The sequence below is a fragment of the Microbacterium sp. NPDC058269 genome (genome assembly GCF_042881445.1).
GTDB lineage: Bacteria > Actinomycetota > Actinomycetes > Actinomycetales > Microbacteriaceae > Microbacterium.
Genome location: NZ_JBHVXT010000001.1, coordinates 1,611,855 through 1,665,110 on the forward strand (window position 1 = coordinate 1,611,855; position 53,256 = coordinate 1,665,110).

At 68.4% G+C, this 53,256-nt stretch carries 63 protein-coding genes (2 of these 63 running past the window's edge); 36 read left to right on the forward strand and 27 right to left on the reverse strand.

Annotation, left to right across the window (positions count from 1 at the left end):
- The 8 genes from ACFVWL_RS07900 to ACFVWL_RS07935 form a co-directional block, all read left to right on the forward strand.
- Nucleotides 1-652 carry the 3' portion of a carbohydrate ABC transporter permease gene (locus ACFVWL_RS07900; protein ID WP_387180702.1) on the forward strand. 254 nt of this gene lie to the left of the window's left edge, so 652 of the gene's 906 nt are visible here — the last part of the coding sequence; its start codon lies off the left edge, out of view; the stop codon is at nt 650-652.
- Nucleotides 649-1,554 (forward strand): carbohydrate ABC transporter permease, encoded by a 906-nt coding sequence (locus tag ACFVWL_RS07905; RefSeq protein ID WP_387180705.1) that lies wholly within the window; start codon nt 649-651, stop codon nt 1,552-1,554. The genes ACFVWL_RS07900 and ACFVWL_RS07905 overlap by 4 nt, the downstream gene beginning before the upstream one ends.
- 20 nt (nt 1,555-1,574) lie before the next feature.
- Nucleotides 1,575-2,609, forward strand: coding sequence for an NAD-dependent epimerase/dehydratase family protein (locus ACFVWL_RS07910; protein ID WP_387180707.1), 1,035 nt, complete (start codon nt 1,575-1,577; stop codon nt 2,607-2,609).
- Entirely contained in the window at nt 2,609-3,670 is a 1,062-nt protein-coding gene (locus ACFVWL_RS07915; RefSeq protein ID WP_387180709.1) for a dihydrodipicolinate synthase family protein, read from the forward strand. Before ACFVWL_RS07910 ends, ACFVWL_RS07915 begins: the two co-directional genes overlap by 1 nt.
- A 32-nt stretch (nt 3,671-3,702) precedes the next feature.
- Nucleotides 3,703-4,704, forward strand: coding sequence for a hydroxyacid dehydrogenase (locus ACFVWL_RS07920; RefSeq protein ID WP_387180712.1), 1,002 nt, complete (start codon nt 3,703-3,705; stop codon nt 4,702-4,704).
- A complete protein-coding gene (locus ACFVWL_RS07925) occupies nt 4,701-5,657 on the forward strand; it encodes a hypothetical protein (RefSeq protein ID WP_387180714.1) in 957 nt (318 codons plus the stop codon). Before ACFVWL_RS07920 ends, ACFVWL_RS07925 begins: the two co-directional genes overlap by 4 nt.
- Nucleotides 5,654-6,583 (forward strand): GNAT family N-acetyltransferase, encoded by a 930-nt coding sequence (locus tag ACFVWL_RS07930; RefSeq protein ID WP_387180716.1) that lies wholly within the window; start codon nt 5,654-5,656, stop codon nt 6,581-6,583. The genes ACFVWL_RS07925 and ACFVWL_RS07930 overlap by 4 nt, the downstream gene beginning before the upstream one ends.
- Nucleotides 6,584-6,692: 109 nt before the next feature.
- Nucleotides 6,693-8,873: a peptidase C14 gene (locus tag ACFVWL_RS07935; protein ID WP_387180719.1), complete on the forward strand. Its 2,181-nt coding sequence runs from the start codon at nt 6,693-6,695 to the stop codon at nt 8,871-8,873.
- A 137-nt stretch (nt 8,874-9,010) separates the two neighbouring features.
- On the opposite strand, the gene ACFVWL_RS07940 is transcribed toward ACFVWL_RS07935, so the two are convergent.
- From ACFVWL_RS07940 to ACFVWL_RS07955, 4 genes are all read right to left on the reverse strand, one after another.
- Entirely contained in the window at nt 9,011-9,997 is a 987-nt protein-coding gene (locus ACFVWL_RS07940) for a zinc-binding alcohol dehydrogenase family protein (RefSeq protein WP_387180721.1), read from the reverse strand.
- Nucleotides 9,994-10,437 (reverse strand): MarR family winged helix-turn-helix transcriptional regulator, encoded by a 444-nt coding sequence (locus ACFVWL_RS07945; RefSeq protein ID WP_387180723.1) that lies wholly within the window; start codon nt 10,435-10,437, stop codon nt 9,994-9,996. The genes ACFVWL_RS07940 and ACFVWL_RS07945 overlap by 4 nt, the downstream gene beginning before the upstream one ends.
- A gap of 109 nt (nt 10,438-10,546) precedes the next feature.
- Nucleotides 10,547-11,389 carry an SDR family NAD(P)-dependent oxidoreductase gene (locus tag ACFVWL_RS07950; RefSeq protein ID WP_387180726.1) on the reverse strand — a complete coding sequence of 281 codons (843 nt, stop codon included), beginning with the start codon at nt 11,387-11,389 and terminating at the stop codon, nt 10,547-10,549.
- Between the two features lie 5 nt (nt 11,390-11,394).
- A complete protein-coding gene (locus ACFVWL_RS07955; RefSeq protein WP_387180729.1) occupies nt 11,395-12,045 on the reverse strand; it encodes a GntR family transcriptional regulator in 651 nt (216 codons plus the stop codon).
- 150 nt (nt 12,046-12,195) lie between these two features.
- On the opposite strand from ACFVWL_RS07955, the gene ACFVWL_RS07960 reads away from it, so the two are divergent.
- From ACFVWL_RS07960 to ACFVWL_RS08000, 9 genes are all read left to right on the forward strand, one after another.
- Nucleotides 12,196-13,560, forward strand: a complete 1,365-nt coding sequence (locus ACFVWL_RS07960) for an MFS transporter (protein WP_387180731.1) — start codon at nt 12,196-12,198, stop codon at nt 13,558-13,560.
- A complete protein-coding gene (locus ACFVWL_RS07965) occupies nt 13,560-15,743 on the forward strand; it encodes a peptidase C14 (protein WP_387180733.1) in 2,184 nt (727 codons plus the stop codon). The genes ACFVWL_RS07960 and ACFVWL_RS07965 overlap by 1 nt, the downstream gene beginning before the upstream one ends.
- A 34-nt stretch (nt 15,744-15,777) precedes the next feature.
- A complete protein-coding gene (locus ACFVWL_RS07970; RefSeq protein WP_387180735.1) occupies nt 15,778-17,169 on the forward strand; it encodes a hypothetical protein in 1,392 nt (463 codons plus the stop codon).
- A 53-nt stretch (nt 17,170-17,222) separates the two neighbouring features.
- A complete protein-coding gene (locus ACFVWL_RS07975) occupies nt 17,223-17,993 on the forward strand; it encodes an SDR family NAD(P)-dependent oxidoreductase (RefSeq protein WP_387180737.1) in 771 nt (256 codons plus the stop codon).
- A complete protein-coding gene (locus ACFVWL_RS07980) occupies nt 17,990-19,066 on the forward strand; it encodes an enolase C-terminal domain-like protein (RefSeq protein WP_387180741.1) in 1,077 nt (358 codons plus the stop codon). Before ACFVWL_RS07975 ends, ACFVWL_RS07980 begins: the two co-directional genes overlap by 4 nt.
- 1 nt (nt 19,067) lies before the next feature.
- On the forward strand, nt 19,068-19,889 hold the full coding sequence (locus tag ACFVWL_RS07985; protein ID WP_387180744.1) for an SDR family NAD(P)-dependent oxidoreductase: 822 nt from the start codon (nt 19,068-19,070) through the stop codon (nt 19,887-19,889).
- 100 nt (nt 19,890-19,989) lie between these two features.
- Nucleotides 19,990-20,442 carry a hypothetical protein gene (locus tag ACFVWL_RS07990; RefSeq protein ID WP_387180747.1) on the forward strand — a complete coding sequence of 151 codons (453 nt, stop codon included), beginning with the start codon at nt 19,990-19,992 and terminating at the stop codon, nt 20,440-20,442.
- An 89-nt stretch (nt 20,443-20,531) separates the two neighbouring features.
- Entirely contained in the window at nt 20,532-21,227 is a 696-nt protein-coding gene (locus tag ACFVWL_RS07995; protein ID WP_387180749.1) for a Crp/Fnr family transcriptional regulator, read from the forward strand.
- A gap of 5 nt (nt 21,228-21,232) precedes the next feature.
- Entirely contained in the window at nt 21,233-21,550 is a 318-nt protein-coding gene (locus ACFVWL_RS08000) for a DUF427 domain-containing protein (RefSeq protein ID WP_387180752.1), read from the forward strand.
- 16 nt (nt 21,551-21,566) lie between these two features.
- Here the strand turns inward: ACFVWL_RS08000 and ACFVWL_RS08005 are convergent, their stop codons facing one another.
- Nucleotides 21,567-22,397: a zinc-ribbon domain-containing protein gene (locus ACFVWL_RS08005; protein WP_387180755.1), complete on the reverse strand. Its 831-nt coding sequence runs from the start codon at nt 22,395-22,397 to the stop codon at nt 21,567-21,569.
- A gap of 103 nt (nt 22,398-22,500) precedes the next feature.
- Here ACFVWL_RS08005 and dinB point away from each other — a divergent pair, with 103 nt between their 5' ends.
- From dinB to ACFVWL_RS08025, 4 genes are all read left to right on the forward strand, one after another.
- Entirely contained in the window at nt 22,501-23,697 is a 1,197-nt protein-coding gene (dinB, locus tag ACFVWL_RS08010) for a DNA polymerase IV (protein ID WP_387180757.1), read from the forward strand.
- Between the two features lie 84 nt (nt 23,698-23,781).
- Nucleotides 23,782-24,024, forward strand: coding sequence for a hypothetical protein (locus ACFVWL_RS08015; protein WP_387180760.1), 243 nt, complete (start codon nt 23,782-23,784; stop codon nt 24,022-24,024).
- Nucleotides 24,025-24,030: 6 nt separating this feature from the next.
- A complete protein-coding gene (locus tag ACFVWL_RS08020) occupies nt 24,031-24,285 on the forward strand; it encodes a hypothetical protein (RefSeq protein WP_387180763.1) in 255 nt (84 codons plus the stop codon).
- A 12-nt stretch (nt 24,286-24,297) separates the two neighbouring features.
- Nucleotides 24,298-24,603, forward strand: a complete 306-nt coding sequence (locus ACFVWL_RS08025) for a hypothetical protein (RefSeq protein WP_387180766.1) — start codon at nt 24,298-24,300, stop codon at nt 24,601-24,603.
- A 24-nt stretch (nt 24,604-24,627) separates the two neighbouring features.
- Here the strand turns inward: ACFVWL_RS08025 and ACFVWL_RS08030 are convergent, their stop codons facing one another.
- On the reverse strand, nt 24,628-24,978 hold the full coding sequence (locus ACFVWL_RS08030) for a nuclear transport factor 2 family protein (RefSeq protein ID WP_387180768.1): 351 nt from the start codon (nt 24,976-24,978) through the stop codon (nt 24,628-24,630).
- A complete protein-coding gene (locus ACFVWL_RS08035; RefSeq protein ID WP_387180771.1) occupies nt 24,971-25,720 on the reverse strand; it encodes an SDR family NAD(P)-dependent oxidoreductase in 750 nt (249 codons plus the stop codon). The genes ACFVWL_RS08030 and ACFVWL_RS08035 overlap by 8 nt, the downstream gene beginning before the upstream one ends.
- Before the next feature lie 78 nt (nt 25,721-25,798).
- Between ACFVWL_RS08035 and ACFVWL_RS08040 the strand changes: the two genes are divergently transcribed.
- Nucleotides 25,799-26,773 (forward strand): C-terminal binding protein, encoded by a 975-nt coding sequence (locus ACFVWL_RS08040; RefSeq protein ID WP_387180774.1) that lies wholly within the window; start codon nt 25,799-25,801, stop codon nt 26,771-26,773.
- Between the two features lie 14 nt (nt 26,774-26,787).
- Entirely contained in the window at nt 26,788-27,642 is an 855-nt protein-coding gene (locus tag ACFVWL_RS08045) for a fumarylacetoacetate hydrolase family protein (RefSeq protein ID WP_387180777.1), read from the forward strand.
- Nucleotides 27,643-27,734: 92 nt separating this feature from the next.
- Here the strand turns inward: ACFVWL_RS08045 and ACFVWL_RS08050 are convergent, their stop codons facing one another.
- The 6 genes from ACFVWL_RS08050 to ACFVWL_RS08075 form a co-directional block, all read right to left on the reverse strand.
- Nucleotides 27,735-28,583: an SMP-30/gluconolactonase/LRE family protein gene (locus ACFVWL_RS08050; RefSeq protein ID WP_387180780.1), complete on the reverse strand. Its 849-nt coding sequence runs from the start codon at nt 28,581-28,583 to the stop codon at nt 27,735-27,737.
- Entirely contained in the window at nt 28,580-29,308 is a 729-nt protein-coding gene (locus ACFVWL_RS08055; RefSeq protein ID WP_387180783.1) for a spermidine synthase, read from the reverse strand. The genes ACFVWL_RS08050 and ACFVWL_RS08055 overlap by 4 nt, the downstream gene beginning before the upstream one ends.
- A gap of 70 nt (nt 29,309-29,378) precedes the next feature.
- Nucleotides 29,379-30,227 (reverse strand): hypothetical protein, encoded by an 849-nt coding sequence (locus tag ACFVWL_RS08060; RefSeq protein WP_387180786.1) that lies wholly within the window; start codon nt 30,225-30,227, stop codon nt 29,379-29,381.
- 88 nt (nt 30,228-30,315) lie between these two features.
- A complete protein-coding gene (locus ACFVWL_RS08065) occupies nt 30,316-30,753 on the reverse strand; it encodes a VOC family protein (protein ID WP_387180787.1) in 438 nt (145 codons plus the stop codon).
- 38 nt (nt 30,754-30,791) lie between these two features.
- Nucleotides 30,792-31,142: a TraR/DksA family transcriptional regulator gene (locus ACFVWL_RS08070; protein ID WP_387180790.1), complete on the reverse strand. Its 351-nt coding sequence runs from the start codon at nt 31,140-31,142 to the stop codon at nt 30,792-30,794.
- Nucleotides 31,143-31,260: 118 nt separating this feature from the next.
- Nucleotides 31,261-33,807 carry an MMPL family transporter gene (locus ACFVWL_RS08075; protein ID WP_387180793.1) on the reverse strand — a complete coding sequence of 849 codons (2,547 nt, stop codon included), beginning with the start codon at nt 33,805-33,807 and terminating at the stop codon, nt 31,261-31,263.
- A gap of 70 nt (nt 33,808-33,877) precedes the next feature.
- Here ACFVWL_RS08075 and ACFVWL_RS08080 point away from each other — a divergent pair, with 70 nt between their 5' ends.
- The gene (locus ACFVWL_RS08080; RefSeq protein WP_387180795.1) at nt 33,878-34,450 is read left to right on the forward strand and encodes a TetR/AcrR family transcriptional regulator; all 573 of its coding nucleotides are present in this window, start codon (nt 33,878-33,880) and stop codon (nt 34,448-34,450) included.
- A gap of 18 nt (nt 34,451-34,468) precedes the next feature.
- Here the strand turns inward: ACFVWL_RS08080 and ACFVWL_RS08085 are convergent, their stop codons facing one another.
- From ACFVWL_RS08085 to ACFVWL_RS08110, 6 genes are all read right to left on the reverse strand, one after another.
- On the reverse strand, nt 34,469-34,792 hold the full coding sequence (locus ACFVWL_RS08085) for a cupin domain-containing protein (protein ID WP_387180798.1): 324 nt from the start codon (nt 34,790-34,792) through the stop codon (nt 34,469-34,471).
- Between the two features lie 76 nt (nt 34,793-34,868).
- Entirely contained in the window at nt 34,869-35,024 is a 156-nt protein-coding gene (locus ACFVWL_RS08090; RefSeq protein WP_387180799.1) for a hypothetical protein, read from the reverse strand.
- Entirely contained in the window at nt 35,021-37,351 is a 2,331-nt protein-coding gene (purL, locus tag ACFVWL_RS08095) for a phosphoribosylformylglycinamidine synthase subunit PurL (protein WP_387180801.1), read from the reverse strand. The genes ACFVWL_RS08090 and purL overlap by 4 nt, the downstream gene beginning before the upstream one ends.
- Before the next feature lie 242 nt (nt 37,352-37,593).
- Nucleotides 37,594-37,755: a hypothetical protein gene (locus ACFVWL_RS08100; RefSeq protein ID WP_387180804.1), complete on the reverse strand. Its 162-nt coding sequence runs from the start codon at nt 37,753-37,755 to the stop codon at nt 37,594-37,596.
- Complete coding sequence (locus ACFVWL_RS08105) at nt 37,752-37,994, reverse strand: ribbon-helix-helix domain-containing protein (protein WP_028501436.1); 243 nt, start codon at nt 37,992-37,994, stop codon at nt 37,752-37,754. Before ACFVWL_RS08105 ends, ACFVWL_RS08100 begins: the two co-directional genes overlap by 4 nt.
- A 123-nt stretch (nt 37,995-38,117) precedes the next feature.
- Nucleotides 38,118-39,071: a helix-turn-helix transcriptional regulator gene (locus ACFVWL_RS08110; RefSeq protein WP_387180807.1), complete on the reverse strand. Its 954-nt coding sequence runs from the start codon at nt 39,069-39,071 to the stop codon at nt 38,118-38,120.
- Between the two features lie 117 nt (nt 39,072-39,188).
- Here ACFVWL_RS08110 and ACFVWL_RS08115 point away from each other — a divergent pair, with 117 nt between their 5' ends.
- From ACFVWL_RS08115 to ACFVWL_RS08140, 6 genes are all read left to right on the forward strand, one after another.
- On the forward strand, nt 39,189-39,644 hold the full coding sequence (locus tag ACFVWL_RS08115; protein ID WP_387180809.1) for a VOC family protein: 456 nt from the start codon (nt 39,189-39,191) through the stop codon (nt 39,642-39,644).
- Between the two features lie 316 nt (nt 39,645-39,960).
- A complete protein-coding gene (locus ACFVWL_RS08120; protein WP_387180811.1) occupies nt 39,961-41,157 on the forward strand; it encodes a MalY/PatB family protein in 1,197 nt (398 codons plus the stop codon).
- A gap of 94 nt (nt 41,158-41,251) precedes the next feature.
- A complete protein-coding gene (locus ACFVWL_RS08125; RefSeq protein ID WP_387180813.1) occupies nt 41,252-41,482 on the forward strand; it encodes a hypothetical protein in 231 nt (76 codons plus the stop codon).
- The gene (locus ACFVWL_RS08130) at nt 41,479-42,237 is read left to right on the forward strand and encodes a 3-keto-5-aminohexanoate cleavage protein (protein WP_387180815.1); all 759 of its coding nucleotides are present in this window, start codon (nt 41,479-41,481) and stop codon (nt 42,235-42,237) included. The genes ACFVWL_RS08125 and ACFVWL_RS08130 overlap by 4 nt, the downstream gene beginning before the upstream one ends.
- A 53-nt stretch (nt 42,238-42,290) precedes the next feature.
- A complete protein-coding gene (locus tag ACFVWL_RS08135; RefSeq protein ID WP_387180819.1) occupies nt 42,291-42,734 on the forward strand; it encodes an NUDIX domain-containing protein in 444 nt (147 codons plus the stop codon).
- A 96-nt stretch (nt 42,735-42,830) separates the two neighbouring features.
- Nucleotides 42,831-43,307 (forward strand): hypothetical protein, encoded by a 477-nt coding sequence (locus ACFVWL_RS08140; RefSeq protein WP_387180820.1) that lies wholly within the window; start codon nt 42,831-42,833, stop codon nt 43,305-43,307.
- 18 nt (nt 43,308-43,325) lie between these two features.
- Here ACFVWL_RS08140 and ACFVWL_RS08145 read toward each other — a convergent pair whose 3' ends face one another.
- Nucleotides 43,326-43,712: a VOC family protein gene (locus ACFVWL_RS08145; RefSeq protein ID WP_387180823.1), complete on the reverse strand. Its 387-nt coding sequence runs from the start codon at nt 43,710-43,712 to the stop codon at nt 43,326-43,328.
- A gap of 105 nt (nt 43,713-43,817) precedes the next feature.
- Nucleotides 43,818-44,819 carry an SDR family NAD(P)-dependent oxidoreductase gene (locus ACFVWL_RS08150; protein ID WP_387180824.1) on the reverse strand — a complete coding sequence of 334 codons (1,002 nt, stop codon included), beginning with the start codon at nt 44,817-44,819 and terminating at the stop codon, nt 43,818-43,820.
- 82 nt (nt 44,820-44,901) lie between these two features.
- On the opposite strand from ACFVWL_RS08150, the gene ACFVWL_RS08155 reads away from it, so the two are divergent.
- From ACFVWL_RS08155 to ACFVWL_RS08165, 3 genes are all read left to right on the forward strand, one after another.
- Nucleotides 44,902-45,474: a TetR/AcrR family transcriptional regulator gene (locus ACFVWL_RS08155; RefSeq protein ID WP_387180827.1), complete on the forward strand. Its 573-nt coding sequence runs from the start codon at nt 44,902-44,904 to the stop codon at nt 45,472-45,474.
- A 117-nt stretch (nt 45,475-45,591) separates the two neighbouring features.
- Nucleotides 45,592-46,458: a hypothetical protein gene (locus tag ACFVWL_RS08160; RefSeq protein WP_387180830.1), complete on the forward strand. Its 867-nt coding sequence runs from the start codon at nt 45,592-45,594 to the stop codon at nt 46,456-46,458.
- An 11-nt stretch (nt 46,459-46,469) separates the two neighbouring features.
- Nucleotides 46,470-46,736, forward strand: a complete 267-nt coding sequence (locus tag ACFVWL_RS08165; RefSeq protein ID WP_387180832.1) for a hypothetical protein — start codon at nt 46,470-46,472, stop codon at nt 46,734-46,736.
- Here ACFVWL_RS08165 and ACFVWL_RS08170 read toward each other — a convergent pair.
- The 3 genes from ACFVWL_RS08170 to ACFVWL_RS08180 are packed head-to-tail and all read right to left on the reverse strand — an operon-like array spanning nt 46,719 to nt 48,939.
- Nucleotides 46,719-47,531, reverse strand: coding sequence for a MerR family transcriptional regulator (locus ACFVWL_RS08170; RefSeq protein ID WP_387180835.1), 813 nt, complete (start codon nt 47,529-47,531; stop codon nt 46,719-46,721). The two genes, ACFVWL_RS08165 and ACFVWL_RS08170, sit on opposite strands and share 18 nt — an antisense overlap.
- 4 nt (nt 47,532-47,535) lie before the next feature.
- Nucleotides 47,536-48,453 carry a DUF2268 domain-containing protein gene (locus tag ACFVWL_RS08175; protein ID WP_387180836.1) on the reverse strand — a complete coding sequence of 306 codons (918 nt, stop codon included), beginning with the start codon at nt 48,451-48,453 and terminating at the stop codon, nt 47,536-47,538.
- Between the two features lie 57 nt (nt 48,454-48,510).
- Entirely contained in the window at nt 48,511-48,939 is a 429-nt protein-coding gene (locus ACFVWL_RS08180) for a polynucleotide kinase (protein WP_387180839.1), read from the reverse strand.
- Nucleotides 48,940-49,008: 69 nt separating this feature from the next.
- Here ACFVWL_RS08180 and ACFVWL_RS08185 point away from each other — a divergent pair, with 69 nt between their 5' ends.
- Nucleotides 49,009-49,800 (forward strand): hypothetical protein, encoded by a 792-nt coding sequence (locus ACFVWL_RS08185; protein ID WP_387180841.1) that lies wholly within the window; start codon nt 49,009-49,011, stop codon nt 49,798-49,800.
- Between the two features lie 52 nt (nt 49,801-49,852).
- Here ACFVWL_RS08185 and ACFVWL_RS08190 read toward each other — a convergent pair whose 3' ends face one another.
- Entirely contained in the window at nt 49,853-50,356 is a 504-nt protein-coding gene (locus ACFVWL_RS08190) for a DUF4188 domain-containing protein (protein ID WP_387180844.1), read from the reverse strand.
- Between the two features lie 70 nt (nt 50,357-50,426).
- Here ACFVWL_RS08190 and ACFVWL_RS08195 point away from each other — a divergent pair, with 70 nt between their 5' ends.
- Nucleotides 50,427-51,047 carry a MerR family transcriptional regulator gene (locus tag ACFVWL_RS08195; RefSeq protein WP_387180846.1) on the forward strand — a complete coding sequence of 207 codons (621 nt, stop codon included), beginning with the start codon at nt 50,427-50,429 and terminating at the stop codon, nt 51,045-51,047.
- On the opposite strand, the gene ACFVWL_RS08200 is transcribed toward ACFVWL_RS08195, so the two are convergent.
- Together ACFVWL_RS08200 and ACFVWL_RS08205 are read right to left on the reverse strand one after the other, a co-directional pair.
- Nucleotides 51,037-52,776, reverse strand: a complete 1,740-nt coding sequence (locus ACFVWL_RS08200; RefSeq protein WP_387180848.1) for a DNA/RNA helicase domain-containing protein — start codon at nt 52,774-52,776, stop codon at nt 51,037-51,039. The genes ACFVWL_RS08195 and ACFVWL_RS08200 overlap by 11 nt on opposite strands.
- Nucleotides 52,773-53,108, reverse strand: coding sequence for a nucleotide pyrophosphohydrolase (locus ACFVWL_RS08205; RefSeq protein ID WP_167633700.1), 336 nt, complete (start codon nt 53,106-53,108; stop codon nt 52,773-52,775). Before ACFVWL_RS08205 ends, ACFVWL_RS08200 begins: the two co-directional genes overlap by 4 nt.
- A 70-nt stretch (nt 53,109-53,178) precedes the next feature.
- Here ACFVWL_RS08205 and ACFVWL_RS08210 point away from each other — a divergent pair, with 70 nt between their 5' ends.
- Nucleotides 53,179-53,256, forward strand: the beginning of a protein-coding gene (locus ACFVWL_RS08210) for a (deoxy)nucleoside triphosphate pyrophosphohydrolase (RefSeq protein WP_387180851.1). The gene runs 333 nt beyond the window's last position; the window shows 78 of its 411 coding nt (coding positions 1-78); the start codon lies at nt 53,179-53,181; the stop codon falls past the right edge of the window.

Here is a 53,256-nt window from a genome sequence, read left to right on the forward strand (position 1 = left end):
CACCCTCATCTACACGGTGTTCGCGGTGCCGATCGCGCTCGTGCTCTCCACCGTGATGGCCCTCGGTGTGCGCCGGGCCTTCCGGGGCGCGCGCTTCTTCCGCTCGATCTTCTTCCTCCCCGTCATCACCTCGCTGGTGCTGGCCGGCTCGATCTTCGTCTGGATCTTCTCCGCGAACGGACCCTGGTCGGCGCTGATGACGCCACTCGGTCTCGGTGGATCCTGGCTCGGCAGTACCGTCCTCGTGATCCCCGCGATCGTGGTCGTCGGCGTCTGGTCGCGGTTCGGCTACGGGATGATGATCCTCATCGCCGCCCTGCAGGACGTGCCGCGCGAACTCGAGGAGGCGGCCCTGGTCGACGGGGCGAACGCCTGGCAGCGCTTCCGGTACATCATCCTCCCGGTGCTGCGCCCGACCTTCTTCTTCCTCGCGGTGATCGAGACCACCGCCGCATTCCAGGTGTTCGACGTCATCTACGTGATGACCCAGGGTGGGCCGGCCAACGCCAGCTACTCGCTCGTCTACATGCTCTACGACCAGGGCTTCCGCTACTTCGACTACGGCTACGCGGCCGCCATCGGTGTGGCCCTGTTCGTCATGACCCTCGTCGTCGCGCTCATCCAGCGCCTGGTGATCGGAAAGCAGAAATGACCGCTCTGTTGCAGCCGCCGACCCAGACCCCGGCGACGTCGCCGAAAATGTCGACGAAGCAGCGCCGCGCCTACCGCGCGCTCCAGCCCACCGGCTGGGGGATCGTCGGCCGGTGGATCTGGCTGAGCCTGGCCGGCATCCTCAGCTTCTTCCCGTTCTACGCGATGGTCGTGCTGAGTCTGAAGCCCGGCATGGTCGTCGAGCTCCCGGGTTCCCTGCTCCCCTTCCAGGACATCTCGTTCGACGCCTACGAGCAGGTGCTCGCGGGACAGAACATCCTCGGCTGGCTCGGCAACACCCTCATCTACTCGCTCGTCTCGGTCGTCGCGGTGCTGTTCCTCTCGGCGCTCGCCGGTTACGCCTTCGCCAAGAAGCGCTTCCGCGGCAAGGAGGTGATGTTCTGGTCGTTCCTCGCGATGGTGATGGTGCCGTTCCACGTCACTCTCATCCCGACGTTCATCCTGATGGCGAACCTCGGTGGCGTCGACACCTACTGGGGCCTGATCCTGCCGTCGCTCGCGAACGCGCAGGCCGTGTTCCTCATGCGCCAGTTCATCTCGGGCCTCCCCGACGAGCTGTTCGAGGCCGCCCGCATCGACGGCGCAGGCGAGTTCCGCATCTTCCTGCGGATCGTGCTGCCGCTGTGCAAGCCGATCCTGGCGACGCTGGGCATCTTCGTCTTCCTGTGGCACTGGAACGACTTCCTGTGGCCGCTCATCATCGCGAAGTCCAACGCGATGTTCACACTCACCGTCGGCATCTCGTCGCTGCAGCAGCAGAACGTTCCGCTGAGCACCATGCTCGCCGGTTCAGTCGTGGCGCTGCTGCCCATCTTCCTCGCGTACCTCATCGCTCAGCGGTACGTGCAGGAGGGCGTGGCCGGTACGGGCATCAAGGGCTGAGAAGAAGGGAAAGCACCACAATGACTCAGCACAGTTTCACCTCGGAAGCCGATCTCGAGGAGGCGCTCGCCACGCCGAGCGCCGGACTCATCGCCGACCTCGCGCGCGGCACGGGCGACCTCGTGATCCTCGGTGCGGGCGGCAAGATGGGCCCCACGCTCGCGATGCTCGCGCGCCGTGGAATGGATGCCGCTGGGCGCCAGGGCGACACGGTCTACGCGGTCTCCCGGTTCGGCGACGCGGCGATCCGCGAGCGTCTGGAGGCCGCGGGCGTGAAGGTCATCTCGTTCGACCTGATCGAGAACGACGACTTCGCATCGCTGCCGGATGCTCCGAACGTGGTGTTCATGGTCGGTGCGAAGTTCGGTGCCGCGACCAACGCCTCGTGGGCGTGGGAGGTCAACGCCGCCCTGCCCGATCGCGTGGCCCGCCGCTACCGCGACAGTGCGATCTCGGTGCTGTCGACCGGCAACGTCTACCCCTTCCTTCCTGCTTCCTCCGGTGGAGCGGACGAAGAGGTGCAGCCCGCGCCGATCGGCGAGTACGCGCAGTCGTGCCTGGGACGTGAGCGCGTCTTCGAGTTCGGGGCGCAGGAGCGCGGCACCAAGGTCGCCATCATCCGCTTGAACTACGCGGTCGACCTGCGTTACGGCGTGCTCGCCGACATCGGCAGCGCCGTGCACGCGGGGCAGCCCGTCTCTGTCGCCACCGCCAACGTCAACGTGATCTGGCAGGGCTACGCGAACGAGGTGGTGCTCCGCAGCCTCGTGCATGCCTCGACCGCCCCGTTCACGATCAACCTCACCGGTCCCGAGCTGCTGAGCGTCGAATCGATCGCACGCCGTTTCGGCACCCTGTTCGACCGCGAGGTCGAGATCGTCGACGAGCCGCAGCCCACCGCGCTGCTCAGCGACGCGCGCCGCTGCATGGCGCTGTTCGGCTACCCGTCCGTCTCGGCCGAGACTCTGATCGGCATGCAGGCCGGCTGGATCGAGAAGGGCCTCCCGATGATCGCCAAGCCGACCAAGTGGGCCGTGCGGGACGGGAAGTTCTGATGGCGGTTCCCACCCTGCGACCGGAGGCCGCAGCCACCCTCGCCCGCGGGGCCGTGATCCCGGCGCACCCGCTCGCGCTGACCGCCGAGCGGCGCATCGATGAACGCCGTCAGCGCGCGCTCACCCGGTATTACCTCGACGCGGGTGCCGGGGGCATCGCCGTCGGGGTGCACACGACCCAGTTCGAGATCCGCGACCCCGAGCACGCGCTGTTCGAGCCCGTGCTCGCGCTCGCCGCGGAGGAGTTGGATGCCCGCGCGGATGCCGACGTGGTGCGCATCGCCGGTGTGGCCGGTGGCACGGCCCAGGCGGTGGCCGAGGCCGAGCTCGCCCGCAGCCTCGGCTACGACGCCGTGCTGGTGAGTCCTCGCGTGGCCGGAGCCGACGAGCGCGCCCTGCTCGAACGCGCCCGTGCCGTGGGTGAGGTGCTGCCGGTGGTCGGTTTCTACCTGCAGACCGCGATCGGCGGACCCGTGCTCGACCGCGACTTCTGGCGCGAGTTCGCCTCGATTCCGGCTGTCGTGGCGGTCAAGGCCGCACCCTTCGATCGCTACCGCACGCTCGAGCTGGTGCGCGGCGTCGCCGCCTCCGGCCGGGCTGACGAGATCGCCCTCTACACCGGCAACGACGACGCGATCGTGGCCGACCTCCTCTCCGAGTTCCACGTGGAGTCGCCCTCCGGTGCCCGCACGCTGCGCTTCGTCGGCGGGCTGCTGGGTCAGTGGGCGGTCGGCACCCGGGCGGCGGTCGCGCTGCTCGAACGTGCGCAGCGGGCGATGGCGGGCGACGCGGGGGCCTACCGCGAACTCGGTCTCGTCGCCTCTGACATGGTCGACGTGAACCAGGCCGTGTTCGATCCGGGCAACGACTTCCACGGGGTGATCGCCGGCGTGCACGAGATGCTGCGCCAACAGGGTCTGCTCGACGGCGTCTGGTGCCTCGACCCCGCTGAGGGCCTCTCGCCCGGTCAGGCCGAGGAGATCGAGCGGGTGCGCCACGCGTATCCCGACCTGAACGACGACGCCTTCATCGCCGAGAACCTCGAGGCCTGGTTGAGATGAGTGTTGAGGTGAGCGTCGAGAGGAGCGTTGGCATGAGTGCGCCGACCATCGTCGCGGTCGTCTCGGAAGAACTCTTCGCGGAGTTCTTCTCAGGCGCGGATGCCGAGCGCCTGCGTGCGGTCGCCGCTCGTCTCGGGGGCTCATTCGTGCGCGTCGACCGGCTCACGCAGGCGGAGCTCGGCGAAGCACGCATCGTCATCACGAGCTGGGGTGTCGGCCCCTTCGACACCGCGGTGCTCGCATCGCTGCCGAAGCTCGAACTCATCGCGCACACCGGGGCCACCATCAAACCCTTCGCGACCGATGAGCTGTTCGATCGCGGTGTCGTCGTGACCCAGGCGGGTGCGGGCATGGCGCGGCCGGTCGCCGAGGTGTCGCTGACCTTCACGCTCGCGCTGCTGCACCGGGTGCCCGAGATGCACAACGCCCTGCGGACCGGCGACGGCTGGTACGACGCGGAGGCCGTGGGCGTGCAGCGCGAGATCCTCGACACGCCCATCGCCGTGATCGGGGCTTCGCGCACCGGCCGGGCCTACCTCGAACTGATCCGCGCACTCGGCGCCGTGCCGCTGCTGGTCGACCCGACGATCGACGCCGCCGCCGCTGCAGCACTGGGGGCCGAACTTCTGCCGCTCGACGAGGCCCTGACGCGCGCGCAGATCGTCGCCGTGCACGCTCCCACGCTGCCCGAGACCCACCACCTGATCGGTCGCCGCGAGCTCGCCCTCATGCGTGACGGCGCGGGGCTCGTGAACACCGCGCGCTCCTGGCTCGTCGACGAGGCCGCGCTGATCGAGGAACTCCAGCGTGGTCGGCTCAGCGCGGCGATCGACGTCTTCGACGAGGAGCCGTTCGCCGTGGACAGCCCGTTCCGGACGCTGCCCGGCGTGCTGGTCACCCCGCACCGGGCGGCGGGCACCAGCCAGGGACGGCTGCGTCAAGGGCGGATCGTCGCCGACGAGGTCGAGGCCTTCGCCGCGGGGCATCCCCTCGCACACACCGTCTCCCGCGACCAGCTGTCTTCGATGGCATGACCGGCACGCCGCTGCGTGTGGCCTTCGCCGGACTCGCGCACTCGCACCCGTACACCGACGCCGGCAACGTTCGAGCGCTCGGCGCCGAGGTCGTCGGGGTGCACGATGCGGATGCGGCGGCGTCCCAGGCCTTCGCGGAGCGGTTCGCAGGGGCGGCGACGGCCTCCACAGGCGCACTCGCGGCGCTGCGGCCCGACCTCGTCATCGCGACGCCCCGTCCGCACGAGGTCGTGCCTGTCCTGCGGGCGCTCGGCGGCGGAGTCGCCCCGGTCTTCGTGAACAAGGTCATCGCGGCGACGGCAGCTCAGCTCGCCGAGGTCGACCGCGCGCTCGCGGCATCCTCCGTCTCGGTCGGCACGAGCTCCGTGCTCCGCTTCGCCCCCGCGCTGGTCACTCTCGCCGAAGAGATCGCGGTCGACGAAGTCCTCGCGCTCCGCGTGCACGCACAGCACGACAACGCGGCATTCCAGGTGTCGGACCGCGCGTGGCAGGACGATCCGCAGCGGGGCGGAGGCACGGCCGTGACGGTCGGGGTGCACGCCTGGGAGATGCTCGACGTGCTGCTGCCCGGGGCGACCCTCGTCGCGGGATCCGGATGGACACGCGCGCGCCGCGGATCGATCACCGCCTCGGAGGATGCCGCCGGTATCGAAGGTCTGCTGCGGGTTCCGGGGGCGGCGCGCGAGGTCCCGGTTCAGGTCCTCGTCACAGGGACCCCGGGCGCCGACGCGTACGGGGTGGATGTGGTGACGGCCTCCGGCACCCGCTCGGTCGCGCTCGATGTGGGCGCCGAAGGCGGTGGCGACGCGAACGTGGCTCTGGGCTTCCGCGGCCTGATCCGCGCCCTGCTCGATGCGGCGCCGCACAGCGCGACCGCGGCTCCCTGGAGCGAGGCGCGTATGGTCGTGGCGAACACGATCCGTGCCGCCGAGATCGCACGGGGCGACGCATGAGCGAGGTGACGATCCGCGCCGCACGCGCAGAGGATCAGGCTGAGCTCACGGCGCTGTGGGCGACCGTGTTCACTCCTCCGCTCGCGCCCGACCAGTGGCTCATCGACCAGGAGCGCCTCACGCACACGATCGTGGCCGAAGACGACGACGGTCTGTGCGGTTCGATCTACGGTCTGCCCAAGACGCTTCGCGAGTCAGACGGCGGGAGCGCCGAGGTGCACGCGATCGGCAGCGTCGCGGTCGCCGAGCGTGCCAGGGGGCACGGCCTCGCCCGTCGGCTCGTGACGGCGACGCTGCAGTCCGCGCGCGACGCCGACTGGGCGCTGCTGTTCACCGGCACCCCGGAGGTGTATCGCTCGAGTGGCTTCGAGACCTTCGCGATGGCGCGGACCCTGACCGGGCCCTGGCGTGCTCCGGTGCCGGCCGAGACCACGGCTCGGGTGATGCGCGAGACGGTCGGGCTCGGCAGCTTCCGCCCGCTGCGCGAGGTCTACGAGCGGTCGCGGGAGGGCAGAGTCGTGCTGGCCCCGCTGCGCGGCGACCGAGACGGGGCGATGGCCGAGGTGCGCATGAGGGGTGCCACCCTCTATCGCCGGACCGAGGGATCGACGGTCGTCGGCTACGCGATCGCCGAGCGTCGCGGCGACGTCGGCGTGCTCCTGGAGAGCGCCGTGCTCCCCGGCATCGAGGGAGACGCCGAGGGTGTGCGCGACGACCTGCTCGCCGCCATCGCCGTCGACTGGGCATCGGCCGGTGTGACGTCGTGCGATCTCGCCGTCCCCGCTCTGCCGGAGGAGGATCGGGCGCTCCGTGCCTTCGCGCCCGAGGCCGTGCGGCAGGACGACCGCACCGGGATGATCCGTCCGCTGCGGCGCGAGGCGCGACTGCACGGCATCCGCCACTTCACGGCGGGCGACTACTTCTGAGCGACCCGCTCGGAGACAGCACTGGGGACTGGGGATCGATCGGATGATGCGGACCGGGCTGAACGACCGGACGCCTGACCGCGGCGATGACGCCGCAAGGAGGATGAGCATGACCCAGAAGATGAGCACGACCCCGCAGGAGAAGAACCCGCAGGAGAGGAACGAGACCGCTGCTCTTCGGAGCAGGCGCATGCTGCTCGCCGGGTTCGGCGCGGCGGCGATCGGGGGCGTGGCTGCCGTCAGCACGCAGACCCCCGCGCAGGCCGCGGGCCCGATCGTGACCCAGGGGAACTCGGGATCGTCGTCGGTGGCCAACGGCGGCACGGCGACCGAGCTCGTGAAGCGCAAGGGCAAGGACGGCGACCTCGCGCGCACGACCGGATACGCCGCCGCCGGTGATGGCGGCGACGGGACCTACCGCTTCGTGAAGAAGGATGCTCCCGCGGCGAACGGCGGCACCGTGCTCGCCGCTCCCAAGGGCGGGGCCTGGATGCTCGTGCACGACGGGGTCGTGGACTTCCGGATGTTCGGGATCATGGATGCGAACGTCAACGCCGACGATGCCCTCGACGCCATGGTGAACGATGCGAGCATCCACCGCATCGAGGGGCATAGCCCCCTCAACTTCGTGCGTCGTCATAAGTTCTCCCGGTCGAACATCGCCTTCGACTTCGGCGGGCACCTGATGACGACCGCGGGCATCGAGAACGCCGGCAAGGACGATCCGTTCGCGGCCGTGATGTTCTTCCGCGGCGAGGTGACCGACGCGGTGCAGGAGGCGAAGCTGGGCGAGGCCGTGCCCGATCTGGGGGATGTCTTCCCCGTCGCCGACTCCTCGTTCTTCGCGGTCGGCGACTGGTACGCGGCAGAGGTGAACGCGCTGTCGGGTCGCTGGGAGCGCGAGCTGCAGCGGATGGTGCAGGTCACACAGATCGTCGACGGCACGCACATCCGCATCAACTACAAGAACGGCTGGCCGCTGGGCAAGGACCGCACGATGACATGGCGCCGGGTCGTTCCGGTGCAGGACGTGACGGTGTCGAACCTGAAGTTCCTCGGCACCGGCACCGACGAGTACACCGGATCGCACCCGTTGGCCTTCGAGTACGCGGTGCGGTGCGACGTCGACCACATCGACGGCACCGGCACGTTCTGGCCGCTCATCCAGCGCCGGTGGAACACGTACTACTCGACCGTGAGCTGCACGCTGAAGAACCCGACCTCGGTCACCTGGGGCGGCGCGGGCTACCTGACGCAGCAGATCTACTGCCTCTACGGCTACGTCGCCAACTGCCACACCGCGAACGCCCGGCACCTGAACGACTTCACCGCGAGCGCCTACTGCCTGGTCGAGAACTGCCACGGCGACGGCGATGACCAGGGTCCGTTCGTCACGCACGGGCAGTACGAGCACGACCTGACGTACACCGGCAACTCGGGGCTCATGACCTTCGCGAACTCGGGAGCGGCCTGGGGGTCGGCGGCCAAGCGCATCACCGTTCGCAAGCACGTGTGCTCGTGGTTCGTCGCGCGCGTGCGCATCACCGACCTCACGCTCGAAGACCTGCAGGTGATCGGCAAGCCGTCGCTCGCAGGCTCCGGGATGCTGTGGATCAACGCCGACGGCGCGCAGCTGCGCGGGTGCACGGCATCCGACACCCTCGTGATCACGCAGGCGTCCGACAACTCCGCGCGGCCGACCGTGATCGCCGACTCGCACTTCACGTTCGTCGCCCCGGGCGAGCTCACCAACGCCACGGTGAAGACGCCCGTCACGTTCGTCGACACCGTGCTCGACCGGGTCGGCGGCATGAAGATCGCGGGGGCCGGAGCGGTCACGTTCCGGGGATCTACGCTCATCGCGGCGGAGGATGCGGCGCCGATCGCGTCGTCGTCGGAGCGGCTGCGGTTCGAGGGATCGACGCTCCGCAATGCCCGCATCGCGGCGGCACGAGGGGAGCGGCAGGCGGTCGAGATCGCGGGGTCGGACGTCGCGATCAAGGGCGGCACCGGCGTGACCCGGACAGGTGACGGAGAACTGCACCTGACGCTCTCCGACAGCACCTTCCGTGCGGAGGGGGCGGCCACGCACGTCTCGGTCACGAAGGGCGCGACCCACTATCGCGCGGTCGGCAACCGCTTCGAGGGCGGGTCGCTGGAGCTGACGGATGCCGCGTTCGGCGCGTCGTCCACCCTGTTGCACACCGGCAACGTCGAGTCGGGTGTGACTCGCACGGCCTTCCCCGCAGAGGGCCCTCGCGTCGTCGACACCGCGAACCTCGCGGTCTGACCCCGTCCGTCCCCCCGCGACCTGGCGCCGAGTGCACCGGATGCTGCCGAGTGCACGGCTTCTCGAGGTGAAGGAGCCGTGCACTCGGCGAGAACCCGTGCACTCGGCGGGCCGCGGAGGCCTGCGGCGCGGGCGGGTCAGAGGCCGGTGAGCACGACGAGCTTGCCGACGGCGGTGCCCTGTTCCATCGCGGTGTGCGCCTCGGCGATCTGGTCGAACGCGTAGACCCGGTCGATCGGCACGGTGGCTTCGCCGGCCGCGACCGCGTCGAGGAAGCCCTGGAGCACAGCCGGCGGCAGGTCGGCCGCGCCTCCGCCGTATGCGCTGAGGCGCACGCCGCGGGGGATGTACTCGATGGGGTAGAAGTCCTTCACGGTCCACTCGTTCGAGAGCATCCCGGTGAAGCAGACGACGCCGTGCACGCGGGTCGAGCGGAGGGTGTCGGGCAGGGTCGGTGTTCCGACCAGCTCGAGAGCCGTGTCGACGCCGTCGGGCAGGATCGCCCTGACCTGCGCCTGCACGTCGCCGTCGTCGATCAGCACATGGTCGACGCCGATGCGGGTGAGGGCGTCGGCCCTGTTCGGGTTGCGTGTGGTCGAGAAGATCGTCATCCCGCGCTGCTTCGCGAGCACCGCGGTCGCCATCCCGATCGATGAGGTGCCGCCGCGGATCAGGATCGACTGGCCGGGCTGGGCATCGAGCCCCACGGTGAGCGATCCGTAGGAGGTCTGCAGCATCTCCGGAACGGCGCCGAGGGTGCCCCAGTCGAGGGTGCTCTGGAAAGCGATGACCTGGGTCGCGGGGACGCAGGTGTACTCGGCGTATCCGCCGTCGTACGCGCGTCCCATCCCGCCCATCACCGCCACGACCTGCTGGCCGGGGGTGAATTCGCCCCCGGGTGCCTCGACGACGACTCCGGTCGCCTCGATGCCGAGCACGCGGGGGAAGGTGACGCCCTCCGCCAGGCCGAGTCGGGTGTGGAGTTCGGAGCGGTTCAGGCCGAACGCCTTCACCTGGATCAGCACCCAGCCCTCGCTCGGTGTCGGGATCGGAAGCTCGCGGATGGTGAGGGCCTCCACGGGGCCGGGTGCGTCGAGCACGATCGCGCGCATCATCTCGGTCATGGGGTGACTCCTGTCGTCGGTATGGGCTTGCGCACCCGAAGGGTGGCGAGAGTGGTGGCGAAGTGCTCAAGGTCGGCGGCGGAGACGCTCTGGAACCACGGCTCCAGTTCTCTGCCGAAGGTCTGGGTCGCGATCGTCAACATGTCCTCGCCCGCCGGCGTGAGCGTGATGAACGAGGCCCGTCGGTCGTCGGGGTTCGGTGTGCGCTCGCAGTAGCCCGCTGCTTCGATGCGAGCGACCAGCTTGCTGGTACCGCCCTCGGTGATCGAGAGCTCGGTCGCGATGTCGGAGGCCCGGCAGTTCTCGATCCTGTCGATGGCCCGCATGGGCTCGAACCAGCTCAGCGGCAGGGAATGCTCGGCGCGGAGACGTCGGTCGACCGCCTCCCAGATCTCCATCTCGAAGCGGATCACATCATCGAAGAGTCGATGCAGGTCCACGGCGCATCCTTTCCACGAGCACTGGCTTACTTTCCATGGCAAGTATATGGCGATTCCGTGGACCGGGCGCGAGAAGGGCGATCCCCGCCCGCGGGGCGAGGGGGCGGGCCTAGGCGGTGGGGAGGCCGACGAGTTCGGCGCTGCGCTGCCAGAGCGCCTCGGCCAGGGCCGCGTCGTTCACCTGAGGGTTGACCTTCGTGGTGAGCTGGCGCTCGTCGTAGTAGGCACCGGAGAACCAGGTCTCGTCGGGGGCGCCCTCGATGAACCAGCGCAGGGTCGCGCCGCCCTTGTCTGCACCGATGAGCATGAGGTGCTTGAGAGGGGTGCGGTAGAGCAGCCGCATGATGCTCGACGAGTCCGACGCGAAGTTCGTCTGCACGGTGCCGGGGTGGAAGGCGACCGCGCTCAGACCCTGGGCGTGGAACTTCGTGTGCAGGCTCTTGGCGAACAGCACGTTGGCGAGCTTGGCATCGCCGTAAGCCTTGTTCGGGCTGAAACGGCGGTGGTTGTCGAGGTCGTCCACGTCGAGATGCCCGAACAGTCGGTGGGCGATGCTGGAGGTGTTGATGACCGCGCCCTCGGCCTTCAACAGCTGAGGAAGCAGCAGGTTCGTGAGCAGGAACGGCGCCAGGTGGTTGACCTGCATGGTCTTCTCGAAGCCGTCCGCCGTCGGGGTCTGATTCCCGAAGATGCCGCCGGCGTTGTTCGCCAGCACGTGGATGCCGCTGTCGCCGACGGCATCGCTGATCTTCGCGGCCAGTGCTCGCACGTCGTCGAGGCGGGCGAAGTCGGCGGTGAACCACTCCGCATCCGCCTCTTCGGCGACGGCGCGGGTCTTCTCGACCGACCGCCCGACCAGGATGAGGCGATGCGGTGACGATGCGAGCTGGCGGGCGGCCGCCGCGCCGATCCCGTCGGAGGCTCCGGTGAGGACGATCGTCTGCGCGGTCATCGCAGTCACTCCGCCGTGGGGGTGATGCGCTCGACCGCCCTGGTCACATGCTCGGCGATCACGGCCTGCGCCCGCTCGGGGTCACCGCTCGCGATGGCGTCGACGATCTGCTGGTGGCTGCGCACGTGCTCCTCCTGCTCGGCAGGGTCGAGGGCGGCGTTGGCGGCGTGCAGGAATCCGGTGATGCGGCCGCGCAGTTGCCCGCTCAGCTCGTCGAGGAAGCGGTGCTCGGCGAGGTCGGCGAGCGTCTCGTGGAAGAGACGGTCCTGGCGCAGCACCTCGTCGATGTCACCGGGCGCCGCATCCCCCATCGCCTGGATGATGGCTCCGAGCCGGGCGGCGGATTCGTCGTTCCACCGCTCCTGCACCCGGATCGCCATGAACTGCTCCAGCACGATCCGCAGGCTCGAGATCTCCTGGAGGTCCTGTGCGCTCAGCTGGGCGACGCGGGCACCTCGGCGGGGCTCTCGGGTGATGAGGCGTTCCTCGGCGAGGCGGGTCAGGGCCTCGCGCACCGGGATGTGGCTGACACCCAGCCGGTCGGCGAGCTTGCGTTCGACGAGGCGCTCGCCGGGGGCGAGCTCTCCGGAGTGGATGGCCGCGCGCAGCTCGTCTGCGACTTGTTCGGCGATGTTCTGATCCGAGACGCTGCGCATTCCGGTGCCCTTCTCGATCCGCGGTTCCGTCTCGTCGAGCGGGCGCGCATTCGTTCGCTCGATGCTATGGCATTTTCCGGATGAGTGGACACGGAGAGAGATTTGCTAGATGCTATAGCAAGCTGATCCATCGATGACGAAGGAGTTGTCATGTCCGGGAACGGAATCGCCCCCGATACGCGCACGCCAGATGAGGTCGGGGCCTCCGCCATGAAGAAGGCGATCTGGCGCCTCGGCCCGTTCCTCGGGCTGCTGTACCTCGTCGCCTACATGGACCGCAACAACGCGGGCTTCGCCAAGCTCGAGATGACGACGGCGCTGCAGATCACCGAAGCCGCGTTCGGGTTCGCCGCCGGCATCTTCTTCATCGGGTACCTGCTGTTCGAAGTGCCCAGCAACCTCCTGCTCGAGCGCTTCGGCGCGCGCAAGTGGATCGCGCGCATCATGGTCTCCTGGGGTCTGGTCGCCTCCCTCACCGCCTTCGTGCAGGACGGCACGCAGTTCGCGATCGCCCGGTTCGTCCTGGGCATCGCCGAGGCGGGCTTCTTCCCCGGCGTCCTCCTCTACCTGACGCTCTGGTTCCCGCGGCAGTATCGCACCCAGGTGCTCGCGGTGTTCGTGCTGTCGAACCCGATCGCGAACGCGGTCGCGGCGCCGCTCTCCGGCTGGATGCTCGAACTCCACGGCCTGTGGGGCCTCGACGGCTGGCAGCTCGTCTTCCTGCTGCAGGGAATCCCTGCGGTGCTCCTCGCCTTCGTCGTCTTCTTCTGGCTGCCCGACCGCCCGCAGGATGCGCGCTGGCTCGATGCGACCGAGCAGCGGTGGATCAACGACACCCTGGCGGCCGAGACCGCGGCGACCGAGCAGAAGCACGGGCGTCTGCGCCTGCGCGAGGTCTTCAGCAACGGACGCCTGTGGACCCTGATCGTGCTGTTCTTCGGGGTCGTGTTCGGCGCGTACGGCCTGGGCATGTGGTTGCCGACGATCGTCAAGAGCATGGGCGACTTCTCCAACTCCACGACCGGGTGGCTCGTCGCGCTGCCGAACCTGTGTGCAGCCCTCGTCATGCTGCCGTGGGAGCGCGCCGCCAGGAAGCAGGGCAACCTCCCTCTGCAGATCGGCATCACCCTCACCATCACGGCGCTCTCGCTCATCGCGGCGGTCGCGGCGCAGGGCACGCCGATCCTCGCGCTCGCCGCGCTGTGCGTCGGCATGTCGGCACTGTTCTCGACGACACCGCTGTTCTGGAGCCTGCCGCCCATGGTGCTCACGGGCACGGCGGCCGCGGCCGGACTCGCCTTCATCAACTCGGTCGGCAACCTCGCCGGGTTCGCAGGTCCCTACGCGATCGGGTGGATCAGCGAGACCACGGGGTCGGCGATCTGGGGGCTGCTCCTGATCGCGGGGCTCACCCTGCTCGGCGCGACCATCGCGTTCGTGCTGAGCCGCCGGGCGGACTTCACGGTTCCGGCCGAGGTTCTCCTGAAGGCAGACGCGAAGTCCGGGGTGCGGTGATGTCCCGCGCCGAAGTGGATGCGCGTGTGCGATCGACGGGTCGACGCGCCCTCATGGCCGGGCTCGGCGCGGTCGCCCTCGGCGCTGCCGGCTCTCTCGCCGGTGCGACGACCGCTCAGGCCGCTCCCGTCGCAACGGGGGCGAAGGACATCATCCGTGCAGAGTCCGTCTCCGATCTCTCCAAGCTCCGGGCGCGCGACGGTGAGCTGGCGATCGTCGCCGGCTATCGCACGCCGGGCGATGCCGGACTGCTCGTGTACGTGGGCTGCGGTGCGACGGATGTGGAGGCCAACGGCGGCACGGTGATCGCCGGGAAACGCGGCACCACGTGGCTGCTGCAGCACGACGGCACCGTCGACTTCCGGGTCTTCGGCATCACCGGCCCGGAGACGGCGGCCGACGACGCGCTCGACGCCCTGGTGAACGACCTCCGCGTCCGGCGGATCGAGGCGAGCACCGATCTGCTCTTCCAGCGGCGGCACCGTTTCACCCGTTCCCATCTCGAGATCGACTTCGGCGGCCATGTCATCACGACGGAGGGCATCGAGGCGAACTCCCACGACAACCCGTTCGGTGCGGTGATGTTCTTCACCGGGGTGTCCCGAGACGTCACCGTCGAGCACACCTTGGCGGAAGCCTGGCCCGAGTTGACGGATGCGGTCGCCGTGCCCGACGCGTCGAAGTTCGCCGTCGACACGTGGTGGGCGGTGCAGTGCGACCCGGTGGCCGGGGGTGGCGCCGATGAACGCGAGATCCAGCGCTTCGTGCAGGTGACGCAGCAGATCGACGGGCAGCACATCCGGATCGACTACCTCAACGGCTGGCCGCTCGACAAGGGGCGAAAGCTCGTCTGGCGGCAGATGGATCCGGTCGCGGGGGTGCGCATCTCGAACATGCGGTTCCTCGGGGCCGGGCCCTTCGACGGACCGACGGACGGCTCCTTCCCCGACTCCCGTGAGCTCACCGGATCGCACCCGATCGCCTTCGAGTACGCGATCCACTGCGATGTCGCGGACGTGCACGCGAGCCGCACATGGTGGCCCGTCATCATGCGGCGGTGGAACACGCACTTCACGACCGAACGCTGCTCCGTCGAGAACCCGCCCACGGTCTTCTACGGCGGAGCGGGCTACCTGACGCAGCAGATCTACAGCCTGTACGGACGCGTGAGCGACTGCACGTCGTCGAACGCGCGGCACCTCAACGACCTGACGGCCAGCGCCTACTGCATCGTCGAGAACTGCCACGGCGACGGTGACGATCAGGGCGGGAACCCCTTCACCACACACGGCCAGTACGAGCACGATCTCACCTTCATCGGGTGCTCGGGGCTGATGGACATCGCCAACTCCGGCGCGCAATGGGGCACCGCCGCCAAGCGCATCACGGTGCGCGACCATGTCTGCTCGTGGTTCGTCGCCGGCACGAAGATCAGCGACCTGACGCTCGAGAACGTCCGGGTGATCGGACGATCGACCTTCGACCCGCAGGCGACCATGACGATCAACGCCGACGGGGCTCAGCTGCGCGGCTGCACCGCCGGGCTGTTGGCGATCGGACAGCGATCGGCTCGATCGTCGAGGCCGACGGTCATCGAGGACTGCACCTTCGCCCTCCCCAAGGATCAGGTGTTGATCCAGACGCCGGTCACGGTGCCCGTCAGCTTCGTGCGCTGCACGATCACCGGGATCGACGGGATGAAGGCGCGAGGCGCCGGCGCAGTCGAGTTCGTCGACTGCCGCCTGAGCGGCCCGGCCGCGGGTGCACCCGCCGAGCTCGGCGCGTCGAGGGTGACCATCCGGGGCGGCACGGTGCGCGACGTGCTTCTCACCGTGACCGCCGTGCGCGACCAGGCCATCGCGATCGAGGGCGTCGAGCTGAGCACGGAGCGCGGCGACGGCGCCATGCTGTCCCGGGCGGCCGGGGCGGGGATCGTCACCTGGCGCCTGAGCGGCGTGACATCGACCGTGCCGAAGGGGGCGTCACACGTCGACATCGGCGTGGGGGTCAACCACGCCCGCATCACCGGGAGCCAGTTCGTCGGAGGACGGCTGCGGTTGGCCGACGGCTTCGCGGAACCCTCCACGCTGCTCTACAGCGACGGCGTCGAGCGCGGTGTCGAGGTGACTCCTCCCGAGTCCGGCGCACGTGTGCTGATCGCCGACGTGCTGACGATCGCCTGAGCGGCGGCATCATGGAGAACATGGAGGACCAGGTTTGAACGACACGGCACCGGCCATACGCCTCGGCGACCGCATCCGCATCCCTCGCACGCGGGCGCGCATCGGCGTCGCCCGACGCGACATCACGCCGCCGGTCGGTATCCGTGCCAAGAACTGGGGGCCCGCCGACTGGGAGCGGTCCGAGGGGGCGCATCGTCCGTTCGAGCTGACCGCGCTCGCCGTGATCGCCGCCGACGACCGCCCGCGCGTGCTGCTCGCGGTGGACGGCACGTGGTGGCGACGCGTCGCCGATGAGCAGAGTGTCCGCGGAACGATCCTCGACGCTCTCGGGCTCGACCCCGACCAGCTGATGCTCTCGCTCTCGCACACCCACGCGGGTGCCGTGCTCTGTGCCGCGGATGCGCACCTGCCGGGTGGAGAGCTGATCCCGGGGTATCTCCAGGCGCTCGCCGCCGCGGGTATCGCCGCCGGGCGCGAGGCTCTGGAGAATGCGGTCCCCGGACTCATCGAGTGGACGACCGGGCGCTGCACTCTGGCCGCCGACCGTGAGCTCGACGTCGACGGCCGCGCACTCGTGGGGTACAACCCCGCGGCGACGGCCGACGACACCGTGACCATCGGACGCCTCAGCGTCGACGGCGCGGTGCGCGGCACGCTCGTGAACTACGCGTGCCACCCGACCACGCTCGCCTGGCAGAGCCGGGAGGTGTCTCCGGACTACGTCGGGTCGATGCGCGAGGTCGTCGAGTCGGCCACGGGGGCACCCTGCCTGTTCGTGCAGGGAGCATCGGGAGAGTTGGCTCCGCGCGAGCAGTACACCGGCGACGTCGCTGTCGCCGATCGACACGGACGCTCGCTCGGTCACGCGGTGCTCGCGGCGTTGGACGCGCTTCCCGTTCCCGGAGAAGAGCTGACGCTCGACGGCATCGTCGAGTCCGGTGCGCCGCTCGCGATCTGGATGGGCCGGGCGGCGGGCGGCGGGGAGGATGCGGCGGGTTCGGTCACGAGCGTCGAGCTTCCCCTGCGCGACCTGCCGACGCTCGACGCGCTCGCCGAGGAGTGGAAGGACATCGACCCGCGCTCGCGGGAGGAGCGTCTCGGTCGCGCCCGCAACCTCCGTGAGGGATACATCGACGGTCCGACCGTGTCGCATCCGGTCTGGGCCTGGCGGCTCGGGGATGCCGTGATCGTGGGGCATCCGGGTGAGGCGTACTCGCGGCTGCAGACCACGTTGCGCGCGCGATTCCCCGAGACACCGATCGTGGTGATGAACCTCACGAACGGCCCCGGGTTCGTGTATCTGCCGACCCGAGATGCCTACGACCGCGGGGCGTACCAGGCGTGGCAGACACCCCTGGCGCCCGGCGCTCTCGATCTGCTCGAAGAGCACGCCGTCGAAGTCGTCGCCGCTCTGCTCGACGGTTGACGATGCTCCCGATACACTTGCTATAGCAAATCTCGAACTTTCTGAGGAGAGCAATGACCGCCCCCACCCCTGTCGGCCCCGTGGCCATCGTCACCGGAGGGTCCGCCGGAATCGGCTGGGAGATCGGCCAGCGCCTCGCCGCCGACGGGTACCTTGTCGTCGCCGCCGACCGCGTGCCCGGACTCACCGCCGGCGACAACCCGGCAGGCATCCTGTGGCGCGAGCTCGACGTGACCGACCACGCCGGCGTCGACCGGGTCTTCGGCGAGATCGAAGCCGAGCTCGGACCGATCGAGGTGCTCGTCAACAACGCCGGCATCCAGCGCCATCGTGGCATCGAAGACCTCAGCTGGGACGAATGGTCGGCCGTGGTCGACGTCAACCTGCACGGGGTGTTCTCGGCTCTGCAGGCGGCGGGGAAGCGGATGCTGGAGCGAGGCGAAGGCCGCATCGTGAACATCTCGTCCATCTCGTCGCGCGGCTCGGCCGGCCGGGCGCCCTACGCCACGACGAAGGCCGCCGTGATCGGTCTGACCTCGACCGCCGGTGCCGAGTGGGCGTCGCGCGGGGTGCGGGTCAACGCGGTCGCTCCTGGCTATGTCGACACGGGTGTGTTTCGACAGGGCGTCGAGGCGGGAACGCTCAGCCTCGACACGATCCTGTCGCGCATCCCGGCGAAGCGCCTGGCCGAGGCGAGCGAGATCGCCGCCGCGGTCAGCTTCCTCGTCTCCGATCAGTCGCGCTACATGAACGGCCAGACGCTCTACGTCGACGGCGGCTTCATGGTCGACTACGGCGTGCCGCTGGCGAAGAAGCCCGAATGAGCGCGATCGCCCGCATCGATACGGCCACGGCCGTGCTGCCGCTCCCGGCGCCGCTGCACCTGGGCGCGATGACGGTGACCCGTCGGGAGTACAGCGGGGTGCGGGCGACGGCTGACGACGGCACGACCGGGGTGGCGTACTGCCTCTCGCGGGAGGCACCGATGGCCGAGGTCGTCGACCGCCTCGTCGCCGTGCACGCCGTCGGTGCGGATGCGGACGACCCCGCCACGACCTGGGAGCGGATGCTGCGTGGCAGCGCGATCGTCGGACGGGTGGGTCTGGTGCGGCGTGCGATCGGTCTGGTCGATATCGCCCTGTGGGACATCGCCGCGCGTCGTGCGGGCGTGCCGCTGTGGACGCTGCTCGGCACGGGTGACGCCCCACGGGAGTCGATGCTCGTCGCTGCGTACCCGTCTGCGGAGCGGGCTCCGCGCGAGGTGGCCGATGAGGTTCTCGCGCAGGCGGCGGGCTGGACGAACGTGAAGATCTCCCGCATTCCGGATCCGGCATATATGCGTGAACTGCTCGCCCTGCTGAATGCCGAGCTTCCCGCGTCGACCGGCCTGGTCGTGGATGTGGGCTTCGGCTGGCTCGACGCCGACACCGCGCTGGCCGAGATCGCGCAGTGGGGCGACCCGCAGCTCGCGTGGCTCGAAGATCCCCTGCTCCCCGAAGACGCGGAGGGTATCGCGCGCATCCGCCGTGAATCGGGGCTCCCGGTCTCGGTCGGCGACGAAGTCACCGATCCCGCTGTGCTGAAGGCATTGGTCGAGGTCGGCGGTGTCGATGTGCTGCGGCTCGACGTCGTCGCGATCGGTGGAGTGACGCCCGCGCGCGAGATGATCGCGTGGGCGGCCGAGCGCGGTGTGCCGGTGTCGGGGCACGTCTATCCTGAGGTCACCGCGCACTTGGGCATCGGCGTGGAGACGTTCGCCAGGGGAGTCAATCCGTACGATCCCGCGCCGTCGTTCATCCTGGGCGGTCCGTCGTTCGACGGCAGGGTGCGGCCGACGGATGCCGCGGGCCTCGGCTTCGCGCTGGATCCCGCCGTCTTCCGATTCGAGAAGGACTGAGATGACAGACTCCCCGCGCAGCTCTGTGAACCGCAGCGTCGTGACCCGCAGCGTGGTCGTGACCGGCAGCGGAAAGGGCATCGGCCGGGCCATCGCCGAACGCCTCACCGCCGACGGGTGGATCGTGGTCGGGCTCGAGCGTTCGCCGGGATCCGGCACGGTCGAAGACGGCATCGTGGCCGAGGTCGTGCTCGGCGACGCAGCCGATCGCACGGCGCACGAGCGCGCCGCCGCTGCCGCCCGTGCCAGAGCGCCCCTCGCCGGCTGGGTCAACAACGCCGGCATCACCAAACGCACCCCGTTGCACGAGCTCGACGAAGGCACCGTGCGCGAGGTGCTCGACATCAACGGCTTCGGATACATCTGGGGATGCTCGACCGCCGTCTCGGCCTTCGTCGATCAGGGCGTCCCGGGCGCGATCGTGAACATCGGCTCGATCCACGGACGCTCCAGCTTCACCGACCACGCCGCTTACGAGTTCACCAAGGGTGGCATCGACGCCCTCACCCGCAGCGTGGCCGTGTCGTACGGGGCCCTCGGCATCCGCGCCAACACCGTCGCTCCGGGAGGCGTGCGCACCCCGCACCTCGAAGCGCAGATCGCGCGCGCGGCCGACCCCGAGGCTGAAGAGCGTGCGCTCGCGGAGGGGCCGCCCATGGGCCGCATCGCCCGTGCCGAAGAGGTGGCCGCGCTCACGGCGTTCCTGCTCTCGGACGAGGCTCCGTACCTGTCGGGGCAGTCGATCGCCGTCGACGGGGCGTGGACGGCATCCTTCGGCGACATCGCCATCGACCCGGCCCTGCGGGAGCGGTTTGAGCGCTGAGGTGCGCTTGCTCGATTCGGCGCTGTGTGCGGTCGATCACAGACCGCTCCCGGCGATTCTCCTACCTTCGGATCATCCGTTCGATGACAGGAGAACCACTATGACCGCTCACGCTTCCCCCTCCACCCCCGGCTCCGAGGCCACCGGCTTCGGATGGCGAATCCTCGTCGGTGCCCTCGGGGGCATCGCCGGCGGTCTCGTCTTCGGGGCCATGATGGCGACGATGGGGATGCTCCCGATGCTCGCCGGCATGGTCGGCTCGACCTCGCCGTGGGTGGGCTTCGGGGTCCACATGATGATCTCCGTGTTCTTCGGGTCCGTCTTCACCGTGGTCGCCTCTCGCTGGCTGCGCACCTGGGGGGTGGGTCTACTCTCCTCGATGCTCTATGGAATCGTGCTGTGGGTCGTCGGCCCACTCGTGGTGATGCCGATGATGATGGGCGGGCCGTTGCTCACCGTCGACGCAGGGAGCATGATGTCCCTCATGGGACACGTGGTCTACGCTCTGGTGCTCGGAGCGGTCGCCGTGCCGATGCTGCGACGGCGTTCGTGAGCGGCGAGGGTCAGGGAGCGAGGGGGCTCGGGGGACCAGCATCCTGGTCCCCGATCAGTCGGGGCGCCGAGCGGGCAGACTCCTCGGAGGTGCCACCCGACCCCTTCTCCTGTCTGCGTGAGGTCGACCTGTTCGCCGACCTGTCGCCGGCAGAGATGGACAGGATGGACCAGATGGCGCCCGCCACCCTCGTGCGCCGAGGGCAGATGCTCTACAGCCAGACGGAGCCGGTCCGCTCCCTGTTCATCCTCAAGAGCGGACGCGTGCGCATCTTCCGTCTGGGAGAGGACGGCAAGGCCCTCACGCTGGCCATCCTCGAACCGGGGGCGGTGTTCGGAGAGATGGTCCTCGTCGGCCAGCGCATGTACGACAGCTACGCCGAGGCGATCGACGACGCGCTGGTCTGCCGACTCGGCACGGGTGACGTCGAACGACTGCTCCTGGCCGATGTGCGGATCGCTGTGCGTGTGGCGAGGATCCTCGGCGAACGCGTCGGGGAGCTCGAAGACCGCCTCACGGATCTCGCGCTGCGACCGCTGGCTTCTCGGGTCGCGGTGACGCTGCTGAACCTGGCGCGCCCGCCGCGTGGTTCCGGCCCGTTCGCCCGATCTCCCGAGGTGCGGCTCACGCACGAGCAGATCGCGGGAGTGATCGGTGCGACGCGCGAGGCCACCAGCCGTGTGCTCGGGGACTTCGCCGAGCGTGGCCTCGTGCGGCAGGGCCGGGGGCGCATCCTCATCACCGATCCGAGCGGCCTTCGCCGACTCAGCCGTGAGACGGTCTGACGCCCATGCATCGACACTCGGTCATCGCCCGCGTCGACGGCATCGAGGTCGCCCGCACTGAACGCGCGTTGAGCATCGAGGGGAACTACTACATCCCCGAGGATGATGTGACGGCGACGCTGCGGCCCAGCGTGCTCACCACCCTCTGCGTCTGGAAGGGAGTTGCGCGATATCGGCATCTCGAACTGGACGGCCGGACTCTCTCCGATGCGGCATGGACCTATCCGCTCCCGTCGCCGCTCGCCTGGCCGATCCGACGGATGATCGCCTTCGCCCCGGGCAGCGGCGTCGTCGTCCGCAGAGCCGAAGAACTCGGGTTCTGAGCCTCGACACGCTGCGTCACCGCAGATAGGCATCCACGAGCAGCGCCCCGCGGATAGCCCGCAACTCGTCGATGATGCGGGCGATGCTCTTCCCGCTCACCGAAGACAGCGCCAGGTCGTGCGGGCCGAGAGGTTCGAGCTTTCCGGTGCGGATGCGGATCACCTCCCAGCCCGCGGCACGCAGGGCGCGGTCCTTGCGCAGGTCGGCGTCTTGCCGCTTGCCGACGTGCTCGAGGCCATGACGGCCGACGGTGTCGTACTCGAGCGCGACCCGCAGTTCCGAGAACACGATGTCGGGCCAGACCTCGGTGTGGCGGAAGAACGGTCGCGAGACCTTCACGGCATTCACCGCTGCGTCGAACTCGATCACCGACCCGAGCCCCATCCGCAGGCGCCCCTCTGCCGCGGAGGCGGGCTTCGGGGCGCAATCGCTCACGAACGCGGTGCCCGCGGGTAGGTCGGGCGTCTTCGTACAGAGCGCGGGCGCCGGGCGACGGGGCTTGCGGGGGAGGGCGCGGGCTTCGCCGAGCACGACCGGCTGCGGACGGGCGAGCGCAGAGCATTCCGGGCACCATGCGGAGCGGCGCCGTACCTGTCCAGGGCGCTCGCGCTGCTCGGTCGGGGTGGCGGCGAACCGGTGCCCGACGGGGCACTCCCAGCACAGCAGCACGTCGGCGGCGAGGGGAATCTGCGACAGGACGATGCCGTGGTTCAGCTCCGGGTGGTACTGCCGGATCAGCTCCGGATAGGCCGCCCACCCGGCGCGGTAGGTGCCCACGTCATACGGAACAGCGCGACCGCGGGAGAACTGCCGTCGCGCCCACCACTGCTTCACCGGTTCCGGCACGCGCCGACGATATCCGTGAGCACGGACACCGCGACGTCCTCGGTCGGTACTCTGCCCGGTGTCCTCGGTTCGTGCGACGATCCGCACGTCGACAGGAGAACGGATGCGTGGGGAAGCGACGGTGCTGCACGCCGACCTCGACGCGTTCTACGCGTCGGTCGAGCAGCGCGATGCACCGGAATTGCGCGGTCGCCCCGTGATCGTGGGCGGCGGGGTGGTGCTGGCGGCGAGCTACGAGGCGAAGGCGCGCGGCGTGCGCACCGCGATGGGTGGCCGACAGGCGCGGGAGCTCTGCCCCGATGCCGTGGTCGTTCCGCCGCGCATGGAGGCGTACTCCGCCGCCAGCAAGAACGTGTTCGCGATCTTCCGCGATACCACCCCGCTCGTCGAGGGGCTGTCGATCGACGAGGCGTTCCTCGAGGTCGGGGGTCTGAGACGCCTCGCGGGCAGTCCCGAGCAGATCGCGGCACGGTTGCGCGAACGGGTGCGGGCGGAAGCGGGACTCGCCATCTCGGTCGGGGTCGCGCGCACCAAGTTCCTCGCGAAGGTCGCCAGTGCCGTGAGCAAACCAGACGGCCTGCTGGTCGTCGAGCCCGAGCGGGAGGAGGAGTTCCTGCTTCCCCTTCCCGTGGAGCGGCTGTGGGGCGTGGGCACCGTGACGGCCGAGAAGCTGCACCGATACGGCATCCGCACCGTCGGACAGCTCGCCGAGCTGGAGACCGCGACCGCCGAGAGGATGCTGGGCAAGGCGACGGGAGCCCACGTGCACGCGCTCGCTCGCCTGCGGGATCCGCGGCCCGTCGACACCACCCGGCGCCGCGGGTCGATCGGCTCCCAGCGCGCACTCGGCGCCCGCCCCCGATCCGCTGAGGAGCTCGACCTCATCCTCACGCAGATCATCGATCGGCTCGGTCGCCGTCTTCGCGACGGCGAGCGCGTCTGCCGCACCGTCGTGCTGCGTCTGCGCTTCGGCGACTATTCGAAGGCGACTCGCTCCCGTTCACTCCGTGCGCCGACCGACCGCACCGCCGTGCTGCTCACCCTGGCTCGTGCGTTGCTGGTCGCCGCGCAGCCCGAGATCACCGCGCGCGGTATCACCCTGATCGGCATCTCGCTGTCGCAACTCGACCGCGCCGACCGCGTGCCGCCCGAGCTGCCGATCGACTGGGGCGACGAAGCGCGACTCGACTCCGTGCTCGACACCCTGCGCGACCGCTACGGCGCGACCTCGGTCTCGCGGGCGGCGCAGCTGGGTCGTGATCCGGGCTGGTCGTCCCCGATCCTCCCCGAGCACGAGTGAACCGCACGGCGTGAGGAGGAGGAATCCCTCTCGACGCCGGCTGTAGTGTGATCGCTATCCAGCCATCTCGCCTCCAAGGAAGAAATGACCTTCGAGAACTACATCGCGATCGCAATCGGACTGGTCGCAGCCGGATGCGGCCCGCTGCTCGTCCGTCATCGAGCCAAGGTCTTCCGGGTCATCGCGGATACGAATCGCGCGTTCGGGGGCGCGGCCGGGCGCGAAGTGGGGAAGCGGTCGAGCCCCTGGTGGATAGGTTTCTGCGGTGTGGGCCTCACCGTCATCGGCGTGGTCGCCGTTCTCGTCGGAATCTTCGCGCGGGAGTAGCCGACGATGAGTGCCTTTTCCCTTGCGAACCTTGCCTTCGGTGTCGCCGTCGTGCTCATCGGTGCTGTGTTGCTCGTCTCGCGCGCGCGGGTGCTGCGCTTCGTCCGTGGGCGATTCGACAAGGTCTACCGCGAACACCAGTTTTCCGAAGAGGAGATCGCGCGTCGGCTCCCAACGATGAGCGTTGTGGTGGTCGTCGCGTGCGGGTTCGCGGTCTTCGGGACCGCTCTGATCGTGATCGGCGCTGTCAGCACGCGCTGACGGAGTTCTCGAGTGCGCTTCCTCAAGGGTGTCGGGCTGTTGCTGCTCATTCTCGTCCGAGGGTGCGCCCTCTGGGTGATGTTCCCTTTCGCCTTCGTCGCGTGGCTCTTCGTGCATTCCTGGGCGCAGGCGGCATCGCTCCGGCAGGTGCTCTGCTGGTATCACGCGCAACTGGTCCTGCTGCTGGTGAACGGACCCTTCCGCCTGCTCTTCGCAGCTGACGAGCGACCGCACTTCCGAGCCGTGCCGAAGATGAGTGCGGTCCAACCGCACAAGATCCGCCTCATCGGCATGGACGTGGTCTCGCTGGCCGGGTAAGAGGATCGAGCGCGACGCCCCGCCTCAGGCCTTGAGCATCGACGCCCGGGCGATCAGCCCGTCGACCACGTCGAACGTCGCGATGGTCTCGGTGGCGACGCCTGCGTTGATGACCTGCTCCTGCGCGACGACCCACCGGGTGCCGAACAGCACGCTGGTCTCGATCACGCACGACAGCTCGGGGTTCTGCAGTCGAGGCTCGTAGAAGGCGCGGATCGCGGCCGAACCGACCACGGGTTCGGTGGCGACGCCGGTGATCACGGCATCCTCGGCGTAGGTCGCGACGAACGCGTCGAGGTCGTGTGCGTTGAACGCGTCGAGCTGCGCCTGCACGGTATCGAGTGCAGAGCGGTCGCGTGCGGTGCGGTCAGTCAATGCGAACTCCTCCGTTGACGTCGTAGGTGGCGCCGGTGATGAAGCGGGCACGCTCCGAGGCGAGCGATGCGATGATCCAGGCGACGTCCTCCGGCTGTCCGAACGCGCCGAGCGGGATGCCGGCTTCGAGCTTCTCGCGCCCCGCGCCCTGCAGCTGGTCGGTGATGGCGCTGGCGACCGGCCCCGGGGTGACGGCGTTGACGCGGATGCCCTCGGAGGCGAGGTGTCGGGCGAAGCTGCGCGTGATCGCGAGGATCACCCCCTTGCTGGCGGCGTAGTGGATGCCGGTCTGCAGCGCGCCGACCTGACCGGCGATCGAGGCGATGTTGATCACGGAGCGGTCGCCCTCGGCGGCCCGCAGCAGCGGGAGCGCGCCGCGGGTGAGGAAGAAGGTGCCGCGGGCGTTGGTCTCGAGGACCATGTCCCACTCGTCGAACTCGATGTCGTCGTAGGGCGTGTAGGGGCAGACGCCGCCGTTGTTGACGAGCACGTGCAGGGATCCCCACGCAGCCGTGACCTCTCCGACCAGGGCGTCGATCGATGCGCGCTCACGCAGGTCGAGCCGAGAGACGTGCACCTCGGGCGACCCGGCAGCGCGGCACTCCTCGGCGATGCGGAGGGCTTCCGCCTCCCGCCCGGCGTACGTGATCCAGAGGGCAGCGCCTTCACGGGCCAGTTCGAGGGCGGCGGCGGTTCCGATACCGGAACTGGCCCCCGTGATCAGAGCGCGGCGGAGAGTCATGGTTTCGATGCTATAGCAAATGCACGATCGAAAGACAGTGCCGTGCATCAACTTGCTAGATGCTATAGCATCTCATCCATGACCGAGCCATTCATCCTCGTCAGCGACTGCGACCTGCCGGGAACCGTCATCGAAGACACTCTCCGGCAGGCGGGGCTGCGTGCCGAGCGTGCCGCATCCGGAAGCCCCGAAGACCTCGCCGCTCTCGGCGCCGACGCCGAGGGCCTGGTCGTGCAGTGGGCGCAGATCACCGGCGAGGTGATGGATCGGATGCCGAACCTCCGCATCATCAGCCGCGTCGGCATCGGGTACGACATGGTCGACGTCGAGGCGGCCACTGCTCGAGGCATCGCCGTCGCGAACACCCCGAGCTACTGCATCGAAGAGGTCGCCGCGCACACGATCGCGATGATCATGACGCAGGCCCGCGGCCTCCCTGCTTACGACCGCGCGGTCAGGGCCGGCACCTGGAAGGCCGTCGACGCCCGCCCGCTCGCCGTGCGCCCCTCGGCCACGACCGTCTCGGTGCTCGGCTTCGGCCGTATCGGCTCGATGGTCGCCCGGGGCTGTCGCGCGCTGGGCTTCCGCGTGCTCGTCGCCGATCCGTACGCCTCGGTCGATGCCGTGCGCGAGGCGGGGTGTGAGCCCGTCGAGATCGCGGATGCCGTCGCCCGGGCCGACATCCTCACCCTCCACGTCCCGCTCACTGACGACACCCGCCACCTGATCGATGCCGCTGCCCTCGCGACCATGAAGCCGGGGGCGGTCGTGGTGAACACCTGCCGAGGCCCGCTCATCGACGAGGAGGCGCTCGCGGCCTCGCTGCGCGCCGGGCACCTGGGCGCCGCGGCCCTCGACGTGTTCGCGGGGGAGCCGCTCGCCGCCGACTCCCCGCTGCGTGATCTCGACAGCGTGCTGCTCACCCCACACGCGGCCTGGTACTCGCCCGAGGCGCTGGCGGATCTTCCCGTGCACGCGGCCGAGAACATCATCCGGTACCTCGCCGGGGAGTCCGTGCCGATCGTCAACCCGACCTACGCCGCCGCGCGTTGACCGAAGGATCATCCATGGAACTGCTGCGACTCGGCCCCGTCGGCGACGAGCGTCCCTACGTGCGAGAGGCCGGCATCGCGTACGACCTGTCGCCCCTCACCGCCGACATCGACGGCGCCTTCCTCGCCGCCGACGGCATCGCCCGCGTGCGTGCGGCCCTCGGCCGCGGAGAGCTCCCCACCGCCGACGTCGAAGGACTGCGCATCGGCGCCCCGGTCGCTCGTCCGACCGCGGTCGTCTGCATCGGTCAGAACTACGCGGCTCACGCGGCCGAGTCCGGATCCGACCCGCCCGAGCATCCGGTGATCTTCTTCAAGCACCCCAACACCGTGGTCGGCCCGAACGACGTCGTGCTGCTGCCGCCCGGGGCGGAGAAGGTCGACTGGGAGGTCGAGCTGGCGATCGTGATCGGCAAGACCGCCCGCTACCTGTCGTCGCCGGATGCTGCGCGTGAAGTCATCGCGGGCTACACGATCTCGAACGACGTCTCGGAGCGCGCGTACCAGCTCGACGTGTCGGGCGGGCAGTGGTCGAAGGGCAAGTGCTCCGAGACGTTCAACCCGCTCGGGCCCGTACTCGTCCCTGCCGACGAGGTCGACCCGCAGGCGCTGCGGCTGCGATCGTTCGTGAACGGCGAGCCGAGGCAGGACTCTTCGACCGCCGACATGATCTTCCCGGTGCTGCAGATCGTGCACGAGCTGAGCCAGTATCTGGTGCTCGAGCCCGGCGACGTGATCAACACCGGCACTCCGCAGGGGGTCGCGTTGTCGGGCCGCTTCCCGTACCTGCAGGACGGCGACGAGATGACGATCGAGATCGACGGCCTCGGACGCCAGCATCAGCGCACCGAGCGGGTGCACCTGGGCTGAGTTCGACTCCCACCCGGCGGCCTGTGTCCGGGGCACGGTTCCTGTTGCTGAGTGCACCGTGCCTCGGGCAGAGGCCGTCGGTGTTCCGGGTCTCAGCCCGCGAAGGGCGTCACCGGGAGGCCGCGCACGCCCGGTCGCACGGCGAACAGCGAACCCGCCTGGGTGCCGTGGTCGGCGGGCAACCCCTGCGCCGAAGTCGTGATGTACAGCGTGCCGAGGTCGTCGTCGCCGAATGTGCAGGCGCTCACCTGCGGCACCGGCAGTTCGATCGTCGCGACGAGAGTGCCGGATGCGTCGTAGCCGTGCACCGCGCTGCCACCCCACAGCGCCACCCAGATGCTGCCGTCGGCCGCGACCGTGAGTCCGTCCGGCGAACCCTGCTCCTCCGGGATCACGACGAACGCGCGTCGGCCGCGGAGCTCGCCCTCGGCCACGTCGAACACGTCGATGCGGTGCGCCGCGGTGTCGACGTAATAGGCACGGCGACCGTCGGGCGAGAAGCCGATGCCGTTCGAGATCGTCGCCCGCGCCAGCACGGTCGTGGTGTGCAGGTCGGCGTCGACGCGCAGCACGCTTCCGGCATCCGGGGCCGCGTCGTAGGCCATGGAACCTGCGAGCAGGCGGCCGCGAGGATCGCAGCATCCGTCGTTCATGCGCACCTGCGGATCGGTGCCCAGCGAGGCCACGGCCCGCGCCTCGCCGTCGACATCGTCGGCCAGATACAGGGTACGAGCGCCGACGGCCACGAGCCCGCCACCGGAGCGGGGGCGGGCGAAGGCGAGGTACTCGTCGTCGATGTGCTGACGCGTCACGCCGTCGGGGCGCAGCGCGAGCAGGTCTCCCGCGTTTCCGTCGACCCAGCGCAATCCACCCCAGCCTGCCCACCAGACGGGTGCTTCGGCGTGGTGGGCGACAGGACCGGTGACGTTCTCGGGGGTCATGCGTCCTCTCCCGCGTTCGCACCGCGACTGCGCGCCACGTACACGGTGTTCGACGAGGTTCCGCCCGTCACGGCATTCTCGAAGTCGACGATGTGAGCGACGGCGTCATCGAACACGGCGTTCAGCTCGACCATGAACTCCTCGTCGGGCGGATCGTCCGACCACAGGGCGAAGACGCCGCGGGTGGCGAGATGACGGTCGAGCGCGCGCAGGCCGGCGGCGTCGTACAGGTCGGCGTGGGTCGGGTCGAGCTGGTGGCGCGGCGAGTGGTCGACATCCAGGAGGATGGCCGCGTACCCACCCTGCCCCTCGGTGGGTGCCGACCGCATGACGGCGAAGAAGTCGTCTTCGACCAGACTCGTGCGCGCGTCATCGACGAGTTCTGCCGACACGGGCAGCAGCTTGCGCTCGTGCCATCCGATCACCGCGCCCAGCCGGTCGATCACCGTGAGCGAGCTCACCCGCGGGTCGCGCAGTGCGGCGACGGCGGTATATCCGAGTCCGAGTCCGCCGACCAGAACGGAAAGGGCGTCGCCGTCGACCGCAGCCAGGCCCAGGTTCGCGAGCTCTTCCTCCGCCACGGTGAACAGGCTCGACATGAGGTACTCGTCGCCGAGCTTGACTTCGTAGATCTCCTGTCCCACCGCCGGCTCCGTGCGCCGGCGCAGGGTGAGGTCACCGATCGGGGTGGTCTGCCAGTCGAGTTCTTCGAACCGAGTGATCATGCGGCATGCCTCCGTCGTCGTCCGTCTGGGTGGACGGGGTGCGGGCAGAGCCCGCGGGTGTGGTCGCGCGTCAGGACTGTTCGTCGCGACGGGGGAGTCCGATCCGCTCGGGCTCAGGCGTGGGGGTGCTGGTGGGAGTGGTGGATCCGGAGGCAGCGGGTTCGGGAGCCGTCTGTGCCACCGGCGCGGCGATCTCGCGTGCCACCTGCTTCTCGAGAACTGTGACCGCGTCGTCAGAGAGCAGGATGAGACCGTCGAGCTCTTCGCGCACGCGCTTGTAGGCGACGTTGCGCTCGGCCTGTGTGGCCGACTCGTCGACCGCGACCTTCAGCAGCTGCTGTGCGCGGTCGAGACGCTTGCGTTCCGGCTCTGTGAAGGTCGAATCGCGCAGGCGCCGGGCATCCTTCTCGGCGATCTCGAACGCGACCGCATAGTCTCCGACGGCCTGCAGGTACTCGGTGACCTGCTGCTCCGACACCCTGGCGTCTGCGGAGGCGGGGCGCAGCGCATCCGCCGTCTTCTTCGCCCGCAGGAAGGCGGCGGTCAGCGGCTGTCGTCCGTCGCTCATGGCGGGGAAGGCGATGAGCTTCGCGACGTCGAGCTCGTAGTCGAGCCAGCGCGCGGTGATCTCGTCGTGCTCGGCGAACAGACGTGCGACCAGATCGCTCGGGGCGACGGATGCCGTCGTGTCGACGACCGAGGGCCCGCGGCGCTTGGCCTGCTGAGTCAGGGCGCGCGCCTCGATCTCGGCGGTCTTCAACTGCGCCTTCATGCGAAGAGTCTCCAGGCGGCGCTCGTGGCGGCGCTTGGAACTGCGCTCCCATGCCTTCGCGATGCCACCGGCCATTCCCATGATGGGGAAGAGGAGCCACCAGTAGTGCTGCGCGAAGTTCCAGAAGCCCTGGATGAACTCGTCCATGATGCGTTCAGCCTACTTCTCCGGTGTCGGTCCGGGACTCCGAAGCTGTGCGGCGGGGCCGGTGTCCGGGGGAGGCGTCCGGACCGGGTCAGCTCTTCGTGAGGTCTTGCGCGAACATGACCAGGATCCCGCTCGGGCCGCGCAGATACGTGAGCTTGTAGACGTCCTGGTAGTTCGCGACGCCGCGGAGCGGGTGGTAGCCGTGGCGGGCGGCGATCGCGAGTGACTCGTCGATGTCGTCGACCGAGAAGGCGATGCGGTGCATGCCGATCTCGTTCGGCTGTGTCGGCTCGGTCTCGATCGCGTCGGGGTGGATGTACTCGAACAGCTCGATCTGGCCATGTCCGTCGGGCGTCTGCAGCACTGCGATCTTGGCGTGGTTGCCGTCGAGCCCGACCGCGGTCGACGCCCACTCTCCGCTGACCTCGTCGCGCCCGAGCACGGTGAGGCCCAGGTCGGTGAAGAAGGAGATGGTGGCTTCCAGGTCGCGGACGGCGATGCCGACGTTCTCGAGTGTGATGGGCATGGGTCGGATGCTACTCGCGATCCTCGCCCACGTCAGGGCTACCGTCCGAGCTTCTCGGCGCAGGAGACGCAGTACTCCGCGAACGGTCGTGCCTCGAGGCGGCCGGCGGGGATGGGTCTGCCGCAGTTCGCGCAGAGTCCGTAGGTGCCGGCATCCATGCGGGCGAGTGCCTCGTCGACCTGACGCAGTTCGGATGCTGCGGCCTCGGCGAGCCCGGTCAGCCGCGACCACTCCGAAGACAGCGTGACACCCTCGGGGTCGTGTTCGTCGTCGTCGTTCGAGCCCGCCCGGTCGTGAGTGAGCTCGTCGAGAGTCGCGGCCGTCGCCTGCACCCGCGCCTCGGCCTGAGCGCGCAGTGCGAGCAGGCGGTCACGGGCGTCGGCGGTCATGCGCCCACTCTAAGCACAGCCACCGACGTCCGTCCTCGACGTTTCGAATCGCGTGAATGGCCCCATCTGGCGACGAGATCGGGCCATTCACGCGATTCGAACGCGAACCGTTCGGCCGCTAGGCGGAGGTCCGGGTCGTCGGCACCGAGTCGGTCGTGGTCGGAACGGCCACTGACTTCATCCCGGGGTGATCGCGCTCGAGCGCAGCGCCCTCCATGTCGACGTTCGGCAGGATGCGGTCGAGCCAACGCGGCAGCCACCAGGCCGAGCGCCCGAGCAGGTGCATGAGCGCGGGCATCAGCAGCATCCGCACCACGAACGCGTCGAGCAGCACGCCGAACGCGAGGCCGAACCCGATCGAGCGGATGATCGTCGACTCCGAGAAGATGAACCCGCCGAACACCGACACCATGATGAGGGCGGCGGCGATCACGACCGAGCGTCCGGCGCGGAACCCCTGGGCGACGGCATCGCGTGCCGAGGCCCCGTGCACGTAGGCCTCGCGCATGCCGGAGGCGAGGAACAGTTGATAGTCCATCGCGAGCCCGAACAGGATGCCGACGAGGATCACGGGGAGGAAGCTCAGGATCGGCCCGGTGCTGTGCAGCCCGATGATCTCGGCACCCCAGCCGAACTGGAACACCGCCACGATCAGGCCGTACGTCGCGAACAGCGAGAGCACGAACCCACCCGTCGCGATGAGCGGCACGAGCAGCGAGCGGAACACCACGATCATGATGAGGAGCGAGAGTCCGACCACGACCACGAGGTACAACGGTAGGACTCCGGCCAGTGCCTCGGAGATGTCGATGTTGATGGCCGCCTGACCCGCGACGCCGAGAGTGATGCCGTCGCCCACCTTCGGCATCGAACGGAGGTCCTGCACGAGCTTCTCGGTCGACGCGCTGTTCGGGCCCTCCTCGGGCACGACCTGGAACGCGAGGAGGGTGTTGTCGTCGGATGCTGCGATCGGCGCGACGGCCACCACGTCGTCCTGATCCGCGATGGCCTGGGCGATCGTGACCTGCGTGGAGAGCAGGTCGTCGTCGCTGACCGCGTCGTCGAGGGTCGCGGTGACGAGGAGCGGCCCGTTCGCGCCTTCGCCGAACTGCTCGTCGACGGTCTGGAAGGCGCGGTAGCTGGTGGAGTCGCTGGGCTCGCTCGATCCGTCGGGCAGTCCGAGCCGCATCGACATCGCGGGGATCGCGATGATCAGCAGGGCGACGACGCTCACGAGCGCGGTGACGATCGCGCGGAGGGTCGACATGCGCTTCACGGGCTTGCCCGCAGCGTGCTCCTGGCCGATCGTGGCGCGGGCGCGACGGCTCAGCAGGCGCGTGCCGACGAGCCCGAGAATCGCGGGTGCGAGGGTGATCGCGACGAGCACGGCGACCGCGACGCAGACCGCGCCGACCGTGCCCATGAGGCCGAGGAAGGGCACGCCGGTCACGTTGAGCGCGAGCAGTGCGACGATCACGGTCGTGCCGGCGAACACGACGGCCGTGCCGGAGGTGCCCGTGGCGAGGCCGATGGATTCGCGCACCGGGACCCCGGCGAGCAGCTGCTTTCGGTGTCGGTTGACGATGAACAGCGAGTAGTCGATGCCGACCGCGAGGCCGAGCATCACACCCAGGACCGGGGTCACCGACGCCATGTTCACCACTCCGGAGAAGGTGAGGGATGCCGTGACGCCGACTCCGACGCCGACGATGGCCGTGACGATCGGGAGGGCGGCGGCGAGGAGCGAGCCGAGCATCACGATGAGGACGATCGCGGCGAACACGAGCCCGACAGCCTCGCCGACACCGAAGATCTCGGGGACGCCCTGCGCGATGTCGGTGCCGAAGTCGACCTCGACGCCGTCGATCGGAGCCGACTCGAAGTGGTCGATCGCGCCCTGCTTCACCTCTTCCGAGAGCTCGAGGCGCGGGTCGACGAACGAGATGTTGACGATGGCGGTCGATCCGTCTTCGGAGACCACGCCGATGCCGTCGGCCAGGTCGAGGAGGGTCGAGCCCAGCTCCACCTGGTCGGCGTTGTCGTCGAGCGTGATGCGCGACTCGTCGAGCTGTGCGTTCTGCGCCGAGAGCTGGGCGAGCTGCGCGTTCACGGCGGCGATCTGGGCGTCGAGGGCGGCGAGCTGAGCGGAGCCGGCACCGGACTGCTCTGCCTGGGCGCGGGCCGCCGTGAGCTGCGTGAGACCGTCGTTGAGCTGGGCCCTGCCGGCGTCGAGCTGCGTCTGGGCGGCATCCAACTGCGTGCGGCCGTCGGTGATCTGCGTCTGCCCGTCGGCGAGCTTCTGCGCCTGGTCGTCCTGCTGCTTCTGCGCGTCGAACGGATCGATCACCCGTGCGACGCCGTCGAGATCTTCGGCGCTCACGGCGAGATCGGAGATGGCCTTCTTCTGCTCTTCGGTGAAGGGCGATCCGTCTTCGGTCTTGTACACGACCGTGCCCGTGCCGCCGGCGGTGTCGGGCAGCTTGTCGGCGAGCTCATCGATCACCGCACCGGAGGCGGTGCCCGGGATGTCGAAGCTGTTGCTCAGTGTGCCGCCGAGGGTGAGGAAGGCGCCGACGCCGATGCCGAGGATCAGGACCCACGAGACGATCACCGTCCAGGCCTTACGTGCAGCGAACGAACCCAGACGGTAGAGCAGTGATGCCACAGTGGTCTCCTTCAGACTCGAAAGATCATACGGCACGTCTCGTCTAGGGATCTGTAGCTATCCTGAATCCATGGTCAACGAGCATCGGAGCGGGCCCGTGCGCAGCACGGCGGCGCGCGAGGCGATCCTCGACGCGACCTCCCGGCTGTTCCACGCGCAGGGGTATGACCGGCTCACGATCGAGGGCATCGCCAAGGAAGCCGGCGTCGGCAAGCAGACCATCTACCGCTGGTGGCCGTCGCGGGGCGCACTGATCGCCGACTGCCTGGTGGACGGACGCCTCATCCCCGTCGACTTCGTCGTGCCCGACACAGGCGACCTGTTTGCCGACGTCGAGACGTGGTTGCAGTCGGTCTTCGGAATCCTCGCGAGCACGCAGGGCCAGGCGTTGCTGCAGTCGCTGGTCGCGGCCGCCGCCGAAGATGCCGCGGTCGGTGCCCACCTCGGCGGAAGCCTCGGCGTCGAACAGCACCTGTCCGAGCGGCTGCGCGGCGGCATCCGCGACGGTCAGCTGCCGGAAGATGCACCGATCGCGCAGATCGGTCGGGCGATCCTGGGCGCGATCATCGTGGAATCGCTGGGCCGCGAGAGCCACGGACCCGACGGGATCATCGAACTGATCCGGTACCTCTTCACCCGCTGAGCACTCGACGTTCTCCCGCTACTCGAGCCACTCCGTGACGAAGCGGTCGTTCGCGTGAATGTGCGTGGCCTCGTACGTGCCGCCGTCGAGCACCTCGAACCGGTGCGAGACGAGCGCCGGGACGACGAGGATCTGCCCGCTGATGCCGACAACCTGCTCCTCCCCGACCGTGAAGAGGGCGCGACCGCGGTGGATCACGAACGTCTCGGCGTACGGATGAAGATGAAGACGCGGCCCGCGCCCCGGAGTTGTGATGAACTCGCGCATGATGCTCACGGGCGAGCCGAGGATGAACCCCTCGATGTCTTCGTCTCGGGCGACGTCAACCGGCTGGATGCTCATGCTGCCTCCGTTCCCGCCCGAGGGTACGCCTTCGGAAGAGAGCGGTCGAGAGGTGGCGTGCCGGGTCGAGTGCGCGTCAGCCGAGGAGCAGTGTGATCACGGTCGCGCCGCCACCGCCGAGGACGAGCGCGATGATGACGGTCCACGCGACGATGCGGATGCGCCGGTTGCGCTTCTCGCCGAGGTCGCCGTAATCCTCTTCGTTCGGGTTCTGCCGGCTGACGTCGCTCATGCGGTGGCCTCCGTGACGGTCGGGCCGAAGTACGACGGGAGGGTGGCCTGCGAGCGCTCGCGCAGCTCGGCGGCCGAGACGGTGAACACGCCCTGCACTTCGAGCTTCGCGCCCTCGCTATCGGTCACGCCGATGCGCATCACCGGGTAGTCGCGGCCTTCGCAGAGGCCGCGGAACTTGACGTCGTCTTCGCGCGGAACGGTCACCAGCACGCGGCCGGTCGACTCGGAGAACAGAGCGGATGCGGCATCCACTCCATCGCGCTCGAGGATCTCGTTCAGCCAGACGCGCGCGCCGACGCCGAAGCGCATGACGCCCTCGGCGAGTGCCTGCGCGAGGCCGCCTTCGGAGAGGTCGTGCGCCGAGGAGATCAGCCACTCGTCGCGGGCAGCGGAGAGCAGGCCGGCGAGACGCTTCTCGCCGGCGAGGTCGACCTTCGGGGGCAGACCGCCGAGGTGCTGGTGCACGACGTCGGCCCACGCCGAACCCGAGAGCTCGGTCGAGGTAGTGCCGAGCAGGTAGATGTTCTGGCCCTCGTCCTGCCATCCGGAGGGGATGCGGCGCGAGACGTCGTCGATGATGCCGAGCACGCCGACCAGCGGGGTCGGGTGGATCGGCACATCGCCGGTCTGGTTGTAGAACGAGACGTTGCCGCCGGTGACCGGGGTGCCCAGCTCGTAGCAGCCGTCGGCCAGGCCGTCGACCGTCTGGCCGAACTGCCACATGACCTCGGGGTTCTCGGGAGAGCCGAAGTTCAGGCAGTCGGTGATCGCGGTCGGCACGGCACCGGTCACAGCCACGTTGCGGTACGCCTCGGCGAGGGCCAGCTGCGCGCCTGCGTAGGGGTCGAGCTGGCAGTAGCGGCCGTTGGCGTCGGTCGAGACCGCGAAGCCGAGACCCGACTCCTCGTCGACGCGGATCATGCCGGCGTCGTCGGGGAAGCTGAGGGCCGTGTTGCCGAGCACGTAGTAGTCGTACTGGTTGGTGATCCAGCTCGTGTCGGCCAGGTTCGGCGAGGCGACGAGGTTCAGGAACTGCTCGCGCAGCGTCTCCGGGTCGTTCGCGCGGGGCAGGTTCTCGGCGGCATCCGCCTGCAGGGCGTCGATCCACGTCGGGTACGCGACCGGACGGTCGTAGACGGGGCCGTCGACCGCGACGGTCGAGGGGTCGACGTCGACGATGCGCTCGCCCTGCCAGTCGATGATGAGGCGTCCGTCGCCGGTGACCTCGCCGAGCACGGAGGTCTCGACCTCCCACTTGTTCACGACCGCGAGGAACGCGTCGAGCTTCTCGGGCGCGACGATCGCCATCATGCGCTCCTGCGACTCCGACATGAGGATCTCCTCGGCCGTGAGCGTGGGGTCGCGCAGCAGCACGTTGTCGAGCGAGACCTTCATGCCGCTGTTGCCGTTGGCTGCGAGCTCGCTGGTCGCGCAGGAGATGCCGGCAGCGCCCAGATCCTGGATGGCCTCGACGAGCTCGCCGCGGTACAGCTCGAGGCAGCACTCGATGAGCACCTTCTCGGCGAACGGGTCGCCCACCTGCACGGCGGGACGCTTGGTCGGGCCGGTCGAGTCGAAGGAGTCGGACGCGAGGATGCTCGCGCCGCCGATGCCGTCGCCACCCGTGCGGGCACCGAACAGGACGACCTTGTTGCCGACGCCGGTCGCGTTGGCGAGCTTGAGGTCTTCGTGGCGCAGCACGCCCACCGCGAGCGCGTTCACGAGGGGGTTGGCCTGGTAGACGGCGTCGAACACCGTCTCGCCCCCGATGTTCGGAAGTCCCAGGCAGTTGCCGTAGAAGCTGATGCCGCTGGTCACGCCGTGCACGACGCGGGCGGTGTCGGGGTGGTCGACCGCACCGAAGCGCAGGGCGTCCATGACTGCGACCGGGCGGGCGCCCATCGAGATGATGTCGCGGACGATGCCGCCGACGCCGGTCGCCGCACCCTGGAAGGGCTCGATGAACGACGGGTGGTTGTGCGACTCGGCCTTGAAGGTGACGGCCCAGCCCTCGCCGACGTCGACGACGCCCGCGTTCTGGCCCATGCCCACCATCAGGCGTTCCTTCATCTCGTCGCTGACCTTCTGGCCGAAGCGACGGAGGTAGTTCTTCGACGACTTGTACGAGCAGTGCTCGCTCCACATGACGGAGTACATCGCCAGCTCGCCCGAGGTGGGGCGGCGGCCGAGGATCTCCTTGATGCGCGCGTACTCGTCGGGCTTGAGTCCGAGGGCCGCGTACGGCTGCTCCTTCTCGGGCGTCGCGATCGCGTTCTCGACGGAGTCGGGGACGTGCTGGTGGGAAGGTGCAGGGGCGGTGGTCACGCGCACTCCAAAGGAAGGGGCCGGCGGGGCAGGCTCAGTCTACCGGCGCGGGTGGGGCGGCTCTCCCGCGGGCTGCGGAGTCAGAGTCGGTCAATGAGGACCGCGGCGATGTCTCTCCGCGTGTGGAGCACCCGGTGCACTCGTACAGCATCAGGGTCGTCGGTGTAGATGACGAGGTACGGGTGGCTCCGAAGAGGGAAGGCGCGGATGTCGGGAATCTCGGTCACCAGCTCGAAGCGGGCCTATCCGAGCGAGGGGTATGCGGTGAGTCGACCCATCGCATGCCGGAGATCGTCGATGAATTCGAGCGCGACCTCCGGCCCAGCGTCACCGAGATAACGGGTGACCGCGCCGGCGATGTCGTCGTCGGCCCGCCGAGTCGTGACGAGACGCTGCGGGGTCACGCGTCGGGCGCGTCGGCGTGGACGCGGTCTCGAAGGCGGTCGAAATACGCCTGGTCCACCACGGAACCGGGCCCCGACGTCATCCCGTCGACGACGAGCGACCGCAACTGCTCCCGAGACTGCTCGTGGCGAATCAGCTCACGCACGAACTCGCTGCTGTTGCTGTAGCCGCGTTCGGTCACCTGAGCTTCGACGAAGTCCTTCAGTGCGTCCGGAAGAGAGATGTTCATCGTGGCCATGCCCCCACGCTAATGCCGATGGCAAAGTTTGTCATAAGGTCAGCAAACTTGAATCTCGGAACGGATGTCGCTCCGTCGCGGCCTCGCGCCGGGAAATGCGGAAAGGTCGTGAAACTCGAAGGATCAAGAGGGCGAGTCATCCGCCGCGGCGAACCGCTCGGCCAGCAGTGCGGCAGCCTCCCGCAGTGCTGGCGGACCCACCACGGTGAACGGTGCGTCGAACCGCGCGACCGAGGCCAGCACGCCCACCCACGACCATGACCCGACCATCACGCGGCACGAGCCGTCGGCGAGCTCCTCCAGCTCCCCGTCGCCGACCCAGGGCGCGATATCGCGAGCAGGAAGCGCGATCACGACCTCCCCCACGCACGGCCAGCGGTCCTCCGCCGTCGAGCCCTTCGCCCGCGCTGCGAGGAAGGTCTGCGCATCCGCGGCAGGCAAGGGGCGCGGCGTGAATGACGGTCCGGTCGGGATGCGCGGTGCCATCCGATCGAGGCGGAACGTGCGCCAGTCCTCGGCCTCCAGATCCCACGCGAGTAGGTACCAGCGTCCCTCGCGCGCCACGACGGCGTGCGGCTCGGTGCGTCGGGCGGGGCGGTCCCGGTCGGAGCCGTAGTCGAAGCGCAGCACCTGGAGGTCGCGGACGGCCGCGCTCGCCGCCTCCAGCACCGCCGGGGCGACCCTGGTCGTGTTCTCGGCGTCGGTGAAGCGGATGCCGTCGACGCGATGGCGTAGGCGGGACGGCATCACCTGGCGCACGGTGGCGAGTGCGCGGGCGGCGCCCTCGTCGATGTCGATCCCGCTCGACGGCACCGTCTGCAGTGCCACGGCGATCGCGACTGCTTGGTCGTCGTCGAACAGCAGGGGAGGAAGTTCCGATCCGGCCGCGAGACGGTAGCCGCCGTCCGGACCCTTGATCGCACCGATGCGGTAGCCCAGCTCGCGAAGGCGGTCCACGTCTCGGCGCACCGTGCGCGCACTGACCTCCAGCCGTTCGGCGAGCACGCGGCCTGGCCAGTCCCGCGGTGTCTGCAGCAGCGACAGCAGCGCGAGCATGCGTGACGAGCTTCCGGTCATGGGTTCAGTCTGATCGAAGTAGAGGACAGAAACCGACCGCTACCGCTGGGATCGTTGCTTTCACGCGGTCCCGAACGGAGGAGCGCGGCAGAAGAAACGCAGCAGAAGGAGACCCCAATGACCATCAGCACCACGACCCACCTGAACTTCCGCGGCACGGCCCGCCAGGCGCTGGAGTTCTACCAGTCAGTCTTCGGCGGCGAGGTGACCGCGGCGACGTACGGACAGTTCGGCATGCCCGAGGGCATCCCCGGCTTCGACAAGATCGTGTTCGGGCAGCTCGAGTCCCCCACGGCCATCCGCCTGATGGCCTACGACATCCCGGGCCAGGACGACCAGGACCCGGCGGCGACCGCCGGGGCCACGCGCCGTGAGAACGGAGCGACCATTACCGACCGCACCTTCTTCCAGTCGCTGCGGGCCGACTCCCTCGACGAGATCCAGCGTTACTGGGACGGGCTCTCCAAGGGCGCGACCATCGTCGAGCCGTTGGCCGCGTCGGCGTGGTCGGCTGGCTTCGGCATGCTCACCGACCGCTTCGGCGTGACCTGGGTGCTCGACGTCGCCGGTTGAGCCTCGGTTCCGGGCACTGTCCCGGGAGTCGCGTGCATAACTCAGGAGAACTTCTGCAGATCCGGTTCCGAGAGGCGATTCGAGCCATCTGCGGGGTGATTCTCCGGAGTTGTTCACGCCCCGGCCGGTGCCCCGGTCGGGGCCGTCTCTCGGCGGGGCCCGGAATCGCGTCACGGATGGAAACGCGAAATGCGACGGCACAGCGGTATCCGTAGATTGGTGGGACCCGTTGCGAATGGAGTCCCCGTGTCCGAGATCCGCGTCCTGCACACGTCCTGTATCGACGCCGTCGGCTGAGCCGGCGGGAACTTCGACCATGACCGCGGACCGTTCGTCTCTTCCCTCGCATCCGTTCGATGCGCGCACCCGTCTCTTCCTCGATCGGCCGCAGAGCCGCAAGTGGAGTCTGCATCCTGGACACATCGGGGCGTGGGTGGCGGAGATGGACTTCGGGGTGGCTCCCGAGATCACGGAGGCGCTGCACCGGGCGATCGACGGCGAGAACCTGGGCTACCTCTCACCTCCGCAGGCGGCGCAGCTGGGCGAGGCGACGTCCGAGTGGATGCAGGGTGAGTACGGCTGGACGGTCGATCCGGAGCGGGTGCATCCGGTATCGGACGTGATGGCCGCGCTCGGGGTCGCCGTGCAGGAGTATGCGCCGGCGGGCTCGCCCGTGATCGTGCCGACTCCGGCGTACATGCCGTTCCTGACGTATCTGCCTGCCATCGGGCATCCGGTGATCGAGGTGCCGGGTGTCGAGGTCGACGGGCGCTGGCAGCACGACCTGCAGCGCATCGACGAGGCGTTCGCCGCGGGGGCGCGGACGCTCGTGCTCTGCAACCCGCACAACCCGACCGGCACGATCGTCGGGCGCGAGGAGCTGGAGGCGATCGCCGAGATCGTCGAGCGGCACGGCGGGCGGGTGTTCGCGGATGAGATCCACGCGCCACTGCGATACGACGGTGCGCCATTCGTGCCCTACGCGTCGGTGTCGGAGGCGACGGCCGCGCACACGGTGACGGGCACGAGTGCGTCGAAGGCCTGGAACATCCCCGGGTTGAAGACCGCGCAGCTGATCACCTCGAACGATGCCGACCAGGAGCTGTACAAGCGGTTCGGCTTCGCGGTGCAGCACGGTGCGGCCACCCTCGGTGTCGTCGCCTCGACGGCTGCGTATCGGTCGGGGAAGCCGTGGCTGACGGAGGTGATCGAGTACCTCGACGGATCGCGCCGCGAGCTCGCATCGCTGGTGGACGAGCATCTTCCCGGAGCCGTGTATCGGGTGCCCGAGGCGACATACATCGGATGGATCGATACCTCTGCGCTGGGGATTCCGGGACCGCCGGCTGAGTTCTTCCGTGAGCAGGCCGGGGTCGTGCTGACCGAGGGGCGCCTGCTCGGGCGCGGTGCCGAGGGCTTCGCGCGGGTCGTGTTCGCAACTCCCCGTCCGATCCTCGAAGAGGCGTTCGCGGCGATGGGCGATGCGGTGCGTCGGGCTGGTCTCGCGGCCTGATCGAGGGGCGTCGGATGGCGGCGCGGATGCTGTCAAGGCCCTCTTCAGTGTCGGACGCCTGACGTAGAAAGGAACGCGAGAGAAGGGATCCCGCATGGCTGCAGGCGATATCGAGACGTTCCACCGCCACGGCATCTGGTTCAACCGCATCGAGGGCGAATCCCAGACTTTGGGCAGTAGCTTCGTGAGCGAGGCCGAGGCGGTGAAGGTCGGTCGCAGTGCGGCGGTCGCGCGTCAGGTCAAGCACACGGTGCGCACGGAAGAGGGCCCGTCGGCCGACTCCTCCGCCTACGACCTGCACCCGCGCGAGCTGATCGGCCGATGACGGTGGCGTCGGACTCCGACCCCCACCGACGGATGCTGTTGCAGGCATGCGTCAACGGCGCCCGCGAGCCGGTCGAGCACCCGTGGCTGAGTGCGGACGCCTCGGTCGTGGCCGACGATGCCGCGCGTGCCGTCGCTGCGGGAGCGCAGGAGGTGCACGTGCACCCGAAGGATGCGGCCGGGCGCGACAGTCTCGCCGCCGATGATGTCGCCCGGTGGGTGTGGGCGGTGCGCTCCGCGATTCCCGGGGTGCCGGTCGGGGTGACCACGGGAGCGTGGGCCGAGCCCGATGTCGAGCGTCGTCTCGCGGTCATCGAGGCGTGGACGGAGTTGCCCGATCACGCCTCGGTCAACTGGCACGAGGCTGGGGCCGACGAGGTGGCTGCCCTGCTGCTGAAGCGCGGCGTCGCGGTCGAGGCCGGACTCTGGGATGCGGCCGGCTTCGAGGTGTGGAAACGCTCGCCCGTGAGAGGTGAGTGCCTGCGGGTGCTGATCGAGCTCCCCGACGAGCCGACCGAGCTGCTCCGTGAGCACGCCGAGGGGATGATCGCGCACGTCGAGCTCGAGGAGCCTGATCTGCCGATCCTGCTCCACGGTGAAGAGGGTTCGACGTGGCCGGTGTTCGACCTCGCGGTCGAGCTCGGACGTGCGACGCGCATCGGGTTGGAAGACACTCTGCTGCTTCCCGACGGTGCGCCCGCGCCGGGGAATGCCGCCCTCGTGCGGGCGGCTGTGGCGCGGGTGCGGGGAGTCTGACCGACCCGGTGCCCGTCGTGCAGATGGGCATCCGGCCGACCTAGGCTCCCGCCATGCCGTTCTCCGACTACGTCCAGTCGATCCGCGCCCGGATCGGTCATGACCTCCTTCTGCTGCCCGGTGTGACCGCGGTCATCCGCGAGGGGGAGCGGTTCCTCCTTGCGCGGACGTCGGGGTCGGACGAGTGGGGTCTGATCGGCGGAGGCGTCGAGCCGGGCGAGGATCCGGATGAGGCGATCGCTCGCGAGGTGCAGGAGGAGATCGGCGCACGCATCCGCATCACGGGGATCGTCGGTGCCTTCGGCGGTGAATCGCTCGTCGTGACTTATCCGAACGGCGATCGCGTGTCATACGTGTCGACCGCGTTCGCGTGCGAGCTGCTCGACCCGCCGGTGCCCGATCAGCACGAGGTCGTCGAGGTCGGATGGTTCACGCGTGACGAGATCGAAGAGCTGCCGCATCCGGTGTGGGTGGATCGGATGCTGGCTGACGCGTGATGGGTCGCTCTCACGCCGAACTGCGCGGATGCGAGTACTCCCCCGGGGTCTGCTAGCGTCACAGTCGTCGCTCGACTCCCTCCTCAGAAAGAAATCATGAACGCTGCTGCCGCCAAGACTGTGTCCGCCTTCGCTCTCCTTGCGCTGCTCGGGGTGGGGGTCGTCGGGTGCAGTGGTGAGCCGGCGTCGAATGGCCCCAAGGGCGACACGCAGTCGTCGACATCGGAGGAGAAGCAGGAGGCGCCCGAGCCCGTCGACCTGACCGGCGAGTGGAAGCAGTCGAACTCCAACGATCCCGAGAGCTTTCAGACGGCGACGATCACCGCCGACACCATCGAGGTCTTCTGGAACGCACCCGACACCAAGTCGCTCTACTGGGCGGGCACGGTCGAGGTTCCGCAGGACGGCTCCACCTCGTTCGCCTGGGACTCGGCCAACGACAAGACCAAGACCGACTCGGCCATCCTCGCGTCGGGCGATGACACCAAGACGTTCACGTTCGAGAACGGCGAGCTCTCCTACGACGTCACGGCCATGGGCACGACGATGACGGTGCGCCTCACGCAGGAGTGACGTCGGCGCGTCGCGGGGTCACCCCTCGCCCGCGCGCTCCCAACCCCGCCAGTCGGGGCGATCGACGATGCAGAAGCGGTTGCCTTCCGGATCTTCCATGATCACGTAGTCGGCGTCGGCCGGGCGGCCGTCCCAGTGCACCTCGCGCGCGCCCAGGTCGAGGAGCCGCTGCACTTCGGCGGTCTGATCCTCGGCGTAGATGTCGAGGTGGATGCGCGGAGGCAGCACCCGCTCGGAGTGGTGAGCGTCGAGCGCGATGCAGGGAGCGTCGGCATCGCGCGGCTTCAACACGACCCAGTCGTCTTCGGCCGGGTCGCGTTCGACGTAGTCGAGCGCTGCCCTCCAGAACGTGGACTGCGCGGGGAGGTCGTTCACGCGGATCACGACCGACACGAGCTTCAGCATGGCGACGAGTTTAGGTCGAGGGCGCGGACACGGCTATCGGGGATGCCGGATACGCGAAACGCCCCGCCGTTCGGGTCGGCGGGGCGTTGGTCTCGCGGGTGCGGCTTACTGCACCGACCATCCGCCGTCTGAGGCGAGGATGGCGCCGTTGATGTTCACGGCGTCGTCCGACAGCAGGAAGGTGATCGAGGCCGCCAGGTGCTCGGCCGTCGCCACGGTCGGGATGGCCTGCTGGAACGGGGCCAGGCGGCCGGATCCGTACTCCGACATGTTCGGAGGCATCGGGATGCCGGTGGCGACGCCGCCCGGGGCGACGGAGTTCACGCGGATGCCCTTCGGCCCGTACATGAAGGCCGCCGACTTGGTGACGCCGATGATGCCGTGCTTGCTGGCCGTGTAGGCATTGCCCGAGGCGTTGCCGCGCAGGCCCGCCTCGCTCGAGACGTTGAGGATCGCGCCGCGCCCGGCAGCTTCCATGACGGGGATGACCGCGCGCATGAGTTTGAACGGAGCCGTCAGGTTGATCGCGATGACGCGGTCCCAGACGGCATCCGGGGTCTCGCCCGCGGGGGAGAAGTCGTCGTTGATGCCGGCGACGTTCGCGAGGCCGTCGATGCGGTCGCCCGCGGTGGCGAGGACGGCGTCGATCGCGTCCTGCTTCGTGAGGTCGCCCGCGACCGTGACGATGTCGGCGTCCGGGAGCTCGGCTTTGAGGGCGTCGAGCTTCTCGGCGGCGATGTCGCTGGCGATCACGCGTCCGCCTTCACGGGCGATGCGGGAGGCGGTGGCCTTGCCGATGCCGGAGGCGGCGCCGGTGACGATCACGGTCTTGCCGGCGAAGCGGCCGGAGGTGACCTTCTCGGTCCAGCCCTCGGAGGCGTCATCTTCGGGGATCTCGCCGTCGTTGGCCGCGCGCACCAGGTCGTCGACGACCGACTGGGGGAGCTGACCCTGGCTCATCGCGACGAGCTGCTGCAGGGGGAGGCCGAGTACGGGGGTGAGCAGTTCGGGGTCGGCACCCGTCTTCTCGAAGAGCGCGCGGATGAGAGGCCCGCCGGTCGGGTCGTTCATCCAGTCGCCGATGGTGGAGTGTGCGGTGAGGGCCATGCTCTTTCTCCTTGTTCGAGTTTCGCGTTTCGCAACGGTGCGTCTACTTATGTTCCAGTGTACGCCTGAGTACGCTCGAAAGGTGCCTCGTCCTCGCAGTGAGAAAGCCCGCCAGTCCGTGCTGGAGGCGATGCGGCGCGCGCTCGCCGCAGACGGCTACGAGGCCGTGACGATCGAGGGTCTCGCCGCCGACGCCGAGGTCTCGAAGCAGACGATCTACCGGTGGTGGCCGTCGAAGGCCGCGATCCTCGGTGAGGCGCTGCTCGAGGGAGCGCTGCCGGGCGCCGAGGTGTCGGTGCCGATGACGGGCGACCTCGGTGCGGACCTGCGGGCGTGGTTCTCGGCGATGTCTGACGGGCTGGCTCGGCCCGAGGGTGTGGCGCTGGCGCGGGCGCTCATCGAAGTGACGGCGGCCGACCCCGAGCTGGGCTTGGTGTTGAACGAGCGGCTGGCAGCGCCTATTCGCGAGTGGGTGGCCGAGCGGGTGTCGCGCGGGCGTGCCGACGGGGATGTGCGGGCGGATGTGGATGCTGCCGCGATCGCGGATCAGTTCATCGCGATGGCGTCGTACTCCGCGCTGATCGGGCAGCCGTTGAGTGCGGAGCGGGTGGAAGAGACCGTGGTGCGGTTGTTGCGGGGGATTGCGGCGGGCTGAGCCTCTCGCTGGATTGCTGAGTGGCGCGACGTTCGCGGTTCTCAATGCTGCACTCGACAGATGCGCTGTGGTCGAGAATATCGGTTATGACCTCATATGTGTGCTTTCATGTGTCACATGACACAAGCAATGCGATCTCGCGGCATTCTCCTTGCAGGTGGACTCAGTCTTGTTCTCGCTCTGCTTCCCGCTACTGCGCAGGCGGCCGTCCCGGGGGAGCCGAGCGATATCGCCGATGTTCTCGAGGACGCTGAGACTGCTGCGGTAGGAACTCCCACGCCGTCGGACGTCGGGTTGCCGATGCTGCAGGCGGACGGCCCTGACACATCGGTCGCTCTGAATGGAATCGATTCGGAAGTCACTTTGGGTGGCTCCGAAGGGGCAGAGATCTCCGAGGCGGACCAGTACGCAATCGCGGAAGGCGACTCCGTCACCTATGCAGTCAGTTTTCCTGAGGAAGGAGCGACGAGATTCTCGGCAATCCTGTCTGCTCCACCTGAGGAGTATCCCGAGTGGACCTTCGAGAGCGGCACTCAGCTGCTGCTCCTCGGCGACGGGTCGGTGTCGGTTTCGGATGCTGATGGCTTCGTGGGTGGTGTCGAAGCTCCTTGGGCCATCGATGCAGCGGGTCAGCCGCTACCTACGCACTATGAGATCTCCGGTTCAACCCTCACGCAGATCGTCGACACGACTGGAGCGACCTTCCCCGTTGTCGCAGATCCGACGGTGCAGTTCTTTGGACCGTACATTCAGGTCCACCTGAACAAGGCTGAGAGCCGCCTGGCCGTCGGAGGCTACGCGGCCTGCGCTGGCGTGCTGAGCAAGTCACCTGTGCCATTTGCGAAGCTCCTTCAAGTCGCGTGTACAACAGTCGCCGCGATCGGTGCGACACAACTGGTGGGCAACCGATGCATCTCGATCCACTACGTTGTCGGCGTTGGTGGGCCGGCGGGTGTGTGGTGGCCGTGGGTGAGGAACTGCTAGAGATAGACATCATGCTTTATGTCGCGGTAGGCGTAGCTCTTCTCCTCTGGGGAGTGATGGTGGGGCGAGCGGGCAGGAAGCTCGGCACTCTTCTCGCCATCGTTCCCGTTCTGGTGTGGTTCGCGGTCCTTGCGTGGTTCGGTTCGTCGGGAAACCTCGACAGCGCGGCCGGAGACGCGCTTCCGGCGTACCTCGTGATCGGGCTCCTGGCCTTTGTGATCGGCGTCAATCTCACCAATCGCTCCGTGGCCGTGCGCAATTCACGACGGAAGCCGTGACCTGGTTGGCATGCGAAGCCGGTGCTCCTGCACGTGGAGGCGCAGTGCGTCGGCGGCGAATCTCGCGGCGGCCTCGCTGCCGAACGTGACGTGGAAGTCGGGGTTTTCCGCATACATGTCGGCCATGCCGAGGACCATCGCTGCGGAGTTCGTGGCGTCGCCGGAGTGGGTGGGGGTTCCGGGAATCTCGGCGAACCACTCCAGGTGAGCGGCGGCGTGCTCGCGCGCATCCGGGGAGCCCGGTTCATGGCCTTCTTCCTGCAGGGCGCGCCAGCGCGCGAGGAGGGCGTCCGTCCTCGCCTTCCACTCTTTCTGTTGGCCGACGGACTTGCCGTGCCACCACCGGTTGGACGCTTCGAAGGCCTCGCGTCCCCACTGCTCGACGACCTGCGTCTCATAGCCGTCGTTGAAGCCCTGCAGCATCACATCCATCTGCGGTTCGCGGCCCTGGCTTCGCATGCTCAGGGTGTGCTCGACCGCGGCGATGCGGTCATCGACAGCGCTGCGCTCAGCCGCCAGTTGCTCCAGGTGCGATCGGAGCGCGGTGATCTCGGCGGCGGGAGTCTCTGCGGCGTCCAGGACCGACGCGATCTCGGCCAGGGGCATGCCGGTGTCGCGAAGAAGCAGGATGCGCTGCAGTCGAGCGACCGCGTCGGGTCCGTAGTAGCGGTAGCCGTTGGACCCGACGCGGTCGGGAGGGAGGAGTCCGATGCGGTGGTAATGGCGCAGGGTGCGGCCGCTGATGCCCGCACGTTCGGCGACTTCGTTGACGGTCCACTCCATCGCGGTCTCCACGGTTTCAGTGATGCTCAGCGGCGGTCATGCCGGCGAGTCCGAGCCTCGGCAGAGCGGTCGACAGGATGTCGGCTGTGGGGGTTCGCGCGGACTGAGCGGCCGTGCGGCCGGTCGCTTCACGATACTCCCGCACAATTCGTGCACCCGCGGCGTAGCCGGCTCCCGTCGGCAGGCCGACCGGCTCCGCCCCGAACAGCCGGGCTGTCGCGTCGCCGAGCACCCAGGCGGCGAAGTCTTGCATCCCCGTGACGTCGAGGCCGGTAGCGACCTTGGCCAGCACGGCGTCGTCGGTGCGGGTCTGCTCGGAGACGAAGTGGGTGTACCCCGAGTCGCCGTACAGCTCCGAAGCGAACACGTCGGCAAGGCCCTCGGACACGACGTGCTCGCCCACCGTCACCGTGGACGGGTTCCACACGACGCCGCCGGGTGAGTAGCGGACGTTGTGGTGCAACTCATGCACGGCGATGGCTTCGAGTCGGTCGAGCACGCGCGGGGTCGGCCAGACGGTGAGGGCGATGTAGCCGCTGATGCCGCCGAACCCAGAGAGGCCCTGCACCTCGGTCATGAAGTGGTCGTTGCTCGGGTCGCCGAGAATGAGGAGCACGGTCAGGTCGGGCACGGCCAGGCCCGGGGTAGCAGCCTTCAGAGCGGCGATTCCCGTCTCGAGGGCCGCTTCGATGCGCCGCCACGCGTCAGCGGTGATGAGGGCATCGAGTCCCTCACCCAGTCGGTCGGCATTGGCGTCTGCATCGAACCCGAAGTTCTGCCGATGCACGTCGGCCATGTCGAGCCCGCCGGGGATGAAGTGGTACATCCCGGCCATCGGAGCCCACATCTCGCGCACCAGATCGGGGCGCGCCTCGGGGGTTGCATTCAGGATGTGCGTCATCACGGATGCGCTGTCGATCAATGAAATGGTCATGTCGATCGACTGTAAACATTGACGTCGGGACAAGGTCAACAGGGTGGGTCGCGTGGGCTAGAAGTCCCCTTCGGCGACTTGGAAGCAGGTCAGTCCGCGCGATCGCCACATCTCGACCACGCTGCGGCGATCGTCGACGACACCGATGACGGTGAAGTGCGGCTCGATGTGGGTGTCGTAGATCTCGGCCTTCACGATGTTGTCGGCGCGCTGGTCACCGGTGCGGCGGAGCAGGAGGCGGTCGAACGGGATCTCGTTGAACGTCAGCCAGGCCTCGGTGGCGCGACGGGCGGTCTCGTCGCGGCCTGAGACGACGATCAGGGCATCGACGTCGGGGTGTGCGGCGAACGCCTGAGCTGCGACGACGACCGGGTGGTTCGGGGTGTCGATCGACACGTTTCGCATGTCGTACGGCGAGCGGTCGCCGATGAGGGCGAGAGTGCCGTCGACGTCGAAGATCCAGGCGCGAGGGCTATCGGTGGGCATGGTGCGAGGGTACTTGTCCTCTGGGGGCGGATTGTCCAAGGGAATCGCTGATCTGGGATCATGGCGACCATGGATTCCGTCGACTTTCCAGTGCTCTTCGCTGAGTTGATCGAAGCTCTTGAGTCTCCGAACGTGGCGGATTGGATCACCGCGGGCGCGACCATCCTCACGCTGGTAGTCGCGGTGTTCGCTCTGACGTACGCTCGCGGTCAAGTGGCCGAGGCCCAATCCGCGCGCCGGCAGGCAAGGGAACTGGAAAAGGAGCGCTCGCAACCGTACGTCGTCGCCTATACGGAGCCATCCGGTGCCACTCCGGCGATCATTGATCTCGTCGTCAAGAACTATGGGCAGACGGCCGCGCAAAATGTGAGACTCGAGCTCGACCCGTGGCCCGTGCGTTCAGACGGAACTGCAGGTGGTGAACGCGTCGCGGTTCCGGATCCGATTCCCGTGCTCGCACCCGGCCAGGAGTGGCGAACAATGTGGGACAGCGCGAGTGAGCGCGGTTCTTCTGAACATCCCGATCGACATGCCGGGCTCGTTCGATACGAGGGCATCGATCGCGAAAGCCGCGAATCCGAGGTAGTGCTCGACTGGGCCGTCTACAAGACGCGTAGGTGGGTTCAGGTGTACGGCGAGCATGACTCAGCGAAAGCGCTCCGTGACATGCGCGGGATCATGAAGAAGTGGAGCGAGAGCATCCACGGATCTCTGTCGGTTTACGTGCGCGATGGTCACGCCAAAGATGAGTCCCGCCGGGCGCATTTTGAGGCGTTTCAGGCGGGCGGGGAAGTCTCGAACCCTCGGCCGAAGCGAGCGCCCCTTCCGCGTCCCCGAGTGCAGCGGCGTCGACGGGCGTAGTCACACGGCGCCTCGCCAGTAGCCCCCGGGTCACGGATGTCCTCCGGGGGCGTCAACCAGCGGTTGAGCGGCTTGCATCGGTCCGCCCTTCCGCGAACCGCGCCTGCGCCCGGTCCTGACGGCGCGGCACCTCGACCAGCTCCGTCGCCTTCGGCAACCCCATTGGCTTCGTCGACACATAGACGCTCTCAGCGGTGTCGACGCGGAAGGTCTCGTGCCAGATTCCCACCGCTCCCGGAGCCTTGCGGGCTGCGCGGTTGAAGGCGGTCCAGGCGGGGCGGTGCTCCTGGTTCGGGCTGGACGCGTAGGCGTAGAGCTTGTCGACGGATGACCAGTACTGCACGACGTAGGGTCCGCCTGAGCCGAAGAGCAGGTGGTAGCCGAGCATGCCCGAGTCGGGGTCGGTGCTGAGTTCGCGCAGCATCCCCGGCATGGCGAAGAAGGCCGGCATCCACAGGTCGGGGCGCCACCAGCGGTTGATCTGCATCCCGATGTGGAACACGACGAGCTCGCCCTCGTGGCGGTGGGTCATGCGGCCCGTGATGGCTTTCGACATGATGACTCCTTGGTTGGATAGTTTCACTATCCATAATGGATAGCGCTACTATCGAAGTCAAGAGGTGGCCATGAGAATTTCCGAACTGTCCGCGCAGACAGGCGTGACGGTACCGACGATCAAGTACTACCTGCGCGAGGGGCTTCTGCCCGAGGGGGAGCGGTCATCTGCGACTCAGGCCGCCTACGGCGAGAAGCACGTGGAGCGGCTGCGGGTGATCCGCGCGCTGCTCGACGCCGGCGTGAGCATCGCCGAGACGCGGCGGGTGCTCGGCGCGCTGGACGATCCGCCGGCGAGTGCGAACGACCTGCTCGGAACAGCGCATGCGGCGATCACTCCGCCGGTGGATGAGGCGTTGGATCTGACGGAGGCCGAGGCTCTTGTCGCGGGGCTCGGGTGGAAGCCCGGGATGTGCGACCCGGCCGTGCTGCATGCGGTGGCGCGAGCGCTGCAAGGGTTGGAGCGCGTCGGGTTCAGCGTGCAGGACGCGGTGATGGCGGAGTACCTCGCGAGCATGCGGCGGATTGCGGATGCGGAGATCGCGGGGGTGCCGGGGGAGTCTGCGGAAGCTGCCGTGCGGTACGTGGTGCTGGGGTCGGTGCTGGTGGAGCCGCTGTTGTTGGCGCTGCGGCGGGTGGCGCAGCAGGTGAGCTCGGGGGAGACGTTTGGTGGGGACAGAACTAGCGCATGAGGGCCGAAGCCAGACGTTCTCTCAGGGCTGGATCACACACATAGACGTACGTCCCTCGCATGCCTCTTGTCAGTAGCACGCCATAGATGTTCCGGATGAACGTCAACAGAGCATCGTCCCCGAACGCGTCCTTCAGGTGTCCGGTGTTCTCCTTGCCCTTCTTGTCGCGATAACTCTCCCGATCAGCGACGATCCGACCAGTCGCCGGGTTGAGGCGGAGGTCCGGTCCAATGATGACGCCTGCGTAGTTCAGGTCGTACCCCTGAACGGTGTGGATCGAGCCAACTTCTTCGAGTGACCCCTTCGAGTTGATCCAGTCCTTATCGGTCCCGTTCCACCGCATTCGCTCACCGTCAAGCTCGATGTCGAATGCGTCCGGGTTCTTCTTCGACGCCCAGTCCCATGCGTAGCCTGCGACGAGGCGGGAAAGACCGACCTCAGCATCCTTCTGCCGGATGGCATCGCGCATCTCTTCCAGGTCGTCGAAGAGGCGCAGCTCGTACTCGCCAAGGTCGGGGAGCGATGGCGCTTCATCCCGCAACAGAGCGCGGATGAACTCGACGTAGTCCGCTCCAGCCTGCACGCGCATCTGGGTGGTCAGGCGGAAGAAGCGGTGCGTATCCTTGGCCCCACCAATCTCGGCATTGAGTGCCGCCGGCGAAAGATCATGGGGCCGCACGCTCTGCTCGCCGTCAACGAGCAGGAGCTGATGCTTGCTCCGGCGCTTGATCCAGTCGAGCTGGGTGTATCGAGGGTTGTCGCTTCCGAACAGCGCCTCGTTGATCTCTCGGAACTTCTTGTTCTGCACGCCTGAAGCCTGGTTAGCTCGCTGCCCGAGACGGTGGGTTTCGTCGACGAGTACGAGGTCGTACGCCTCGTCCGATTCGCCGAGCTGGAATGGCGACATCACCATCGAAGCATCGAGCTTGGGCGTCTTCTTGAAGACCTTCTTCACTGACATGCGCAGAGACTGTTGCGGGATCACGAGCGCCATGCGGAGTGTCTTGAGCAGCTCGCGATTCTCGGGGACGAAGAACTCCGAGAACATAGAGTCTGGCTCGACCCCGTCGTGATCGTCGTAATCGCGGATGTCGGCGAGCAATTTCATCAGGAAGATCGCGATGATCGTCTTCCCCGTTCCCGGGTCGCCCTGTACAACGAGCGTTGATCGGGCGCCTGGGTCTTCGAGATCTTCGATCAGCCCCTCCAGAATGTCCATGATCGCGATGCCCTGATCATCTGTCAGAGCTTTGAAGGGGGAGAGTTTGAAGAGGTCGGAATTCTCGATCTGAGGGATGCTCCGCGAGAAGAGCCCCTCTGCTCGCATCGCTTCAAACACGTCACGAAAAGACTCACGGTAGAGGTCGCGATCGTAGTACTGCGCGTCTGTCAGCCCGTCGTTCCCGTTGAGGATGCGGTATCGGCCGTCTCCGGAAAACCAACGGATGAGATGCGATTCAAGGTCGAGGCAGACTGACTTGTTGAATGTGTGATCCACGACGACGCGAATCGACTCGAGGGACTCGTTCTTCTTCGAGCCGGCGAGGTGCTGTCGCATCCGGGTAGCAGCACTCACCGTCTCACCTACGTAGAGCCCGGGCGAACTGCGCTGGGCATCGCCTTCGATCACGTAGACAACCGGCCAGTTGGTGTGCCGGGTGTCGTCACGCGCCCACGTATCAACAGCGTCACGGCGGAAAAGAAGGCGCTGGATGCTGAAATCTGTCACTCCGGCGCCTCGGAAAGCTTGGTGTACTTCGTCATGCGGCCCTTGGCCAGCTCCACCGGGTACTTCGCCTTCGTCGACTCCAACTTCTTCATGACGATCTCGTCGAGGTCAACGCCGATCTTGTTCGCGAGGTGGATGCAATAGGTGACAACATCTGCGAGCTCCGCTTCGACCTGTTCTTGGTCGAAGTCTGCGGACCACTGGAAGCACTCGAGGAGCTCGCCGGCCTCGATCGAGATGCTCTTGGCGAGGTTCTCCGGCGAGTGAAACTGGTCCCAGTCCCGTTCGGCTACGAAGGCGCGAAGGGCGGCGAGAGTCTGCGGCGACGGCATGATGCGACGCTAGCAGGGTCGGAGAAGGGGCCCCGAGGACACTCCCTGTTAGCTTGCTCTCGGAGGCATAGTGAGCGGGAGCCGCGTTATCGAGGTCGTTGCAGCCGTCATCGAGCATGAAGGCAAGATCCTTGCGTGCCGCCGCCGA

Excerpts from the sequence above, each read along its gene's own strand:
- ACFVWL_RS07905 (WP_387180705.1), top strand. The coding sequence starts at position 649 with ATGACCGCTCTGTTGCAGCCGCCGACCCAGACCCCGGCGACGTCGCCG.
- ACFVWL_RS07910 (WP_387180707.1), top strand. The coding sequence starts at position 1,575 with ATGACTCAGCACAGTTTCACCTCGGAAGCCGATCTCGAGGAGGCGCTC.
- ACFVWL_RS07915 (WP_387180709.1), top strand. The coding sequence starts at position 2,609 with ATGGCGGTTCCCACCCTGCGACCGGAGGCCGCAGCCACCCTCGCCCGC.
- ACFVWL_RS07920 (WP_387180712.1), top strand. The coding sequence starts at position 3,703 with ATGAGTGCGCCGACCATCGTCGCGGTCGTCTCGGAAGAACTCTTCGCG.
- ACFVWL_RS07925 (WP_387180714.1), top strand. The coding sequence starts at position 4,701 with ATGACCGGCACGCCGCTGCGTGTGGCCTTCGCCGGACTCGCGCACTCG.
- ACFVWL_RS07930 (WP_387180716.1), top strand. The coding sequence starts at position 5,654 with ATGAGCGAGGTGACGATCCGCGCCGCACGCGCAGAGGATCAGGCTGAG.
- ACFVWL_RS07935 (WP_387180719.1), top strand. The coding sequence starts at position 6,693 with ATGACCCAGAAGATGAGCACGACCCCGCAGGAGAAGAACCCGCAGGAG.
- ACFVWL_RS07940 (WP_387180721.1), bottom strand. The coding sequence starts at position 9,997 with ATGACCGAGATGATGCGCGCGATCGTGCTCGACGCACCCGGCCCCGTG.
- ACFVWL_RS07950 (WP_387180726.1), bottom strand. The coding sequence starts at position 11,389 with ATGACCGCGCAGACGATCGTCCTCACCGGAGCCTCCGACGGGATCGGC.
- ACFVWL_RS07955 (WP_387180729.1), bottom strand. The coding sequence starts at position 12,045 with ATGCGCAGCGTCTCGGATCAGAACATCGCCGAACAAGTCGCAGACGAG.
- ACFVWL_RS07960 (WP_387180731.1), top strand. The coding sequence starts at position 12,196 with ATGTCCGGGAACGGAATCGCCCCCGATACGCGCACGCCAGATGAGGTC.
- ACFVWL_RS07965 (WP_387180733.1), top strand. The coding sequence starts at position 13,560 with ATGTCCCGCGCCGAAGTGGATGCGCGTGTGCGATCGACGGGTCGACGC.
- ACFVWL_RS07975 (WP_387180737.1), top strand. The coding sequence starts at position 17,223 with ATGACCGCCCCCACCCCTGTCGGCCCCGTGGCCATCGTCACCGGAGGG.
- ACFVWL_RS07980 (WP_387180741.1), top strand. The coding sequence starts at position 17,990 with ATGAGCGCGATCGCCCGCATCGATACGGCCACGGCCGTGCTGCCGCTC.
- ACFVWL_RS07985 (WP_387180744.1), top strand. The coding sequence starts at position 19,068 with ATGACAGACTCCCCGCGCAGCTCTGTGAACCGCAGCGTCGTGACCCGC.
- ACFVWL_RS07990 (WP_387180747.1), top strand. The coding sequence starts at position 19,990 with ATGACCGCTCACGCTTCCCCCTCCACCCCCGGCTCCGAGGCCACCGGC.
- ACFVWL_RS08000 (WP_387180752.1), top strand. The coding sequence starts at position 21,233 with ATGCATCGACACTCGGTCATCGCCCGCGTCGACGGCATCGAGGTCGCC.
- dinB (WP_387180757.1), top strand. The coding sequence starts at position 22,501 with ATGCGTGGGGAAGCGACGGTGCTGCACGCCGACCTCGACGCGTTCTAC.
- ACFVWL_RS08015 (WP_387180760.1), top strand. The coding sequence starts at position 23,782 with ATGACCTTCGAGAACTACATCGCGATCGCAATCGGACTGGTCGCAGCC.
- ACFVWL_RS08020 (WP_387180763.1), top strand. The coding sequence starts at position 24,031 with ATGAGTGCCTTTTCCCTTGCGAACCTTGCCTTCGGTGTCGCCGTCGTG.
- ACFVWL_RS08035 (WP_387180771.1), bottom strand. The coding sequence starts at position 25,720 with ATGACTCTCCGCCGCGCTCTGATCACGGGGGCCAGTTCCGGTATCGGA.
- ACFVWL_RS08040 (WP_387180774.1), top strand. The coding sequence starts at position 25,799 with ATGACCGAGCCATTCATCCTCGTCAGCGACTGCGACCTGCCGGGAACC.
- ACFVWL_RS08045 (WP_387180777.1), top strand. The coding sequence starts at position 26,788 with ATGGAACTGCTGCGACTCGGCCCCGTCGGCGACGAGCGTCCCTACGTG.
- ACFVWL_RS08050 (WP_387180780.1), bottom strand. The coding sequence starts at position 28,583 with ATGACCCCCGAGAACGTCACCGGTCCTGTCGCCCACCACGCCGAAGCA.
- ACFVWL_RS08055 (WP_387180783.1), bottom strand. The coding sequence starts at position 29,308 with ATGATCACTCGGTTCGAAGAACTCGACTGGCAGACCACCCCGATCGGT.
- ACFVWL_RS08060 (WP_387180786.1), bottom strand. The coding sequence starts at position 30,227 with ATGGACGAGTTCATCCAGGGCTTCTGGAACTTCGCGCAGCACTACTGG.
- ACFVWL_RS08065 (WP_387180787.1), bottom strand. The coding sequence starts at position 30,753 with ATGCCCATCACACTCGAGAACGTCGGCATCGCCGTCCGCGACCTGGAA.
- ACFVWL_RS08070 (WP_387180790.1), bottom strand. The coding sequence starts at position 31,142 with ATGACCGCCGACGCCCGTGACCGCCTGCTCGCACTGCGCGCTCAGGCC.
- ACFVWL_RS08080 (WP_387180795.1), top strand. The coding sequence starts at position 33,878 with ATGGTCAACGAGCATCGGAGCGGGCCCGTGCGCAGCACGGCGGCGCGC.
- ACFVWL_RS08085 (WP_387180798.1), bottom strand. The coding sequence starts at position 34,792 with ATGAGCATCCAGCCGGTTGACGTCGCCCGAGACGAAGACATCGAGGGG.
- ACFVWL_RS08090 (WP_387180799.1), bottom strand. The coding sequence starts at position 35,024 with ATGAGCGACGTCAGCCGGCAGAACCCGAACGAAGAGGATTACGGCGAC.
- ACFVWL_RS08105 (WP_028501436.1), bottom strand. The coding sequence starts at position 37,994 with ATGGCCACGATGAACATCTCTCTTCCGGACGCACTGAAGGACTTCGTC.
- ACFVWL_RS08110 (WP_387180807.1), bottom strand. The coding sequence starts at position 39,071 with ATGACCGGAAGCTCGTCACGCATGCTCGCGCTGCTGTCGCTGCTGCAG.
- ACFVWL_RS08115 (WP_387180809.1), top strand. The coding sequence starts at position 39,189 with ATGACCATCAGCACCACGACCCACCTGAACTTCCGCGGCACGGCCCGC.
- ACFVWL_RS08120 (WP_387180811.1), top strand. The coding sequence starts at position 39,961 with ATGACCGCGGACCGTTCGTCTCTTCCCTCGCATCCGTTCGATGCGCGC.
- ACFVWL_RS08125 (WP_387180813.1), top strand. The coding sequence starts at position 41,252 with ATGGCTGCAGGCGATATCGAGACGTTCCACCGCCACGGCATCTGGTTC.
- ACFVWL_RS08130 (WP_387180815.1), top strand. The coding sequence starts at position 41,479 with ATGACGGTGGCGTCGGACTCCGACCCCCACCGACGGATGCTGTTGCAG.
- ACFVWL_RS08135 (WP_387180819.1), top strand. The coding sequence starts at position 42,291 with ATGCCGTTCTCCGACTACGTCCAGTCGATCCGCGCCCGGATCGGTCAT.
- ACFVWL_RS08140 (WP_387180820.1), top strand. The coding sequence starts at position 42,831 with ATGAACGCTGCTGCCGCCAAGACTGTGTCCGCCTTCGCTCTCCTTGCG.
- ACFVWL_RS08145 (WP_387180823.1), bottom strand. The coding sequence starts at position 43,712 with ATGCTGAAGCTCGTGTCGGTCGTGATCCGCGTGAACGACCTCCCCGCG.
- ACFVWL_RS08150 (WP_387180824.1), bottom strand. The coding sequence starts at position 44,819 with ATGGCCCTCACCGCACACTCCACCATCGGCGACTGGATGAACGACCCG.
- ACFVWL_RS08160 (WP_387180830.1), top strand. The coding sequence starts at position 45,592 with ATGACACAAGCAATGCGATCTCGCGGCATTCTCCTTGCAGGTGGACTC.
- ACFVWL_RS08165 (WP_387180832.1), top strand. The coding sequence starts at position 46,470 with ATGCTTTATGTCGCGGTAGGCGTAGCTCTTCTCCTCTGGGGAGTGATG.
- ACFVWL_RS08175 (WP_387180836.1), bottom strand. The coding sequence starts at position 48,453 with ATGACCATTTCATTGATCGACAGCGCATCCGTGATGACGCACATCCTG.
- ACFVWL_RS08180 (WP_387180839.1), bottom strand. The coding sequence starts at position 48,939 with ATGCCCACCGATAGCCCTCGCGCCTGGATCTTCGACGTCGACGGCACT.
- ACFVWL_RS08185 (WP_387180841.1), top strand. The coding sequence starts at position 49,009 with ATGGATTCCGTCGACTTTCCAGTGCTCTTCGCTGAGTTGATCGAAGCT.
- ACFVWL_RS08190 (WP_387180844.1), bottom strand. The coding sequence starts at position 50,356 with ATGTCGAAAGCCATCACGGGCCGCATGACCCACCGCCACGAGGGCGAG.
- ACFVWL_RS08195 (WP_387180846.1), top strand. The coding sequence starts at position 50,427 with ATGAGAATTTCCGAACTGTCCGCGCAGACAGGCGTGACGGTACCGACG.
- ACFVWL_RS08205 (WP_167633700.1), bottom strand. The coding sequence starts at position 53,108 with ATGCCGTCGCCGCAGACTCTCGCCGCCCTTCGCGCCTTCGTAGCCGAA.